This window comes from Exiguobacterium oxidotolerans JCM 12280 (assembly GCF_000702625.1).
Lineage (GTDB): Bacteria > Bacillota > Bacilli > Exiguobacteriales > Exiguobacteriaceae > Exiguobacterium_A > Exiguobacterium_A oxidotolerans.
On record NZ_JNIS01000001.1, the window covers coordinates 1605001 to 1662671 of the forward strand.

General features: G+C 48.9%; 47 protein-coding genes, 8 tRNA genes and 8 rRNA genes (2 of these 63 only partly in view). 62 read left to right on the plus strand and 1 reads right to left on the minus strand.

Annotated features, from left to right (window positions below; all coding sequences use genetic code 11):
* The 11 genes from P403_RS0108145 to rsmI all read left to right on the plus strand — a co-directional run.
* A 23S ribosomal RNA gene (locus tag P403_RS0108145) occupies positions 1 to 1196 on the plus strand (it extends 1719 nt beyond the left edge of the window).
* Between the two features lie 46 nt (positions 1197 to 1242).
* Positions 1243 to 1358: ribosomal RNA gene (gene rrf, locus P403_RS0108150) — 5S ribosomal RNA — on the plus strand.
* Positions 1359 to 1426: 68 nt separating this feature from the next.
* The gene (locus P403_RS0108155) at positions 1427 to 2848 is read left to right on the plus strand and encodes an aminotransferase class I/II-fold pyridoxal phosphate-dependent enzyme (RefSeq protein WP_029332192.1); all 1422 of its coding nucleotides are present in this window, start codon (positions 1427 to 1429) and stop codon (positions 2846 to 2848) included.
* The gene (gene tmk, locus P403_RS0108160) at positions 2845 to 3483 is read left to right on the plus strand and encodes a dTMP kinase (protein WP_029332193.1); all 639 of its coding nucleotides are present in this window, start codon (positions 2845 to 2847) and stop codon (positions 3481 to 3483) included. Before P403_RS0108155 ends, tmk begins: the two co-directional genes overlap by 4 nt.
* A complete protein-coding gene (locus P403_RS0108165) occupies positions 3480 to 3809 on the plus strand; it encodes a cyclic-di-AMP receptor (protein WP_029332194.1) in 330 nt (109 codons plus the stop codon). The genes tmk and P403_RS0108165 overlap by 4 nt, the downstream gene beginning before the upstream one ends.
* Entirely contained in the window at positions 3809 to 4801 is a 993-nt protein-coding gene (locus tag P403_RS0108170; RefSeq protein WP_029332195.1) for a DNA polymerase, read from the plus strand. Before P403_RS0108165 ends, P403_RS0108170 begins: the two co-directional genes overlap by 1 nt.
* A 6-nt stretch (positions 4802 to 4807) precedes the next feature.
* Positions 4808 to 5638, plus strand: coding sequence for a PSP1 domain-containing protein (locus P403_RS0108175; RefSeq protein ID WP_029332196.1), 831 nt, complete (start codon positions 4808 to 4810; stop codon positions 5636 to 5638).
* Positions 5635 to 5997 carry a DNA replication initiation control protein YabA gene (yabA, locus tag P403_RS0108180; protein ID WP_029332197.1) on the plus strand — a complete coding sequence of 121 codons (363 nt, stop codon included), beginning with the start codon at positions 5635 to 5637 and terminating at the stop codon, positions 5995 to 5997. Before P403_RS0108175 ends, yabA begins: the two co-directional genes overlap by 4 nt.
* Positions 5998 to 6046: 49 nt before the next feature.
* Complete coding sequence (locus P403_RS0108185) at positions 6047 to 6784, plus strand: tRNA1(Val) (adenine(37)-N6)-methyltransferase (protein WP_029332198.1); 738 nt, start codon at positions 6047 to 6049, stop codon at positions 6782 to 6784.
* A complete protein-coding gene (locus tag P403_RS0108190; protein WP_029332199.1) occupies positions 6777 to 7031 on the plus strand; it encodes a GIY-YIG nuclease family protein in 255 nt (84 codons plus the stop codon). The genes P403_RS0108185 and P403_RS0108190 overlap by 8 nt, the downstream gene beginning before the upstream one ends.
* Positions 7028 to 7885 carry a 16S rRNA (cytidine(1402)-2'-O)-methyltransferase gene (gene rsmI, locus P403_RS0108195; protein WP_029332200.1) on the plus strand — a complete coding sequence of 286 codons (858 nt, stop codon included), beginning with the start codon at positions 7028 to 7030 and terminating at the stop codon, positions 7883 to 7885. Before P403_RS0108190 ends, rsmI begins: the two co-directional genes overlap by 4 nt.
* A gap of 42 nt (positions 7886 to 7927) precedes the next feature.
* Here rsmI and P403_RS0108200 read toward each other — a convergent pair whose 3' ends face one another.
* Positions 7928 to 8224, minus strand: a complete 297-nt coding sequence (locus P403_RS0108200) for an AbrB/MazE/SpoVT family DNA-binding domain-containing protein (protein WP_012368944.1) — start codon at positions 8222 to 8224, stop codon at positions 7928 to 7930.
* 340 nt (positions 8225 to 8564) lie between these two features.
* Between P403_RS0108200 and metG the strand changes: the two genes are divergently transcribed.
* From metG to clpC, 51 genes are all read left to right on the plus strand, one after another.
* Positions 8565 to 10517 (plus strand): methionine--tRNA ligase, encoded by a 1953-nt coding sequence (gene metG / locus P403_RS0108205; RefSeq protein ID WP_029332201.1) that lies wholly within the window; start codon positions 8565 to 8567, stop codon positions 10515 to 10517.
* A 58-nt stretch (positions 10518 to 10575) separates the two neighbouring features.
* Positions 10576 to 11343, plus strand: coding sequence for a TatD family hydrolase (locus P403_RS0108210; protein WP_029332202.1), 768 nt, complete (start codon positions 10576 to 10578; stop codon positions 11341 to 11343).
* Positions 11340 to 12620 (plus strand): 3D domain-containing protein, encoded by a 1281-nt coding sequence (locus tag P403_RS16940; RefSeq protein ID WP_029332203.1) that lies wholly within the window; start codon positions 11340 to 11342, stop codon positions 12618 to 12620. The genes P403_RS0108210 and P403_RS16940 overlap by 4 nt, the downstream gene beginning before the upstream one ends.
* Before the next feature lie 69 nt (positions 12621 to 12689).
* Positions 12690 to 13247 (plus strand): ribonuclease M5, encoded by a 558-nt coding sequence (rnmV, locus tag P403_RS0108220; protein WP_029332204.1) that lies wholly within the window; start codon positions 12690 to 12692, stop codon positions 13245 to 13247.
* On the plus strand, positions 13244 to 14122 hold the full coding sequence (gene rsmA / locus P403_RS0108225; RefSeq protein WP_029332205.1) for a 16S rRNA (adenine(1518)-N(6)/adenine(1519)-N(6))-dimethyltransferase RsmA: 879 nt from the start codon (positions 13244 to 13246) through the stop codon (positions 14120 to 14122). The genes rnmV and rsmA overlap by 4 nt, the downstream gene beginning before the upstream one ends.
* Before the next feature lie 84 nt (positions 14123 to 14206).
* Positions 14207 to 14446: a Veg family protein gene (locus P403_RS0108230; protein WP_012368950.1), complete on the plus strand. Its 240-nt coding sequence runs from the start codon at positions 14207 to 14209 to the stop codon at positions 14444 to 14446.
* Positions 14447 to 14542: 96 nt separating this feature from the next.
* Positions 14543 to 15403 carry a 4-(cytidine 5'-diphospho)-2-C-methyl-D-erythritol kinase gene (gene ispE, locus P403_RS0108235; protein ID WP_029332206.1) on the plus strand — a complete coding sequence of 287 codons (861 nt, stop codon included), beginning with the start codon at positions 14543 to 14545 and terminating at the stop codon, positions 15401 to 15403.
* A gap of 69 nt (positions 15404 to 15472) precedes the next feature.
* Entirely contained in the window at positions 15473 to 16312 is an 840-nt protein-coding gene (purR, locus tag P403_RS0108240; protein WP_029332207.1) for a pur operon repressor, read from the plus strand.
* A gap of 162 nt (positions 16313 to 16474) precedes the next feature.
* Positions 16475 to 16786, plus strand: a complete 312-nt coding sequence (gene spoVG, locus P403_RS0108245) for a septation regulator SpoVG (RefSeq protein WP_029332208.1) — start codon at positions 16475 to 16477, stop codon at positions 16784 to 16786.
* Positions 16787 to 16952: 166 nt separating this feature from the next.
* On the plus strand, positions 16953 to 18302 hold the full coding sequence (gene glmU / locus P403_RS0108250) for a bifunctional UDP-N-acetylglucosamine diphosphorylase/glucosamine-1-phosphate N-acetyltransferase GlmU (protein WP_029332209.1): 1350 nt from the start codon (positions 16953 to 16955) through the stop codon (positions 18300 to 18302).
* 69 nt (positions 18303 to 18371) lie between these two features.
* Positions 18372 to 19328: a ribose-phosphate diphosphokinase gene (locus tag P403_RS0108255; RefSeq protein WP_029332210.1), complete on the plus strand. Its 957-nt coding sequence runs from the start codon at positions 18372 to 18374 to the stop codon at positions 19326 to 19328.
* Between the two features lie 101 nt (positions 19329 to 19429).
* On the plus strand, positions 19430 to 19987 hold the full coding sequence (gene pth, locus P403_RS0108260; protein ID WP_029332211.1) for an aminoacyl-tRNA hydrolase: 558 nt from the start codon (positions 19430 to 19432) through the stop codon (positions 19985 to 19987).
* A gap of 55 nt (positions 19988 to 20042) precedes the next feature.
* Positions 20043 to 23561 carry a transcription-repair coupling factor gene (gene mfd / locus P403_RS0108265; RefSeq protein ID WP_029332212.1) on the plus strand — a complete coding sequence of 1173 codons (3519 nt, stop codon included), beginning with the start codon at positions 20043 to 20045 and terminating at the stop codon, positions 23559 to 23561.
* Entirely contained in the window at positions 23558 to 25108 is a 1551-nt protein-coding gene (locus tag P403_RS0108270; RefSeq protein WP_029332213.1) for a polysaccharide biosynthesis protein, read from the plus strand. The genes mfd and P403_RS0108270 overlap by 4 nt, the downstream gene beginning before the upstream one ends.
* Positions 25105 to 26535 carry a bifunctional methyltransferase/pyrophosphohydrolase YabN gene (gene yabN, locus P403_RS0108275; RefSeq protein WP_029332214.1) on the plus strand — a complete coding sequence of 477 codons (1431 nt, stop codon included), beginning with the start codon at positions 25105 to 25107 and terminating at the stop codon, positions 26533 to 26535. The genes P403_RS0108270 and yabN overlap by 4 nt, the downstream gene beginning before the upstream one ends.
* Entirely contained in the window at positions 26532 to 26804 is a 273-nt protein-coding gene (locus P403_RS0108280) for an RNA-binding S4 domain-containing protein (protein ID WP_029332215.1), read from the plus strand. Before yabN ends, P403_RS0108280 begins: the two co-directional genes overlap by 4 nt.
* A gap of 65 nt (positions 26805 to 26869) precedes the next feature.
* The gene (locus tag P403_RS0108285; RefSeq protein WP_029332216.1) at positions 26870 to 27250 is read left to right on the plus strand and encodes an FtsB family cell division protein; all 381 of its coding nucleotides are present in this window, start codon (positions 26870 to 26872) and stop codon (positions 27248 to 27250) included.
* Between the two features lie 83 nt (positions 27251 to 27333).
* Complete coding sequence (locus P403_RS0108290) at positions 27334 to 27861, plus strand: S1 domain-containing RNA-binding protein (protein ID WP_029332217.1); 528 nt, start codon at positions 27334 to 27336, stop codon at positions 27859 to 27861.
* A 153-nt stretch (positions 27862 to 28014) separates the two neighbouring features.
* Positions 28015 to 28091, plus strand: a tRNA-Met gene (locus P403_RS0108295).
* A gap of 10 nt (positions 28092 to 28101) precedes the next feature.
* Positions 28102 to 28173: transfer RNA gene (locus P403_RS0108300), tRNA-Glu, on the plus strand.
* 77 nt (positions 28174 to 28250) lie between these two features.
* Entirely contained in the window at positions 28251 to 29495 is a 1245-nt protein-coding gene (gene tilS, locus P403_RS0108305; RefSeq protein WP_029332218.1) for a tRNA lysidine(34) synthetase TilS, read from the plus strand.
* A gap of 33 nt (positions 29496 to 29528) precedes the next feature.
* The gene (gene hpt, locus P403_RS0108310) at positions 29529 to 30074 is read left to right on the plus strand and encodes a hypoxanthine phosphoribosyltransferase (protein WP_012368964.1); all 546 of its coding nucleotides are present in this window, start codon (positions 29529 to 29531) and stop codon (positions 30072 to 30074) included.
* Between the two features lie 120 nt (positions 30075 to 30194).
* Complete coding sequence (gene ftsH, locus P403_RS0108315) at positions 30195 to 32201, plus strand: ATP-dependent zinc metalloprotease FtsH (protein WP_029332219.1); 2007 nt, start codon at positions 30195 to 30197, stop codon at positions 32199 to 32201.
* 162 nt (positions 32202 to 32363) lie between these two features.
* On the plus strand, positions 32364 to 33125 hold the full coding sequence (locus P403_RS0108320) for a type III pantothenate kinase (protein WP_029332220.1): 762 nt from the start codon (positions 32364 to 32366) through the stop codon (positions 33123 to 33125).
* 11 nt (positions 33126 to 33136) lie between these two features.
* The gene (gene hslO, locus P403_RS0108325; protein WP_029332221.1) at positions 33137 to 34063 is read left to right on the plus strand and encodes an Hsp33 family molecular chaperone HslO; all 927 of its coding nucleotides are present in this window, start codon (positions 33137 to 33139) and stop codon (positions 34061 to 34063) included.
* Between the two features lie 12 nt (positions 34064 to 34075).
* The gene (locus P403_RS0108330; protein WP_029332222.1) at positions 34076 to 34387 is read left to right on the plus strand and encodes a SurA N-terminal domain-containing protein; all 312 of its coding nucleotides are present in this window, start codon (positions 34076 to 34078) and stop codon (positions 34385 to 34387) included.
* Between the two features lie 80 nt (positions 34388 to 34467).
* The gene (cysK, locus tag P403_RS0108335; RefSeq protein ID WP_029332223.1) at positions 34468 to 35412 is read left to right on the plus strand and encodes a cysteine synthase A; all 945 of its coding nucleotides are present in this window, start codon (positions 34468 to 34470) and stop codon (positions 35410 to 35412) included.
* Between the two features lie 91 nt (positions 35413 to 35503).
* Positions 35504 to 36892 (plus strand): anthranilate synthase component I family protein, encoded by a 1389-nt coding sequence (locus P403_RS0108340; RefSeq protein WP_029332224.1) that lies wholly within the window; start codon positions 35504 to 35506, stop codon positions 36890 to 36892.
* Entirely contained in the window at positions 36889 to 37470 is a 582-nt protein-coding gene (locus P403_RS0108345; protein WP_029332225.1) for an anthranilate synthase component II, read from the plus strand. Before P403_RS0108340 ends, P403_RS0108345 begins: the two co-directional genes overlap by 4 nt.
* Positions 37454 to 38293: an aminodeoxychorismate lyase gene (pabC, locus tag P403_RS0108350; RefSeq protein ID WP_029332226.1), complete on the plus strand. Its 840-nt coding sequence runs from the start codon at positions 37454 to 37456 to the stop codon at positions 38291 to 38293. Before P403_RS0108345 ends, pabC begins: the two co-directional genes overlap by 17 nt.
* On the plus strand, positions 38290 to 39081 hold the full coding sequence (gene folP, locus P403_RS0108355; RefSeq protein WP_029332227.1) for a dihydropteroate synthase: 792 nt from the start codon (positions 38290 to 38292) through the stop codon (positions 39079 to 39081). Before pabC ends, folP begins: the two co-directional genes overlap by 4 nt.
* 2 nt (positions 39082 to 39083) lie before the next feature.
* Positions 39084 to 39455 (plus strand): dihydroneopterin aldolase, encoded by a 372-nt coding sequence (gene folB, locus P403_RS0108360; protein ID WP_029332228.1) that lies wholly within the window; start codon positions 39084 to 39086, stop codon positions 39453 to 39455.
* Positions 39452 to 39943: a 2-amino-4-hydroxy-6-hydroxymethyldihydropteridine diphosphokinase gene (gene folK / locus P403_RS0108365; RefSeq protein WP_029332229.1), complete on the plus strand. Its 492-nt coding sequence runs from the start codon at positions 39452 to 39454 to the stop codon at positions 39941 to 39943. Before folB ends, folK begins: the two co-directional genes overlap by 4 nt.
* Before the next feature lie 35 nt (positions 39944 to 39978).
* Positions 39979 to 40974: a tRNA dihydrouridine synthase DusB gene (gene dusB / locus P403_RS0108370; protein WP_029332230.1), complete on the plus strand. Its 996-nt coding sequence runs from the start codon at positions 39979 to 39981 to the stop codon at positions 40972 to 40974.
* Positions 40975 to 41144: 170 nt separating this feature from the next.
* Positions 41145 to 42626 carry a lysine--tRNA ligase gene (lysS, locus tag P403_RS0108375; RefSeq protein ID WP_200872416.1) on the plus strand — a complete coding sequence of 494 codons (1482 nt, stop codon included), beginning with the start codon at positions 41145 to 41147 and terminating at the stop codon, positions 42624 to 42626.
* A 400-nt stretch (positions 42627 to 43026) separates the two neighbouring features.
* Positions 43027 to 44588, plus strand: a 16S ribosomal RNA gene (locus P403_RS0108380).
* A 166-nt stretch (positions 44589 to 44754) separates the two neighbouring features.
* A 23S ribosomal RNA gene (locus P403_RS0108385) occupies positions 44755 to 47669 on the plus strand.
* Positions 47670 to 47762: 93 nt separating this feature from the next.
* Positions 47763 to 47878, plus strand: a 5S ribosomal RNA gene (rrf, locus tag P403_RS0108390).
* Positions 47879 to 47886: 8 nt separating this feature from the next.
* Positions 47887 to 47962, plus strand: a tRNA-Val gene (locus tag P403_RS0108395).
* A gap of 15 nt (positions 47963 to 47977) precedes the next feature.
* Positions 47978 to 48053: transfer RNA gene (locus P403_RS0108400), tRNA-Thr, on the plus strand.
* A gap of 61 nt (positions 48054 to 48114) precedes the next feature.
* Positions 48115 to 48201 (plus strand) — tRNA-Leu (locus P403_RS0108405).
* A 38-nt stretch (positions 48202 to 48239) separates the two neighbouring features.
* Positions 48240 to 48313, plus strand: a tRNA-Arg gene (locus P403_RS0108410).
* Between the two features lie 6 nt (positions 48314 to 48319).
* Positions 48320 to 48396: transfer RNA gene (locus P403_RS0108415), tRNA-Pro, on the plus strand.
* Between the two features lie 22 nt (positions 48397 to 48418).
* Positions 48419 to 48494 (plus strand) — tRNA-Ala (locus tag P403_RS0108420).
* 128 nt (positions 48495 to 48622) lie between these two features.
* A 16S ribosomal RNA gene (locus P403_RS0108425) occupies positions 48623 to 50184 on the plus strand.
* A gap of 166 nt (positions 50185 to 50350) precedes the next feature.
* Positions 50351 to 53265 (plus strand): 23S ribosomal RNA (locus tag P403_RS0108430).
* 46 nt (positions 53266 to 53311) lie between these two features.
* Positions 53312 to 53427: ribosomal RNA gene (gene rrf / locus P403_RS0108435) — 5S ribosomal RNA — on the plus strand.
* Together the 16S, 23S and 5S rRNA genes with 6 tRNA genes alongside form the textbook arrangement of a ribosomal RNA operon.
* Positions 53428 to 53567: 140 nt before the next feature.
* The gene (locus tag P403_RS0108440) at positions 53568 to 54023 is read left to right on the plus strand and encodes a CtsR family transcriptional regulator (RefSeq protein ID WP_029332232.1); all 456 of its coding nucleotides are present in this window, start codon (positions 53568 to 53570) and stop codon (positions 54021 to 54023) included.
* Between the two features lie 17 nt (positions 54024 to 54040).
* Positions 54041 to 54469: a hypothetical protein gene (locus P403_RS0108445; protein ID WP_029332233.1), complete on the plus strand. Its 429-nt coding sequence runs from the start codon at positions 54041 to 54043 to the stop codon at positions 54467 to 54469.
* Positions 54462 to 55535, plus strand: coding sequence for an ATP--guanido phosphotransferase (locus tag P403_RS0108450; protein ID WP_029332234.1), 1074 nt, complete (start codon positions 54462 to 54464; stop codon positions 55533 to 55535). Before P403_RS0108445 ends, P403_RS0108450 begins: the two co-directional genes overlap by 8 nt.
* A protein-coding gene (clpC, locus tag P403_RS0108455) for an ATP-dependent protease ATP-binding subunit ClpC (RefSeq protein ID WP_029332235.1) crosses the window boundary here: on the plus strand, positions 55535 to 57671 show its 5' portion. The gene runs 311 nt beyond the window's last position; 2137 of the gene's 2448 nt are visible here — the first part of the coding sequence; it begins with the start codon at positions 55535 to 55537; its stop codon lies off the right edge, out of view. Before P403_RS0108450 ends, clpC begins: the two co-directional genes overlap by 1 nt.

The following is a 57671-nucleotide window of genomic DNA, read 5'->3' on the forward strand; positions in this document are numbered from 1 at the left end:
AAATGGTCCCGTAACTTCGGGAGAAGGGACGCTCTACATGAGTAGAGCCGCAGTGAATAGGCCCAAACGACTGTTTAGCAAAAACACAGGTCTCTGCTAAATCGCAAGATGACGTATAGGGGCTGACGCCTGCCCGGTGCTGGAAGGTTAAGGGGATGGGTTAGCGCAAGCGAAGCTTTGAACCGAAGCCCCAGTAAACGGCGGCCGTAACTATAACGGTCCTAAGGTAGCGAAATTCCTTGTCGGGTAAGTTCCGACCCGCACGAAAGGCGTAACGATTTGGGCACTGTCTCAACGAGAGACCCGGTGAAATCATAGTACCTGTGAAGATGCAGGTTACCCGCGACAGGACGGAAAGACCCCATGGAGCTTTACTACAGCCTGATATTGAGGCTTTGTGCATGATGTACAGGATAGGCGGGAGACGTCGAGACCGGAGCGCCAGCTTCGGAGGAGTCACCCTTGGGATACCGCCCTTCATGCATAGAGTCTCTAACTCGCAGCCGTAATCCGGCTGGAGGACCGTGTCAGGCGGGTAGTTTGACTGGGGCGGTCGCCTCCTAAACAGTAACGGAGGCGCCCAAAGGTTCCCTCAGAATGGTTGGAAATCATTCGTAGAGCGCAAAGGCAGAAGGGAGCTTGACTGCGAGACCTACAAGTCGAGCAGGGACGAAAGTCGGGCTTAGTGATCCGGTGGTTCCGCATGGAAGGGCCATCGCTCAACGGATAAAAGCTACCCTGGGGATAACAGGCTGATCTCCCCCAAGAGTCCACATCGACGGGGAGGTTTGGCACCTCGATGTCGGCTCATCGCATCCTGGGGCTGGAGTAGGTCCCAAGGGTTGGGCTGTTCGCCCATTAAAGCGGTACGCGAGCTGGGTTCAGAACGTCGTGAGACAGTTCGGTCCCTATCCGTCGTGGGCGCAGGAAATTTGAGGAGAGCTGTCCTTAGTACGAGAGGACCGGGATGGACGCACCGCTGGTGTACCAGTTGTTCCGCCAGGAGCATCGCTGGGTAGCTACGTGCGGACGGGATAAATGCTGAAAGCATCTAAGCATGAAGCCCCCTCCAAGATGAGATTTCCCTTTGAGTAATCAAGAAAGACCCCTCAGAGACGATGAGGTAGATAGGTCACGGGTGGAAGCATGGTGACATGCGGAGCTGAGTGATACTAATCGGTCGAGGCCTTGTTCTAGCAGATGATTGTTGATGACTTCAGTTTTGAGGGCGCGAGCCCGTCGTCTGGTGACGATAGCCAAGTGGTCACACCCGTTCCCATGCCGAACACGGAAGTTAAGCACTTGAACGCCGAAAGTAGTTGGGGGCTTCCCCCTGTGAGGATAGGACGTTGCCAGGCAATTGAAAAGGACCGATCTGCATCTTGCAGGTCGGTCTTTTGTATTTTAAAAATAAGAGGTGTATTTCATGAAAAGTCAGCTTCCAATCATTGAGGCGCTTAAGCGACATGTCGAACGTAAGGCAACATCCTGGCACGTTCCTGGTCATAAAAATGGATCACTCGTATTAGGTCTACCTGATTTTTTTGAATGGGATAAAACAGAACTAGCTGGCTTAGATGATTTTCACCATCCGACGGAAGCGATTCTAGAAGCAAAAGCATTGTTGCGTGAAATCTATGATTCGGAAGATAGTCATTTTTTAATCAATGGTTCAACAAGTGGTAACTGGGCAATGCTTGCGGCTGTGACTAAACGAGGAGATCGCGTCTACGTTCAGAGAAATTCACATAAGTCGATTTTTAATGCACTCGAATGGTTAGGATTGTCTCCAATCTTCATGAGCCCTGAGTATGATGAAGAAACACAAATCGCCGGCAATGTTTCACGTGAAACATTAAAGGAAGCGTTAACATCTTATCCGGGTGGAGTCGCGGTATTTTTAACTTCACCGAGTTACTATGGAGAAACAGCAGCTATCGAAGAAATCGTAGCAGTGACAGCACGTTATAAAATACCATTATTAGTTGATGAGGCACATGGTGCGCATTTTGGAGAAGCAGTTGGAATCCGTTCAGCCTTTGAACAGGGCGCTACAGCTGTCGTCCAATCTGCTCATAAGACGTTACCGGCATTGACGATGGGGGCTTGGATTCATGAGCGATTAACGGATGTACAACGTCGTAAGCTCCACCATGCACTCCAGTCGTTTCAAACATCAAGCCCTTCGTATCTCATCATGGCTTCGCTCGATTATGCTCGATACTATCGACAGCAGTGGACGATTGATGAAATGGAAGAGGTCCGGAACAGTCATCAACTGTTCAAAGACGAACTCGACGGACTAGAAGGAATGCATGCTTTTACTTTTGATGATTGGTCACGCGTGATTCTTTCCTATGAGAACTATTCCGGAGAACAGTTACTCGATGCATTAGCCAATGAAAAAATAGATGCAGAGTTTGCTTTAGCTTCATTTGTCGTCTGCATTTTACCTCTTCACAAATTATCGGAAACTGTACGAACTCAGTGGTTAAGACAGGTAAAAGATGCGATTGAAAAGTTGAAAATGAAAGGAATTCCCTCAAAAAGGTATATCGAGCAATCAATTATGGGTAAAATAAAAGTATCATCACTCGCTTGCCCACTGGATCAGTTAGAGGAGAGGGAATATCGGAATCTTCCGCTTCGTGAAACGATTGGTCAGATTGCACTTGAAACGATTATTCCATATCCGCCAGGTATTCCAGTCTTGTTGCGAGGAGAGCGTGTGACAAAAGAACAGATAGTATGTATTGAGCATCATATAGCCGCATCCGTCCATCTTCAGGGTGGAGAGTCTTTGCAAGAAGGTACGTTGCGTGTCATAGAGGAAGGGTTTGTTGAATGAAGGGAACGTTTATTACAGTCGAAGGACCAGATGGTGCAGGGAAAACGACACAGCTTCAATTGATGGCAGAAGGATTAAAACGACAGGGATATCAGGTCGTCATGACACGGGAGCCAGGTGGGACACGCATTGGTAATGAGATTCGTTCGTTGATTCTGAATCCAGATTTCACGGAGATGGATGAAATGACAGAAATTTTATTGTATGCGGCGTCACGGGCGCAGCACGTCAATGAATTGATTCGTCCGTCACTTACAGCTGGGACGGTCGTTTTATGTGATCGTTTCGTTGATGCCTCGATTGCGTATCAAGGATATGGACTCGGGTATTCAATTGAACAGATCCGTAACGTCAATCAGCAAGCAACAGGAGGATTAACCCCTGATCGAACGTACTTGTTTGACTTGACGGTCATGGACTCGAAAAGACGAATGATTGAACGAGGGGCGCTTGACCGGATCGAGCAACGGGATGATGCATTCAGAGAACGTGTCTATCATGGCTTTTTATCATTAGCCACGTCAGAACCGGAACGCATTCGATTGATTGACGCCAATCAATCGATTGAAGCGGTCCAGTCGCTATTGTTAGAAGATGTGTTAGCCTATTTGAAGAAAAGGGAGAGATTATCATGAAAATGGTCATTACGATTGTTCAAGATAAAGATAGCTTACGTTTAGCAGAAGCGCTTGTTGAAAATGATTTCCGGGCAACCAAACTTGCGACGACGGGCGGCTTTTTAAAAGAAGGTAACACGACCTTCATGATTGGGGTCCAAAGCGAGCGTGTTGATGATTTGATGCGTTTGATCAAGAAAAATTGTTCGAGCCGCGATCAGATGGTCTCACCGATCTCACCGATGGGTGGACATGCCGACTCGTATATTCCTTATCCGGTTGAAGTCCAGGTCGGGGGCGCGACAGTCTTCGTCTTGCCAATCGAAGGGTTTCATCAGTTCTGATGCGGACATTTCATGAGCTTGAACAAACACAATCCGTCATTTCGACGATTCTTCAAAATTCTTTACGAGCAAATCGAATCAATCATGCTTATATCTTTACGGGAGACTATGAGCCGCTTCTTTTGGAAGCGGCTCAATTGTTCGCCAAGAGTTTATTTTGTGAGCGGAAAGATCAAGTCGAGCCGTGTAATGAATGTCGAAGCTGTCGACGGATGGATAGCGGAAACCTTGTCGATTACTACCAGATTGAGCCAGATGGGGCAACCATCAAAAAAGAACAAATCCAGCAATTGATGCATGACTTGTCACTTCGGGGGTTAGAAGGGGATCGGCAAATCTATGTCGTGACGCAAGCACACCGGATGACGCCGCAAGCAGCGAATAGTTTATTGAAGTTCTTTGAAGAACCGGGCGAAGGAAAAGTAGCGATTCTACTAACGAATCAGCCACAACTGTTATTACCGACGATTCGTTCTCGTGGACAACTGTTAAGTTTTCGACCGGCCGATCGTGTGATGATTGGACAAGTTTTATCGGAAAAAACGTCCCGAGATGCGGAGTTAACCCAACTTGCGGCTCGCGTCTATTCAAAAATTGATGATGCGGAGCAAGCCTTAATCGAAGACTGGTTTGTAAATGCGCGAGCGTCAGTGTTACAATTGATGGAGGAATTAGCGAATCGTCCGGCAGACTTGCCTTTGTTCGTTCAAGAGAAGTGGATTAATCAATTTAAGAATCGGCAAGACGTCCGGATTGGTCTAGAACTCGTGACGTGTTTCTTCGAAGATGCCTTGCATCTGAAGTTGAATCCATCATGGGAGATCATTACGTATACGAATAGCCGACCATTACTTGAGCAGATGGGTGGAAAGAGTCAGGCGACGATCACCCGCTGGTTGCAGGCAGTACTTGCAGCCGTCAAACGGGTCGAAGCGAATGTTAATCCTCAATTAACAGTTGAGCGTCTCATGTTTGACTTACAGAAAGGGTAGAGCGATATGCTAGAAGTAGTAGGCGTTCGCTTTAAAGAAGCGGGCAAAATTTATTATTTTGCACCTGGACAAGAGTCATTATCACGAGGACAAGCCGTCATCGTGGAGACAGTACGGGGCATTGAATATGGCGAAGTGGTAATCGCTGATAAACAAATGGACGAGGAAGATGTGGTCTTACCATTAAAATCAATTCTTCGGATTGCTGATGATAAAGATGCAATGATCGTCCGTGAAAATAAAGTAGCAGCACTTGATGCACATGCAGTGTGTGTCGAAAAGATTCGCGAACATAAGCTCGATATGAAACTCGTGGACGTCGAATATACGTTTGATCGTAATAAAGTCATCTTTTACTTCACAGCGGAAGGCCGCGTCGACTTCCGGGAACTCGTTAAAGATTTAGCAGCAGTCTTCCGGACACGGATTGAGTTGCGCCAAATCGGAGTGCGGGATGAAGCGAAATTGCTCGGTGGAATCGGGCCGTGCGGCCGTGTTCTCTGCTGTTCATCGTTCTTAGGTGAATTTGAGCCGGTCTCAATCAAGATGGCGAAAGATCAAAACTTATCACTGAACCCAACGAAGATTTCCGGGGTCTGTGGCCGTTTAATGTGCTGTTTGAAATACGAGAACGATACGTATGAAGAAATGCGACGTGATCTACCGGATTACGGAAAACGTCTGACTGTACCAGAAGGCGAAGGTCGTGTCGTCGGATTGAACATCCTCGATCAAGTAGTTCAAATCGAACTGAAAGACCGTTCCCGCGTTCTGACTTATTCGATGGAAGAATTGTTATCCGTCGGTGCCGTAAAACAAAAACGACCAAAAGAATGACGGGGTGCATACGCGTGGAGAGAGTCGATAAAAAAGAAATCATTACGCGTGTCGATGCGATCGAGCAACAGATTCATTTGCTGACTGAGCATCTGAGCGTATTAAAAGATCAGCTTGCTTACATGATGGAGGAAAATCAACACCTCTACCTCGAAAATCATCACCTGCGTGAGAAGGTGGAGCGAGACGAACAACAACCGATTACAGAAGAAGCGGAAGCCGAAGCGTTAGTAGGTGCCGGATACGATAACCTCGGTCGCCTCTATCAAGAAGGATTCCACATTTGTAACTTGCACTACGGTCAAGTCCGTAAAGACGGGGATTGCCTGTTCTGCTTGTCCATGTTAACGAAACATTGAGAGGCTGACTTCCTAGGAGTCAGTCTTTTTTTCAGAAAGGAAGACACATATGCTTGAATTATTACCAGATGAACGACTCGACCATCTCCTCGGAAGAGACGGCCGCATCATTCAAAGTCCAACCGTCTTTTCTTATTCACTAGATGCTGCGTTACTTGCGCAATTCGTCTGGGTCCCAATCCGCCAAGGCAAGTTAGTCGATTTGTGTGCCGGGAATGGCGCGATTCCGCTCTTTTTATCGTACCGGACGAGTGGAACGATTACGGGACTCGAAATTCAACCACGCCTCGTCGAGATGGCACGTCGGAGTATTACGTTAAACGAAAAGGAAGAGCAACTCCAAATGATTGAAGGGGATGTCAAAACGGCAGGAAAACAACTTGGCTACGGTACGTATGATGTCGTGACCTGCAACCCGCCATACTTTTTAGCGAATGAATCATCGAATCGAAATGAGAGTGAACATTATACGATTGCCCGACATGAAGTCTTATGTACACTCGAAGATTGTATTCGTTCAGCCGCCGACTTACTTAAACAAGGCGGGAAAACGGCATTCGTCCATCGTCCGGAACGTTTACTCGACATCGTGACCCTGATGCGTCAGTACCGGATTGAGCCGAAGCGGATGCAATTGATTTATCCGAAGGCAGGGAAAGAAGCGAATATGCTGTTGATTGAAGGCATCAAGGACGCAAAACCTGGCTTAAAAGTCCTTCCTCCCTTCATCGTCTACGAGCAAGACGATACGTATACGGCACAAATGCGGGAACACCTGAATGTCTAAGCATGCGATCTATATCGTGCGTTGCCGTGATGGGAGTCTGTATACAGGGTACGCTGTCGATGTCGAGAAGCGTGTTGCGACACACAATACGGGTCAGGGTGCGAAGTACACACGGGCACGGCTACCGGTCGTCCTTGCGTACACAGAGTCGTTTGAGACGAAATCGGACGCACTGAAACGCGAGTATGCGATCAAGCAATTGACACGTGCGAAAAAAGAACAGCTTATTCAAGGAGGGACGTCATGAAGGCAACGAGTAGTTTTAAGGATCAAACGAATGGCTTATATATCGTACCGACACCAATCGGGAACTTAGAGGATATGACGTATCGAGCCGTGCGCATTTTACAAGAGGCCGATATCATCGCGGCAGAAGATACACGCCAGACGATGAAATTGTGCAATCACTTTGAAATCGACACGAAACTCGTCAGTTATCACGAACACAATAAGCAAGTTAGCGGTGAACGGCTGCTCGAAGACTTATTGTCGGGGAAACAGGTCGCCCTCGTCTCCGACGCTGGAATGCCCGGGATTTCTGATCCGGGGAGCGACTTAATCCGACTCGCGATTGCAGCAGACATCCCGGTCGTCGTCTTACCTGGTGCGAATGCGGCATTGACGGCACTCGTCGCGTCCGGTCTACCGACGGAACGTTTTTTATACTATGGCTTTTTACCACGCAAGAAAAAAGAGCGGCGTGAAGCACTCGAGACGTTACGTTATGAGCAAGGAACATTGATTTTTTATGAAGCGCCACACCGGTTAAAGGAAATGCTTGGAGGTCTCCTCGAAATACTCGGTGATCGCCAACTCACGCTTGCCCGCGAGTTGACGAAGCGTTATGAAGAATACATTCGTGGATCGGTGACGGAAGCGTTAGACTGGGCGAAAGAAGATGTCCGTGGCGAATTTGTCGTCATCGTCGAAGGAACGACAGAGGAACGTCCGAGCGAAATCCAGCAAGAAGCAGATCCACTCGACCAAATCGAACGGTATATCGCGGATGGTGAAAAACCGAATGCAGCGTTAAAGCGTGTCGCGAAGGAACGGGGACTTGACCGACAAGCCTTATACTTGTCCTATCACGAGTCGAAATGAAAAAAAGGAAGCGTACCGAATCGGCGCGCTTCCTTCTTGGTGTTATTCGTTTCCTGCGTAATGACGATCGAGGAAATCTTTTAACTCAACGAGGACACGTTGTGCGCCATCTGGAGAGAGAATTAATTTTCCGTCTGCTAATTTGAAGTTGTCTTCTGATACTTCACCTGTGACTTGGCAAGTCATGTTTGGTTTGTATTTTTTAAGAATGATTTGCTCGTTATCAACGTAGATTTCGAGTGCATCTTTCTCTGCGATTTGAAGTGTGCGGCGAAGTTCGATTGGAATGACTACCCGGCCGAGCTCGTCTACTTTACGTACAATACCTGTTGATTTCATTTTGTTGTTCCTCCTCTGGATGTCTAAGTCTCTGTTTTTTTGGAAAATCGTCAAAATTCGACATCACTTCTATAGAATGTAGAATACTAAACTTTCCAAAAGTAGTCAACCAATCTGAATAGCTTGAAATCAAAATGTCATTTATTTCTCAAAAAAGCCATAATTGAAACGATTTATTAATAGTTTTTCCCTTTTTAAAGGAATTCAAACTATTTAGTGTGTTTTTTTGTAATTTGATGTCTGATGTCAAAAAATGTTTCGATTCGACAAAAAACGAGTTTCGACAGCGGCGGTAGAACAGCGTATAATAATGGAATGAACAATAGAACGGAGGAATAACATGGCAAAAACATTTTATATCACGACACCGATTTATTATCCTAGCGCGAAGCTACATATCGGTCATGCGTACACGACGGTCGCAGGAGACGCGATGGCCCGTTATAAACGTCTTCAAGGATTCGATGTGCGTTACTTAACAGGAACGGATGAGCACGGACAAAAAATTCAGGAAAAAGCAGCTGAAGCAGGTATTTCTGAACAAGCATTCGTCGACGGTGTCGTCGAGCAGATTAAAGTCTTGTGGGATCGTCTCGATATCTCGTATGACGATTACATTCGGACGACAGAACCACGCCATAAGAAAGTCGTCGAACACGTTTTTGAGACGTTACTCGAAAAAGGTGATATCTATCTTGGTGAATACGAAGGTTGGTATTCGATCCCGGATGAGACGTATTACACGGAATCACAGTTAGTGGATGGAAAAAGTCCAGATAGCGGCCATCCCGTCGAACTTGTTCGTGAGGAATGTTATTTCTTCCGAATTAGTAAGTATGCCGATCGTTTAGTCGAATACTTTGAAGCGAATCCATCGTTCATCTTACCGGAATCACGGAAGAATGAAATGATCAACAACTTCATTAAACCAGGTCTCCAAGATCTTGCCGTCTCACGGACGACATTTGATTGGGGTGTCAAAGTCCCATCGAATCCGAAACACGTCGTCTACGTTTGGGTGGATGCCTTGACGAACTATATCTCGTCACTCGGTTACGGGACGGATGATCAAGGAAACTTCGACAAGTACTGGCCAGCAGACGTTCATCTCGTCGGAAAAGAAATCGTTCGTTTCCATACGATCGTTTGGCCGGCACTCTTGATGGCACTCGACCTTCCACTGCCGAAGCAAGTTTTCGCGCACGGCTGGTTGTTGATGAAAGACGGGAAGATGTCGAAATCAAAAGGGAACGTCGTTGATCCGATTCCGATGATTGATCGTTACGGTCTCGATGCCCTTCGTTATTACCTCTTACGCGAAGTCCCATTCGGTTCAGATGGCATGTTTACACCGGAAGCGTTCGTTGAGCGGATGAATTTTGATCTTGCAAACGACCTCGGGAACTTACTCAACCGGACGATTGCGATGGTCACGAAATACTTTGATGGGGTCATCCCGACCTATGCGGGAAATGTTACGCCGTTCGATGCGACATTGTCGACGCTTGCGAAAGAAACAGTCGAGAAGGTCGAGGCTTCGATGGAACATATGGAATTCTCGGTTGCCTTAGCGCACGTCTGGCAATTAATCAGTCGCGCGAACAAGTACATCGACGAAACACAGCCGTGGGTACTCGCGAAAGATGAAACGAAGACGAATGAACTCGGCTCGGTCATGGTCCACCTCGTTGGAACGCTTCGTCACGTTGCGATCATGTTGCAACCGTTCATGACGCAATCGCCGACCGAGATGTTCCGTCAGCTCGGTCTTGCTGGTCAGCCGATGAACTGGGAAGCACTCGAACAGTTCGCGTCGATTGAAGAAGGAACAAAAGTCGGTACCGCTGAACCGATTTTCCCGCGCCGCGACATGAAAGAGGAAGTCGAAGCAATCGTCGAAATGATGCAACAAGCATCTGCTGCCCGAGTTGAGGAAGAAGAAGTCGAAGAAACAGATGAAGATGTTCGTCCAGAAACGACGATTGATGTCTTTGATCAAATTGAGCTACGTGTCGGCGAAGTCGTCACAGCAGAAAAAATCAAAAAAGCAAAAAAACTGTTGAAGTTAACGGTCGACATGGGGAAAGAAACACGCCAAATCGTTTCAGGCATCGCTGAATGGTACGAGCCGGAAGACCTAGTCGGTCGGAAGGTCATCGTCGTCGCGAACTTGAAGCCGGTCACTCTCCGTGGCGAATTATCGCAAGGTATGGTGCTTGCGGCTGAAAAATCAGGTAAACTTGAACTAGCGACCGTCCCGTCAACGATGGCGAACGGTGCCAGTGTAAAATAATTCGGATGCCTGTGGACTTCACGTCACAGGCATTTTTTTGAAAAAGGAGTCGAGGATATTGTTAATCGATACACACACACATTTAAATTCCGATCAGTTCGACGGAGACGTCGAAGAAACGATTGAACGCGCACGCGCGAACGGAGTCTCACCGATGATCGTCGTCGGATTCGATCATAAGACGATCGACCGGGCGATGGAACTCGTCGAACAGTATGACGACCTGTATGCCGTCATCGGTTGGCATCCCGTCGATTCAATCGATTTTGATGAGGAGGCGTACGCGAAAGTCGAACGGTTGATGGACCATGAGAAAGTCGTCGCCCTCGGTGAAATCGGTCTTGATTATCACTGGGATACGTCACCAAAAGATGTCCAAGAAGCGGCGTTCCGTAAACAAATTCAACTCGCGAAGAAAAAGAATAAGCCAATCGTCATCCACAACCGGGAAGCAACGGAAGATACGTTACGTATTCTCGAAGAAGAAGATGCAAAAGAAGTCGGTGGGATTCTCCATAGCTACAGCATGAGTGCCGAGCTGTTACCCCGTTGCCTAGCGATGAACTTTTATATTTCACTCGGTGGACCGGTAACGTTTAAAAATGCGAAGATGCCAAAACGTGTCGCTCAAGAAGTTCCGCTTGATCGGTTACTCGTCGAGACAGATTGTCCTTACCTGACACCGACACCATACCGCGGCAAACGCAATGAACCAGCGTACGTCCGGTTCGTGGCGGAAGAAATCGCGCAACTGCGTGGCATGATGTATGCCGATATCGAACAAGCGACAACAGAAAACGCGAAGCGGGTCTTCCTTCTCCCATGATGCGTTCGTTCTCTTATATCGCGACAGGGTGTGCCTTATTGTTAATTGCGAGTCTGATCTACTTGGCGATGGATCATCCGCGTGACGTCACTATCATGATTGACGGACAAGAACAACACGTCAAGACGATAGAAACATCAGTCTATGGTGTCTTACGTGAAAATGGAATCGAAGTGAGAGCGGAGGATGACATCGAACCTTCGCGCAGTGCGGATTTACCAAAGAACGGTTTGATTGTCATCCAACGTGCAAAAGAAATTACGATGATTGTCGGATACGGTCAAGCACAGACGGTTCGGACACATGCTCGTCTTGTATCGGATTTATTGAAAGAACGTGGCATCGTCCAAGCCGATACCGATGATGTATACCCTTCGATCCATGCCGTCTTGACGACCGGGATGACAGTCCGGTTCCGTGAAGCATTTCCGGTTGACGTCGTCATCGGAGGACGAGCCAGTCAAGTCTATACGTACCAAACGACCGTCCGTGAGCTCCTTGCGAAACAAGGAGTGACGTTACAAGCAACAGACCGTGTTGCGCCGAGCCTCGATACCGTTGTCTCGGAAGATACGCTCGTCACCGTCAATACGACGCGACGGGCGACCTTAACGGAAGAACAGTTGCTTCCGTTCGATGTCGAGCAAGTAGAAGATCCGACATTACCGAAAGGACAACAACTTGTAACGACGACGGGGCGTCCTGGAATCAGGACCCAAAAGTACGAATTGACGCTCGCTGACGGGCTCAGTAAAGAGAAGAAGTTACTGACCGATGAAGTAACGAGTGAACCGGTGAAACAAATCATTAAAGTCGGGACAAAACCGATTGAACGAGTAGAAACACCGGCACCTGTCTTCAATGAAGAGGAGGCAACGACGCCATTGACGGTCGCACCGGAAGTCACGGCAGACTTAGACTTCAAGAATGCGAAGACGCTGATGGTCGAGGCGACGGCCTATACGAATGACCCGGCATCGAACGGGAGTCAATTGTATGATGGGCGTGCATTGACAGCGACGGGGTACGATGTCACGGATACAATCACCTATCAAGGGTTACCGATCGTCGCCGTCGACCCGAAAGTAATTCCGCTCGGGACGAAAGTGTATGTCGAGGGAGTCGGACTGGCGGTCGCGCTCGATACGGGTGGCGCCATTAAAGGCAATAAAATTGATGTCCTCGTCAATGGTGAACAGACGGCGAAGACGTTCGGGCGGAAGACCGTCAAGCTTTGGGTCATTCCGAATGAGTCGGGCACGGAAGCGGGCAGTTGACGCTTCCTTGTTTTTTTCGTGGAAACAGGTACAATTACGGAAGTGTTTGAAGAAGGTGGAGAAGAACTGATGCAAAAACGCTTAAAAGAAGTCATCGTCGTCGAAGGACGTGACGATACGACACGACTACAGGAAGTATTCAATGTCGATACAATTGAAACGAACGGCTCTGCCGTCAATGAGCAAACGTTACAACGAATTGAAAAAGCACTCGAACGCCGAGGCGTCATCGTCTTCACGGATCCAGACTTTCCGGGTGACCGGATTCGCGCACGTATCAATGAACGTGTTCCGGGATGCAAACAAGCCTATCTGCCACGTGCGGACGCAAAAGATAAACGCGGTAAAATCGGTGTCGAGCATGCTTCGCCGCAGGCAATCGAACGTGCACTCGCAGCCGTTTATGAAACAGAAGAAGTCCATGTCGCAGAAGTGACACGGGATATGATACTTGCAGCAGACTTAATCGGTGGTCCGTCAGCATCGTCACGTAGACGTCGGCTCGGACAGTTGCTTGCGATTGGTGAACCGAATGCGAAACAACTCGTCAAACGCGTCGCTTCGATCCGGATCACAAAAGAGGAATGGGACGCTGCACTGAGACAGCTAGAGGAGGAACAAGATTGAAAGACATCGCAACACTACACCGGACAAAGGAAATCCTTGCGCGACACGGATTTTCATTTAAGAAGTCCTTAGGACAAAACTTTTTAATCGATTTGAACGTACTCGCGAACATTGTCGGCGCTGCTTCGTTAACAAAGGAGAGCGGTGTTCTTGAGATCGGACCGGGAATCGGGTCGTTGACGGAACAGTCCGCGAAACAGGCGAAAAAAGTCGTCGCCCTTGAAATCGACCAACGGCTGTTACCGATTTTAGATGATTCGCTCTCACCTTATCCGAACGTCAAAATCATCCATGGAGATGCACTTGAACTGGATCTCGAAACGATTGTCAACGAGGAGTTCACACAAGAAGGAATTACGGATCTTGCGGTCGTCGCAAACTTACCGTACTATGTCACAACACCAATCATCATGCGGATATTAGAGGCGAAAGCACCATTCCGGACACTCATCATGATGATTCAAAAGGAAGTCGCGGAACGAATCGGTGCGAAACCAGGTACAAAAGCGTATGGTTCATTATCGATTGCGATTCAATACTATGCGGAAGCGGAAGTCTGTTTCACGGTGCCGAAGCAAGTCTTTATTCCCGCTCCGAACGTCGATTCGGCTGTCATCCGCTTGAACATCCGAAAAGAGCCGGCCGTCCAAACGAAAGATGAAAAATTATTCTTCGAAGTCGCGCGTGCAAGTTTCGCCCAGCGTCGGAAGACGATTTTAAATAATTTGTCGAGCCACTTCGGAAAAGCAGAAAAAGAAGCTGTCGAAGCCGCGCTGCATGAAGCAGGTATCGACCCAAGACGTCGTGGTGAAACGCTCAGCTTGCAGGAATTTGCACAGCTTGCAGACGCACTTTTGCCGATTAAAAAACGTTGACGGTAGCGAAAAGAAAAGATATAATATTGCCTCTTTCTAATATTTAATTAATATGCTATAATAAATATTAGTGAGGTGAAGCGTATGCCAAAGACGTTGAACGAAATCAGACATGTTTTCGAAACACATGTTGGTGAAAGACTGACGCTAAAAGCAAGCGGCGGTCGTAAAAAGGTCGTAACCCGAATCGGAACGCTCGTTGAGACGTATCCTTCGGTGTTTGTAGTCAAGCTAGACGCAGAGCGCCACAATGTCGAGCGAGTTTCTTATAGCTACGCTGACGTGTTAACCGACTCCGTACAAATCGAATTTGCGAATTCGTAAACTTACCTTCCGAAGCGGACAGAAATGTTCGCTTCTTTTTTTGTGGAAAGGTTGATACAATTCGTACAGGATACGTACTAGAGGAGGAACGGCACGATGACGATTATTGTAAAGGCACCAGCGAAAATCAATTTAGTGTTGGATGCAACGGCGAAGCGGACAGATGGTTACCATGATGTACATATGGTGATGACGACAGTAGACTTAGCGGATCGCTTAGAGTTGACGGAACTTCCGTCAGGGGAGATTCGGATGAATGCGCAGCACGCCTATGTCCCGAACGACGAGCGGAACTTGGCTTACAAAGCGGCAGCCGTCTTAAAGAAAAAATTTAACATCCAGGCTGGAGTAGAGATTTATCTTGAGAAACAAATTCCGGTCGCAGCGGGTCTTGCCGGCGGATCGAGTGACGCTGCCGCGACATTACGCGGTTTAAATGATTTATGGCAGCTCGGATTGACGCTCGAACAACTCGCAGAAATCGGTGCAGAAGTCGGTTCGGATGTCCCGTTTTGTGTCATGGGCGGGACGGCGATCGCGACAGGACGTGGTGAAAAGCTTGAAAAATTGATTGCTCCGCCTCCGTGCTGGGTCGTGCTTGCGAAACCAACGATCGGTGTGTCGACGGCAGACGTTTATGGCGCACTCGATTTGACGACGGCCAAACGACCGGATGTCGAAGCGATGATTACAGCTGTTAAAGAGCAGGATTTTACGGCGATTTGTCAATCACTTGGTAATGTTCTTGAGTCGGTCACGTTACCGATGCACCCGGAAGTCGAGCAAATCAAGGATTTCATGACGAGTTGCGGGGCGGAAGGTGTCTTGATGAGCGGGAGTGGTCCAACGGTTTTCGCGTTGACGGAACATGAGAACCGAGCCCAACGTCTCTATAATGGCTTAAGAGGTTTTTGTAACGAAGTCTACGTCGTTCGTCTTTTAGGCGAAAACCATTGATAATATCCGTATGAAAATGATATATTCACTAGTGAATATTCGGAATTACGGAGAGGTGGAACAATTTAGATGAAAATTCGGAGAAGTGGTCGGTTAGTCGATATGACACGTTATCTACTCGACCATCCGCATCATCTGATCTCATTGACAATTTTCGCAGAACGCTATAAATCTGCAAAATCGTCAATCAGTGAAGATTTAGATATCGTGAGTGAAATGTTAGAGCATGAAGGAACAGGACGACTCGTCACAGTCCCTGGGGCTGCGGGCGGTGTCATGTTCATTCCGACATGGAGTAGCGAAAAAGCATTACCGTTCATCGATGATTTATGTGAACGCGTCGCACGGCCAGATCGTCTGTTGCCGGGTGGGTATTTGTATCTGACAGATTTACTTGGCAATCCACGGATGGTCAAGCAGATGGGACAAGTTTTTGCATCTGTCTTCAGTCAGAAAAAAGTTGATGTCGTCATGACGATTGCGACAAAAGGAATTCCGCTTGCTTACGCCGTCGCTGAACAACTCGGTGTACCGTTCGTGATCGTACGCTCGGATAGCCGCGTCACGGAAGGGTCGACCGTCAGCATCAATTACGTATCAGGCTCATCAAAAGCGATTCGGACGATGGCGCTTGCGCGACGAAGTCTTCCGCGCGGAGCGAACGTCTTGCTGATTGATGACTTCATGAAAGCTGGGGGAACGATTCGTGGGATGATGAGTTTACTGAGCGAGTTCGAAGCGAAAGTAGCCGGTGTCGGGGTCTTGATTGAAGCAGAAGGTGCCGAGAAAAAGATGGTCAGTGAATACGTCAGCTTAATGAAACTTGCCGACGTCGATGTCGATCTCGGACAAATTCAAGTGAAGCGTGGGAACGTCGACCAGTATTTCACAAGTGATGGGAATACCTGAATTTGACACATGATTTATTTGAAACTATACTGTAATTATCAAACTTTTGGAAATTATGCCTAAAAAGATTGGAAAAAGCTAAACCTTTATTTGTTTTGAACCGTAAGTAGAAGTAGACAACGAAGAGTTGTGACATCGGTTACTAAAAGGGGTGCGGACAAAATGAACGTTACGGACGTTAAAATTCGTCGCGTCGTGGCAGAGGGGCGCATGAAAGCACTCGCCTCGATTACGCTCGATCACGAATTCGTAGTACACGATTTACGTGTGATTGAAGGGAACAGTGGTCTCTTCGTCGCGATGCCAAGCAAACGGACGCAAGAAGGCATCTTTCGTGATGTCGCTCATCCAATCAATGCATTAATGCGAAAAAAGGTCGAAGATTCAGTACTAGAAGCATATGTGTTGCGTGAAGAAAATGAAGAAGTGAATGATCTAGAGATGACGCCAGTCGAATTAACGGATCGTCCTTAATAGAAAAGATCGGTTGCCGTATTGCGGTGGACCGATTTTTTTGTGGATTTTTCATCAATTTGACTCGGTACTGTGATTGAATAGTGACCTCATTTTCGTTATAGTTGGTACGAGTGTACTATTTCTGAACGAAATCAACACTAATTTACGTGGAGGAGCGACAAGGATGAATCATTTCGCGGTAATTCTAGCAGCTGGTAAAGGAACACGCATGAAATCAAAACTCTACAAAGTACTCCACCCAGTAGCTGGGAAACCTATGGTACAACACGTCGTGGACCAACTCGCGACACTTGGCGTCAAACGCCAAGTCGTAATCGTTGGGCATGGTGCGGAGTCTGTAAAAGAAGTGCTTGGCACATCGGTGGAATATGCGCTTCAAAGTGAGCAGCTTGGCACAGGTCATGCTGTTCAAATGGCAGAACCGGTACTTGGAAACGAAAAAGGATCGACGCTTGTCGTCTGTGGGGATACACCACTCTTAACGAGTGAGACGTTAGCTGCGTTACTCGACCACCATGCAGAAACGGGTGCAAAAGTGACCGTCTTGACGGCTCATGCGGATGATGCGACTGGATATGGTCGGATTATTCGTGGTGAAGAGGGACATGTTTCAAAAATCGTTGAACATAAAGATGCGACAGAACAAGAACTCGCGATTAAAGAAATCAACACAGGGACGTACGTGTTTGATAATGAGTTGTTGTTCGCTGCGTTAAAACAAGTCAAAAACGATAATGTCCAAGGCGAGTATTACTTGCCGGATGTCATCGAAATCGCAAAAGCAGACGGTGAAACGATCGCTGCCTATGCGGCGCCGACGTTTGAAGAAACAATCGGTGTCAATGACCGGGTTGCACTCGCACAAGCAGAGACGTCGATGCGAAAGCGGACGAACGAATATTGGATGCGTCAAGGTGTCACATTCATCGACCCGGCATCGACCTATATCGGACCAGATGTTACGATTGGTTCGGATACGACGCTCTACCCGGGGACACAGTTGCTCGGGAAGACGGTCATCGGGTCTGAATGTATCATCGGACCGAACAGTGACATCCGTAACAGTGAAGTGGCAGATGCTGCCGTCGTCCGTCAGTCGGTCGTAACCGATAGCCGGATCGGACAAGCAGCACAAGTCGGTCCATTCGCGCACTTGCGTCAGCAAGCGGTGCTCGGAGCGAACACGCGTGTCGGTAACTTCGTTGAAGTCAAAAAATCGACGTTCGGTGAAGGAAGCAAATCGGCACACTTGAGTTACGTCGGAGACGCAACGATTGGTAAAAACGTCAACTTAGGATGTGGATCAATCACCGTCAACTATGATGGAACAAACAAGTTCGAAACGGTCATCGAGGATGATGCGTTCATCGGTTGTAACGTCAACTTGATTGCCCCGGTCACAGTCGGTAAAAATGCACTCGTCGCAGCAGGTTCGACAGTGACAGATGATGTTCCGGAAAACGGTCTTGCGATCGCCCGTGAGCGTCAAACGACAAAACCTGATTATCGTTAATTCAGCTCCACCGTATTCATTACTTGTCGCTCTACTCGTCTAAACCAAACAAATGGAGGCCACCTAAACATGTCTACTGTCTTAGAACATGAAATTCGTATTTTCGCACTCAACTCGAACAAACCACTGGCAGAGGAAATCGCTAAGGTCATCGGAATTCCCGTTAGCGAAAGTTCAGTCAAACACTTCAGTGATGGCGAAATCTCGATGAACATCGAAGAAAGCGTTCGCGGAGATGATATCTACATCATCCAATCGACAAGTCAGCCGGTCAACGAGAACTTGATGGAGCTCCTCATCATGATTGACGCATTAAAACGTGCTTCTGCACGGACGATCAACGTCGTCATGCCGTATTATGGTTATGCCCGTCAAGACCGTAAAGCACGTTCGCGTGAACCGATCACAGCAAAACTTGTTGCGAACTTACTTGAAGTCGCAGGAGCGACACGTGTCGTCACGATGGATCTCCATGCTGCTCAAATCCAAGGTTTCTTCGATATTCCAGTAGATCAGTTAATGGGTGTTCCACTTCTTGCTACTTACTTCGAGAAGAAAAACATCGACCCAAATGAACTCGTCATCGTTTCTCCAGACCATGGCGGCGTTACACGGGCACGTAAATTAGCAGAACAATTAAAAGCACCGATCGCAATCATCGATAAGCGTCGTCCGAAACCGAACGTCGCGGAAGTCATGAACATCGTCGGTCAAGTCGATGGCAAAATCGCCATCATCATCGATGACATCATCGATACGGCAGGAACGATTACACTTGCTGCGAACGCGTTAATCGAAAATGGGGCGAAACAAGTTTATGCTTGTTGTACACACCCTGTTCTTTCTGGTCCAGCGATGGAACGGATTGAGAACTCAGCGATTGAAGAGCTCGTCGTCTTGAACACGATCGACTTGACGCAACGTGAATGCGCAAGCAAAATCAAACAAATTTCTGTCGCGCGGTTACTTGCAGAAGCAATCATCCGTGTCCATGAACAAAAATCAATCAGCCCGCTCTTTAGCTGATCAACAAACAGATACGAACGATGAGGTCCGGTTTTTTTGAAATCGGACCCTTGTTCGTGCTTTTTTTTCATCAAAGGAAATAAACAAAAGGAGGTAGCGATATGAAATGTATCGTCGGTCTAGGAAACCCTGGAGCTAAATATACGAACACACGTCACAACATCGGTTTCCTCGCGATTGACGCGTTGGCGGAGGAACACGGAATAAAATTATCCGAGTCGAAGTTTAAAGCAGTCTTCGGAACGGGAATGATAAATGGGGAACGTGTTGTGCTCGTCAAACCATTGACTTACATGAATCTATCCGGGGAAGCAGTTCGTCCGCTTCTGGATTTTTATAAAATCGCGGTTGAAGACGTCCTCGTCATCTATGATGATCTCGATCTGCCGCTTGAAAAGATGCGTCTTCGCTCAAAAGGAAGCGCCGGTGGGCATAATGGTGTCAAGTCGCTTATTCAGCATTTAGGCACACAAGAAATTAAACGCTTAAAACTCGGTGTCGGTCGTCCGCCTGCTCCGATTCAAGTCATCGATTGGGTCTTGATGCCGTTCGCAAAAGCAGAACAACCTGTCTTGCGGGAAGTGTTGGCGGACGCTGTGAAAATCGCGACAGACTTTACCGATACACCATTTTTGGCGTTGATGAATCGCTATAACTGAACGAAACGCTTTGGAATTCCAAAGCGTTTTTGCTGTCGTCTTAGGAGGGGAAACTATGAAACAACTACAAAATCTGTTGCTCGGAATACCAGAAATAAAAACGGTCCGTGAGCGCTTTCGACAAGGGGTCGATGCCCAACTCATCACAGGCTTGATGAATAGTGGGAAAGCATTGTTCGTCGCAGGCATTTATCAAGAAACCAAAAAACGGTTCGTCATCGTCACCCACAATATGTTTCAAGCACAAAAACTGTATGATGATTTGATTGAACTAGTGCCTGAACAGGAAGTGATGCTCTACCCGGTCGACGAGACATTAGCTGCTGAATTATCGTACGGGGCGAGCCCGGAATTACGGGCGACCCGGATTGAAACGCGGCACCGGCTCCTGACGACCGATGATGGTATCTTAATCATCCCGCTCGTCGGTCTCAGACGGTATGTCCCACCTGCAAGTGATTTCTTAGCACATACGAACCGGATTAAGCCGGGCGATATCTTGGCGATTCCGGACTTCATTCAAGAATTAGTCGATGCCGGATATGAGCGAACGGCGACCGTGACGACACCGGGAGAATTTTCAGTCCGCGGGAGTATCATCGATATTTATCCGTTGACGGTCGACCGTCCCTATCGATTGGATTTATTTGATGAAGAAGTCGACTCGATTTATACATTCGATGCAGAAACGCAACGGTCGCTCGGTGTGGTCGCAGAAGCGTTGCTTCCACCGGCAGCTGAGCACTTTGCGACGACGGAAAACCTCCGTGCCGCGGGTGAACGGTTGCGTGCACTCTATGAAGCGACGAAAGAACGTGTCCAAAGTACAGAAGTCCTTGCAGCACTTGAAGAAGGAATCGCCTATGATGTCGAATTGCTTGAAAGTGGGGAGCGACCGAAACAACTCGCGAAATACGCGCCGTTACTGTATCAGAAGACATTACTGGCTGATATCATAGATGCCGTCTTGATCGTCGATGAAATCGCACGGATCGAAGAAGCGGCGGAAGTTCAGGATGCGGAAGAAGCGGAATGGATGGCTTCGTTGATTGAACGGGGGCAAAGCGTTAGTGATTACATTCTCTCGGTTCCGATGCTCAAAGTGTTCGAACAACGTCAGCTACTCTATTTGTCACTCCTTCCGACACGCAGAAGCGGCGTCCCCGAGAGTGCAGCGATTCACTTCAACATCAAACCGATTGCTCCGTTTCACGGCCAAATGGAACGTCTGAAACAAGAAATCGATCGCTATGCCCGGGCAGACATGTGGATGGTCTTCCTTGCGAGTAACAAGGAGCGGGCGGAGCGGATGCGGCAGACACTTTCTGACTACGGTGTCGAGGCGTCCTTGCATACGGCAGAAGAAGATATGCGTCGCGGACATCCATCGATTTTAATCGGTGGCATTCATGGTGGGTTCGAGATGACGAATGCACGACTCGTCGTCGTGACGGAGGAAGAAGTCTTTAAGCAACCGACCCGTCGCCGGAAACAGACGACGAAATTGACGAACGCGGAACGGATCAAAAGTTACCAAGAGTTGAAGACGGGTGATTATATCGTCCATATCCACCATGGGATTGGTCGTTATCACGGCATCAAAACGATTGATGTCGCAGGGAACCATAAAGATTACTTGCACCTCGTCTATGCCGGTGACGACTCCTTGTATGTTCCGGTCGACCAAATCGACTTGATTCAAAAATACGTCGGGGCAGAAGGAAAAGAACCGAAAATCTATAAACTCGGCGGAACGGACTGGAAGAAAGTCAAAGCGAAAGTCCAAAAATCAGTCGATGATATCGCAGATGAACTAATCAAATTGTATGCGACGCGAGAAACGGCAGTTGGATTTGCTTTCCCGGAAGATGACGATAGCATGCAGGCATTCGAAGCTTCATTCCCGTACGAGGAAACGGTCGATCAAGTCCGGTCGATTGAAGAGATTAAGAAAGATATGGAACGGCCGCGTCCGATGGATCGGCTGTTATGTGGAGATGTCGGCTACGGGAAGACGGAAGTCGCGATTCGGGCGGCATTTAAAGCCGTCATGGCAGGAAAACAAGTCGCTCTCCTTGTGCCGACGACTGTTCTTGCGCAACAACACTATGAAACGATGCTCGAGCGATTCAGCGAATGGCCAATCAATATTTCAGTCATGAGTCGGTTCCGATCGGCGTCAGAACTGAAAGCAACAAAAAAAGGCTTGAAAGAAGGAACGATCGACGTCGTCGTCGGAACACACCGTGTCTTATCAAAAGATGTTCAGTTCGCTGACATTGGTCTGTTGATCATCGATGAAGAACAACGCTTCGGTGTTAAACATAAAGAACGATTGAAACAACTCAAAACGAATGTCGATGTCTTGACGTTGACGGCGACGCCGATTCCGCGGACGTTACACATGTCGATGATCGGAATTCGTGATTTGTCAGTCCTTGAGACACCACCTGAAAACCGCTATCCTGTCCAAACGTACGTGATGGAATACGACGGAATCATCATGCGTGAAGCACTTGAACGTGAACTTGGTCGAGGGGGACAAGCCTTCTTCCTCTACAATCGCGTTGAAGGAATTGAACGGAAGGCGGAGGAAATCCGGGCGCTCGTTCCAGAGGCACGTGTCGTCACGGCACATGGTCGGATGACAGAGACGGAGCTCGAAAGTCAATTGATTGCCTTCTTCGAGGGGGATGCCGATGTTCTTGTCAGTACGACAATCATTGAAACGGGAATCGATATCCCGAACGTCAATACATTGATCGTCAATGATGCCGATCAAATGGGTCTATCACAGCTCTACCAACTGCGTGGTCGTGTCGGACGTTCAAGTCGTGTCGCGTATTCCTACTTTACGTACCGTCCGCAAAAAAGGTTGACCGAAGTCGCCGAGAGTCGTCTTCAGGCGATCAAGGAATTTACGGAGCTTGGAAGTGGCTTCAAGATTGCCATGCGTGACTTGTCGATTCGCGGTGCAGGCAATCTGCTCGGCTCGCAACAATCCGGTTTTATCGATTCAGTCGGGTTCGATTTGTATTCACAAATGCTATCGGAAGCCGTCGAAGAACGGAAGGAACGGATGAAAGGGAAACAACGTGTCCAAAAATTCGTACCAGACTTTACATTCAGCCTCGATGCGTATATTCCGAGTCATTACATGTCGGATTCTGAACTAAAAATTGAGTTCTATAAACGCTTGAAGTATGTTGATACGACAGAAAGTCTTGATGCACTCGAAGGAGAGATGCTGGAGCGCTTCGGTGAATTCCCGAATGAAGTCGCACGATTGATTCAGTTGACGCGGATGCGGATTTTTGCTGAACGGGCACGCATCGAACGAGTCAAACAGACCGATCCGAAAATTGAAATCGTCTTGTCAAAACAAACAACAGAGACGATTGATGTCGCTGATTTCGTCAAATGGACGGTACCGATTGGTCGTGGACTCGGCATGGGACAAGAAGAAGGCAAGCTTGTCTTGACGTTGAACCGTGGCAAACAAACCGTTCAACAAACGACGGAACAAGCAGAGCGGTTGCTCGCTGAACTTGACCGTCGGATCTCGATGCGATGAGTCAGCGACGAACGATTGCGCAAGGGGCAGCGCTCCTTGCGATCTCGAGTTACGTCTCAAAGCTGCTAAGCTTTTTTTACCGGATTCCATATCAAAACATGGCAGGGGATTTTGGATTGTACGTCTATCAGACGGTCTATCCATTATTCGCGATTGCGGCAGCACTGGGGATTTATGCGCTACCCGTCATCGTCGCAAAGTTGACGTTGCATCACCCGGAAGAAAAACGCGAGGTTCTCTGGTCGATTTTCTTTGTCCTTGCGAGTCTTTCGTTAGTGTTCGGTCTGCTCGGCTGGATCATCGCACCGGAACTTGCTTTACTGTTCGGAGATCCGAAGCTCGTCCTTCCGTTACGTGCGGTGACATTGACGTTTTATTTATTGCCGGTCATTGCCGTGTTACGAGGAATGTTTCAAGCAGACCTTGAGATGCGACCGACCGCCTTTTCGCAAATTACGGAAAACGCTGTGCGTGTCTGTTTATTGTTACTCGTGACGTATTATGGTGTCTCAATCGGAGCGAATCCTTATCAAATCGGTGCTGCGGCCCACGTGACGGCGCTCGGTGGGAGCGTTGCTTCGTTGTTGTTGCTCCTTCGCTTCGCGAAAGGACGGATTGGCCGCCCGGTCGTCTCAAAGCGTCACTTAAAGCGTGTCGGAAAAGTTTTGTTGACGAGTGGGATGGCGGTCAGTATCGCGTCGCTCGCTTTACTATTGATGCAGTTGATTGATGGACTGACGTTCGTCAACTTGCTTGGGGATACGATGGAGACGAAAATCGAGAAGGGGATTTTTGATCGTGGTTATCCATTGTTGCAGTTCGCAATTTTATTTGCGACGTCGATCAGTCTAGCCAGTGTTCCGACGTTGTTGACGGAGTACCGTAAAAAAAATGACGCGGCGACACGGTTGCACCTTGAAACACTACTTCGTTCTGGTCTGTTGGTCGCGGCAGCTGCGACGGTCGGATTGTTTAGTGTCATGCGGCCACTCAACATCGCGCTCTATCAAGACGACAAAGGGACGGTCGCGCTCAGTTGGCTTGCTGCGACGGCCTTTACGGCATCGCTCTCGATGATTATCATCTCTTGCCTCCAGTCCGTTGATGCTGAAAAGTATGCTTTTGCAGGCGTCGTGCTCGGACTAGTTGTCAAGCTGTTACTAAACATCTACTTGTTACCCCGTTATGGTATGATCGGGGCGGGAATGGCGACATTCGGCGGATTCGCGATGATGGCATCAGCACAACTCATCTTATTGAATCGGAAATTCGGACGTGTAACAGCAGGACGAACTTTCTACGTCCGATTGATGCAAGCTGTCGTCCCGATGGCATTGTTTTTGTATGTGGTCGAACGCCTGTTTCAATGGGCAGGTTTTGAGACACGGATTGGAGCGATGTTTGAAGTGGGTCTACTCGTCATCGGTGGTGCATCGATCTTTTGTATATTTGCACTACGCAGGCGTGTCTTGACAGAGCGGGAGTGGTCTTTATTGCCGTTCGGAGACAAACTTTATCGAATTCATCATCGGAGGAAAATCATATGACACACCGTATTACAGTCGTCGGCTTAGGTGTTGGCGAACTAGAGCAATTGCCGTTTGGCGTTTATAAGTTATTGAAAGAAACAACACAACCTGTTTATTTACGGACAGCAGATCATCCCGTCGTTTCAGAACTGGCGACAGAGGGAATGAAATTTACATCGTTTGATTCGATTTATGAGCGACACGATCGTTTCGAAGCAGTCTACGCAGACATCGTCGAGACGCTACTCGAACAGGCGAAGCAGGAAGCGGTCATCTATGCGGTACCAGGACACCCGCTCGTAGCAGAAAGTACCGTTCAACAACTACTTGCGCGTGCGACAGACATCGACATCGTCGGTGGACAAAGTTTTCTTGATCCGATGTTCGCAGCGGTCGGGGTGGATCCGATTGAAGGATTTCAATTGCTTGACGCAACGGCCTTCCGTGTTGATGAAGCGCAAATTCGTCAACACGTACTGATCGGACAAGTGTACGATGCGTTTGTCGCAGGGGACTTGAAAGTCATGTTGATGGAACGTTATCCGGATGAACACCCGGTGACGCTCGTCACAGCAGCGGGGACGAGTAAGCAACACGTCATGACAGTTCCGCTTTATGAACTGGACCGTGTGACGATGCTCAGTAATTTGACGACGGTCTATGTGCCGCCTGTGACGGAGGAAAAGGCGCTGAATCGGGATTTCGCGACGTTAAAAGACATCATCGCCCGTTTACGTGGTGAAGGAGGGTGTCCATGGGATCAAGAACAGACCCATGAATCGCTCAAAAAACATTTAATCGAAGAATCTTACGAATTACTGGAAGCAATCGACCTTCAGGACGATAACTTAATGATAGAGGAATTAGGGGATGTCTTACTTCAAGTCATGTTACATGCACAAATCGGTCTCGATGAAGGGTACTTTGATATCCGGGACGTCATCGGCAGTGTCAGTGACAAGATGATTCGTCGTCATCCACACGTCTTTGCAGAGGCGACGGTTGATTCGGCGGCAGACGTCGTTGCGAACTGGCAAACGATCAAGTCACAGGAGAAACCGGAGCGGAAATATCTGCTCGACGGTGTCACAAAAGGGGCACCTGCCTTGATGCGTGCTGAACAGATTCAGAAAAAAGTCGCAAAAGTCGGCTTTGAGTGGGACACAGTCAGTGGTGCGCTTGAAAAGGTACAAGAAGAAATACGTGAACTACAAGAAGCACCGCCAAAAGAACAACTGGCTGAATTCGGAGATCTCTTATTTTCGTTAGTACTTGTCGGAAAATATATGGGGTTATCGGGCGAAGAGGCGTTGCAGCTGACGAACGATAAATTCATTCGCCGTTTTACGCGGATGGAACAACTCGCAAAGAGACCAGTTGAAGAGTTATCGCTCGACGAACAAGATCAGTTATGGAATCAAGCGAAGCAGGAGGAACAGTCATGAGACTCGATAAATTTTTAAAGGTGTCCCGTTTGATTAAACGACGGACACTCGCAAAAGAAGTAGCAGACCAAGGTCGGATTACGATTAACGGTCTTGTCGCAAAAGCAAGCAGTACCGTAGCAGTCGGCGACGAGATGACGATTCGGTTCGGGAACAAAATCGTCACCGTCCAAATCGATGGCATCAAAGAGCATGCGAAAAAAGAAGAAGCGACGGATATGTACAAAATCATCCGTGAAGAAAAAGTGAATTCTCAAGAATCAATGTAATTTACCTGAAAAAGGAAGTATACTAAAGAGTGTCAGAGATGACCACTCGGATAAGGAGGGATGATATGCCGGCACCGTTAGAATCAGGTCGTCAAACACCACCAAAGATTAAACCACTCAATGATCGTAAAAAGCAATTAAGCCGAAATGCGATTGAGAACCGATCGCGCTTAAAAAAGCGTTTCTTGATTTGTATGTCAATCTTTCTCATCGTCCTTTCTCTCATGGGGTGGTCATACATCGAAAAGAAACAATTGATTGCTGAACAAAATCAATCGTTCCAGGTCGCGCAACAAGAGCAAACGAAAGCAAAAAAAGAGTCGGCACGTCTGAAAGAAGAAATCGAACGGTTGAATGATAAAGAATACGTTGCGAACTTAGCGAGAAGCGAGTTACTGTACTCGAAAAAAGGCGAAACGATTTTCTATTTCTCACCGGAAGATTAACGGAAGCTTGCCGATTGATTGAAAAAATATGTAATCACTCGTATAATAAGAAATGAATCAACTAAAAAGGAGCAATACAATTTATGTCGATTGAAGTAGGCAGCAAAGTGCAAGGGAAAGTTACAGGCATCACTAATTTCGGAGCGTTCGTAGAATTACCGACTGGAAAAACCGGTCTCGTTCACATCAGCGAAGTGGCAGATTCTTACGTTAAAGATATCAATGATGTCTTGACGGTTGGACAGGAAATCACAGTTAAAGTCTTGAGTGTAGAAAACGATGGAAAAATCGGTCTTTCGATCAAGAAGGCTGTCGATCGTCCAGAAGGCGAACGTCCACGTCCTGCGCGTCAATTCGACCGTGGCCCACGCCCGGCCGGTCAAGATCGCGGACCACGTCAGTTTGATAATAAAGGCCCACGTGGTGGCGGCAGTGGCGGCGGAAACCGTGGAGGTTTCAACAAAGGTGGTCGCGGAGCACCTGCTCCACGTAAAGAGCAAACGTTCGATACGTTGATGACGAGTTTCCTCAAAGACAGTGAAGATCGTCTTGCGACACTCAAACGCCAAACGGATTCAAAACGTGGCGGACGCGGTGCTAAACGTCAATAACTTGCTGACCTGTTCTTTATAAGAATAGAGATGGAATGACGCTGTTCATTCCATCTTTTATTTTTTTGAAATTATTTTTATAAAAAGCGTTGACTTTCATTTGACTCCACCGTATTATAGAAAATGTGCTTAAGACGCACGAGTTAAAAATATGGCGGTGTAGCTCAGCTGGCTAGAGCGTACGGTTCATACCCGTGAGGTCGTGGGTTCGACTCCCTCCGCCGCTACCATATTTTTTTTGGCCCGTTGGTCAAGCGGTTAAGACACCGCCCTTTCACGGCGGTAACACGGGTTCGATTCCCGTACGGGTCATTCTTTAAAAGCTATCTCTATTATATAGAGGTGGCTTTTTTTAGTATAGTAGATTCGAAAAAGGGGATGCGTACATCATGGAAACGATTGCTCCTGTTCCGAATGAACCGCTCATCGTCGGCGTATCCGGAGGCTGCGACTCGATGGTACTCGCGCATCTGTTGCACGAGGCGAAGTTTGATCTTTTAATTGCCCATGTCCACCATGGGCTTCGTGCAGCATCGGATGAAGAAGCCGCGTTTGTCGAAAACTGGGCCTTTGAACGTAATCTCCCGTTCCGGACGATCCGTTTAGAATGGGATGGACAACGGGTGAATCAAGCCCGTTGTCGCGAGAAACGGTATCAGTTTTTTGAAAATTTAATGGAAGAGACGAATCGGAGTCACTTAGTTTTAGCACATCATCGTGACGATCAACTGGAGACGTTATTGATTCAGTTGTTGCGAGGTGAAGCGACGATTGACGGGATTCCGATTCACCGCCCGTTCGGTCCCGGTCAGTTGCATCGTCCGCTGGTGAACTGGACGAAACAGGAACTGACGGCTTATGCGACGCGTCAACAAATCGAGTGGCGTGAGGATGCGACAAATGCGGAAACGAAATACTTAAGAAATCAAATCCGGCACGATATTTTACCAAGGCTCGCTCAAGTGCGCCCGGGGTTTGAAGAAGCGACGGTCCGTGCCGCACGGCTTCGTCAAACGATACAGGAGGAGCACTTAGCGTACGTCGAAGCGTTAGTAGCGCGACATATGACGGATGATGGGATAGTAATCGATGAGATCAACCAGCTACCGACAGATTTGAGACGACTCGTTTTACAAGTGCTCTTACCGGATGTCCGATTAACCTCAGAGGATTTCGATCGCTTTTTAGCATGGCTCCGAGTAGATATGCCCTCGAGCGAAGTGTATTATGGAAACTGGAGGATTCGCCGCGCGTACGGATACTTGACCTGTATCGAGAAAGATACGACAGATTCTGCACTTGAATCGTTTCAAGTAGGGGCTGATTTGGGAACATACCGTTATGGTGAACGAGATGTGACGTTTTCATACGGGGAAGCAGGGATTCCGTTAGCGGAAGTTACTTTCCCGCTGACGGTACGAAGTCAGTTGCCAGGGGACCGGATACAGCTAGAAATCGGAACGAAAAAAGTGAGTCGGATTTTAATTGATGCGAAAGTACCACGTTATCTTCGGGCAGAAGTTCCGGTCGTCGTCGACGCCACGGGTCAAGTTTTAGCGGTCGTCGGACATCGAATTGCAAAATTCGGGTCATTTGAACTCCTCGCACGGTCTTATTTAATGATAGAATGGTAATGTAGTGTTTAAAATGGAGGAGGAATACCTAGCATGACCTTAATGAATGATATGGAGAAAGTACTGATTTCGGAAGAAGAGATCCAACATAAAGTCGGTGAACTCGCGGGTGAACTGACAGCAGATTATGGTGATCGTTTTCCACTGCTCGTCTGTGTCTTAAAAGGCGCAATGCCATTCATGTCTGATCTCGTCAAAAAGATGGACATGCACCTTGAGATGGATTTCATGGATGTTTCGACATACCACGGTGGAACGACATCGACCGGCGAAGTTAAAATCGAAAAGGATTTGAACACATCTGTAGAAGGACGTGACATCCTGATTGTCGAAGATATCATTGACAGTGGATTGACGCTTGGATACTTGGTTGATCTCTTCAAGTACCGTAAAGCAAAATCTGTCAAAATCGTGACATTGCTCGATAAGCCGTCAGGTCGCAAAAATGATCTTCACGCGGATTATAGTGGATTTGTGATTCCACACGAGTTCGTCGTCGGTTACGGTCTCGACTATGAAGAGAAATATCGTAACCTTCCATATGTTGGTGTGTTGAAACCGGCAGTCTACGGTGGCTAATTATTTTTAATCTTGACTGTCACATGATAAGATGAAACCAATTACAAAGCGCGCTTTGCCGCGTCAGGATTCGTATCAGTTGATGAAGGTATGTCAGTTGGTGCGGAGAGGAGGCATAAGATGAACCGAGCAGTGAAGAATACCCTCGTGTTTGGGGTCATTTTTCTAGCTTTGATCTTGTTTCTGCAATACTTGCAGAGTCCAGTGAACAAAAGCAAAGAAATCAATTACACACAGTTTGTCGAGTCGGTTGAAAAAGGTGAAATTAAGACGGCTACCTTCCAGTACGAAGGACAGACGTATAATGTGACTGGTGATTTACGTGAAAAGGATTCGACGTATGAAACGGTTGTTCCAGCTGTTGATACGGAGTTAACGGATCTTTATACACAATTGCGCAGTCAAGGTGTCAATATGGACTTTAAAGCAGCAGAGACGAATGGCGGTTGGATCGCGTTACTGACGACGATCGTCCCGTTCATCATCATATTCATTCTCTTCTTCTTCTTAATTAATCAAGCACAAGGTGGCGGCGGCGGTGGCCGTGTGATGAACTTCGGTAAATCAAAAGCGCGCCTCTATGATACGGAGAAAAAGAAAATTACGTTTGAGGATGTCGCTGGTGCAGACGAAGAGAAACAAGAACTCGTCGAAGTTGTCGAATTCTTGAAAGACCCACGTAAATTTGCACGTCTCGGTGCACGTATCCCTAAAGGGGTCCTTCTTGTCGGTCCTCCAGGTACAGGTAAAACGTTACTTGCACGTGCAGCAGCAGGTGAGGCTGGCGTTCCATTCTTCTCGATTTCAGGTTCTGACTTCGTTGAGATGTTCGTTGGTGTCGGGGCGTCACGTGTACGTGATCTCTTCGAAAATGCCAAGAAAAATGCACCGTGTATCATCTTCATCGATGAAATCGATGCAGTCGGTCGTCAACGTGGCGCAGGTCTCGGTGGCGGACATGATGAGCGTGAACAAACATTGAACCAACTTCTCGTTGAGATGGACGGATTCAGTGAAAATGAAGGCATCATCATGATCGCAGCAACGAACCGTGCCGATATCTTGGACCCAGCCTTGCTTCGTCCAGGTCGTTTTGACCGTCAAATTACGGTTGAACGTCCAGATGTCGTCGGTCGTGAAGCAGTTCTTAAAGTACATGCACGCAATAAACCGCTCGACTCAACAGTCGATTTAAAAGCAATCGCACAACGGACACCAGGATTCTCAGGTGCCGACCTTGAAAACCTGTTGAACGAAGCAGCACTCGTTGCAGCACGTACCGACCGCGATAAGATTTCGATCGTCGATCTTGAAGAAGCGATTGACCGTGTCATCGCTGGACCAGCGAAGAAGAGCCGGATCATTTCGCCGAAAGAGAAAAAAATCGTCGCGTGGCACGAAGCAGGTCACACGATCATCGGGGTCACACTTGATGATGCGGATGAAGTGCATAAAGTAACAATCGTTCCTCGTGGGAATGCCGGCGGTTACGTCGTCATGCTTCCGAAAGAAGATCGTTACTTCATGACAAAACCAGAACTTGAAGATAAGATCACTGGATTACTTGGTGGTCGTGTCGCGGAAGATATCGTCTTTGGTGAAGTATCGACCGGAGCAAGCAATGACTTCCAACGTGCGACAGGACTTGCGCGTAAGATGGTCATGGAGTTCGGGATGAGTGAAAAACTCGGACCGCTTCAGTTCGGTTCAGGTCAAGGTGGAAATGTCTTCTTAGGACGTGACTTCCAAAATGAACAAAACTACTCGGACGCAATTGCGCATGAGATTGATACGGAAATCCAAGCGATCATCAACCGCTGTTACCAAAAAGCGAAAACGATCTTGACGGAGAAACGCAATCAGCTTGATTTGATTGCGACGACGTTACTTGAAGTTGAAACGCTGGATCAAAAACAAATTCACCACCTCATCGAGACAGGTGAATACAAGAAGAACGAGCCAGAAGTGGTAGCTGAACAAACGGAAGACGAGAAGAAACCGGAATCGACGACTCCTGTCATCGATGAACCGACAGAATCTCCGACACAACGTGGTTCAGTCATCGACGAAGGTCAAAATGTGGACGTAGAAAAGCCTGATCAACCACGCCGTGATGATCAAATTTAATCGCTGACACAACAAGACAGGATCAGTACCCAAAAACGTGGGTGCTGGTCCTGTTTTTATATGCCGTAATGCTTGCGCACTTCGGTAGGTGAAGCCTAGCCAACGTGGTATAATCACAACGTATATTGCAGGTATCGTATAGAAAAGTGGGGAATCAGTCAAATGATCTTAGTAATTGATGTTGGAAATACGAATATCGTACTGGGTGTCTATGCTGGGCAGACGTTAGTCGAGCACTGGCGGATCGCAACCGATCGGACGCGGACGACAGATGAGTATGGGATTCTTGTCAAAGCCTTGTTCCGGGATGCAGACTTAAACGTGGAAGAAATCGAGGGAATCGTGTTATCATCTGTCGTACCCCCCGTCGTGTTCCCACTCGAGAACATGTGCGTCCGCTATTTCAATCGACGCCCATTCGTGATTGGGCCGGGTATCAAAACCGGGCTCGACCTAAAAGTGGATAACCCGCGGGAAGTCGGGGCAGACCGAATCGTCAACGCGGTCGCTGCGACGGTCAAGTATGATGGTCCATTGATTGTCGTCGACTTTGGGACAGCAACGACCTATTGTTATATCGATTCACAAAAACGGTATTACGGTGGAATCATTTCACCAGGCGTCATGGTGTCGACAGAGGCGCTTTATAACAAGGCGGCAAAACTACCGCGGATTGAAATCGCGAAACCACAATCCGCGATTGGACGGAACACGATCCATGCGATGCAATCCGGAATATACTTCGGATATGTCGCGCAAGTCGATGGTCTTGTCCACCGCATGAAAGAAGAAATGGGTGAAGCTAAAGTCATTGCGACTGGTGGGTTAGCCCGATTAATCAGCGAGGAATCCGCAACGATTGAAGTCGTCGATCCATTTTTGACGCTTGAAGGGTTGCGTATTATCTACGAACGAAATAAGTGAGGGAAAAAATAATGAAACGTGAAGAATTGTTAGCACAATTAAAAGATGACTATTTAGTACGAGCACTTGGTTTTAACGGAGAAGTCCGTGCATTTGCAATCCGTTCGACAAAGTCGGTGTATGAAGCACAGCTCCGGCACCAAACGACACCGGTCGTCACGGCAGCACTTGGCCGGACGCTGACAATCGGTGCAATGATGGGAACGATGCAAAAAGGCGATACACGTGTGACCCTGAAAGTCGAAGGCGACGGACCAATCGGGAAAATCATCGTTGATGCTGATGCAAAAGGAACGGTCCGTGGGTATGTCAGCCATCCGCGTGTCGAAATGGATACGTACGTCAATGCAGACGGTCTGACGAAATTAAAAGTCGGCGATGCAGTCGGTCGCGGAAATATTTCTGTCATCAAAGATTTAGGACTTCGTGACTTCGTCGGAGGGCAATCACCGATTCAAACCGGTGAGATCAGTGAAGACTTTACGTACTACTTCGCAGTCTCAGAACAAAGTCCATCTGTCGTCGGTGCCGGCGTGCTCGTTTATCCGGAAGATGAGTCGGTCATCGCAGCAGGTGGGTTAATCGTGCAATTGATGCCAGGTGCATCGGAAGAAACAATTGCCGCACTCGAAGCACGAGTCGCCGCATTAAAACCAATCTCGATTCTTGTCGGAGAAGAAAAAACACCGGAAGAAATGCTTGAACTCGTCCTCGGTGAATCATATGAAGTCCTCGATACAGTTCCGGTTACGTTTGGTTGCACATGTGATCGCGAAAAGCTCGCGACAGCAATCGTGGCGCTTGGACCTGACGAGATTCAATCGATGATTGATGAAGATGGTGGAGCAGAGGCGGTTTGTCATTTCTGTTCAGAACACTATCAGTATGGCGTCGAAGAATTACAATCACTTCGTGAAAAATCGCTCGAACGAGCATAAGAGGGTCTGAAAATGGGAAATGTAAACTCTAAGTACTTGTGGATGTTGATTTTCATCTTACTGTTGACGAATTTTTTAACGGGAGCATATGCCTTCATGGGAGAACTACCGAAAGTCGATTCTCCGAAGATCGTCCAAGAAAGTATCGGTGGACCGCTTGAAGACGTCGTCGCGACAGTCGGAGACGAAGACATCACACGAGCGGATGTCTATCAAGTAATGCGTAAAGAACACGAACAAGATACACTCGATCGTTTGATTCAGGAAGCGGTAGAACGTCAATCCAAAAATGGAACGAAACCTACCGTGGAGCGCTTTGATTGACAGATTTCATCCAGTCCATTGATAATTGATTTATCGGATTACTTGGAATTAAAGGTTTTTCATTATGAGGAGGAATGGTCATGCGTATTGCAAATTCAGTACTAGATTTAGTCGGCCGCACGCCGATCGTGAAATTGAATCATCTGACAGGACCAGAGGATGCAGATGTCTACTTGAAACTGGAGTATATGAATCCCGGGTCAAGTGTCAAAGACCGGATTGCGCTGTCGATGATTGAAGCGGCAGAAGAAGCTGGAAAACTGAAAGCAGGCGATACGATCATCGAACCGACGAGTGGCAACACGGGAATTGGTCTTGCGATGGTCGCAGCTGCGAAAGGATACCGGGCCATCCTCGTCATGCCAGAAACGATGAGCATGGAACGCCGAACTCTTCTTCGTGCGTACGGCGCGGAGTTGATTTTAACACCCGGTCCAGAAGGAATGAAGGGTGCAATCGCGCGAGCGACGGCAGAAGCAGAAGAACATGGTCATTTCATGCCACAACAATTCAACAACGGAGCAAATCCCGTCGTCCATGAACAGACGACAGGACCTGAAATCGTTGAAGCGTTCGAAGGATTGTCACTCGATGCCTTCATCGCCGGAATCGGAACAGGTGGGACGATCACGGGTGCTGGTAAAGTGTTACGCGACGCTTTCCCAGGAATCGAAATCATCGCAGTCGAACCAACGGATTCACCTGTTCTTTCAGGTGGTAAACCGGGTCCGCACAAGCTTCAAGGAATTGGTGCTGGATTCGTACCCTCGATTCTTGATACACACATTTATGATGGTGTTGAACAAATCACGACGGAAGAAGCATTTGATCACGCGCGCCGTGCCGCGAAATCAAACGGCGTTCTCGGTGGGATTTCTTCAGGTGCTGCCATCGCTGCGGCCCTTAAAACAGCCAAACGTCTTGGGAAAGGAAAAAATGTGTTAGCGATCATTCCTTCGAATGGAGAGCGTTACCTCAGTACGCCACTCTATCAAGTCGAAGAAGAAGAGGGTTCAAAACTATAATTTTTTCAGGCACATGGAAGTCATTCGACTCCCGTGTGTCTTTTTTTTGCGTATAATGAGGACAGAATATGTACAGAGGTGGGGGACGCAAGTGCGACAGACGAGATATGTAGCATTTACATGGACGAAGGAACAATTTTATAACCGTTATGTGGAGCGGACAAAGGAACAAACCGGTCATATCTGGCTCGAAAGTGGTCGTATCGGTTCCTACACGATGGCTGGTGTGCACCCGGTCGGACAGCTCCGGACAAAGGCGGGACGGACAACGATTACGACTTCCTCAGGTGTCGAAGAACGGATGGATCCACCATTTGCGTTGATTGAAGAACTGCGTGCGCGTTATGCGTCGGCTCGTCCTGGCGGGATGCCTGCATTTTTCGGTGGACTGGCAGGCTACGTCAGTTATGACGCTGTCCGGTATTTAGAGCGATTACCAGACGAAGCGGAAGACGATTTAGAAACAGCCGATCTTTCGTTGTATTGGTACGATGAAGTCGCCGTGTATGACGAACAGGCAGGTCAGTTATTCGTTGCCGTGACGCGTGATACGGTCGAGGCAGCGGAAGCAGCACTTGAAACTGAAGTATTTGCTTGGAAAGTAGAGAGCCCTGCGCCAGTTTTTCACCCGGCTTCAAGTGAATGGCTAGAGCGGGGGCGGTCGTTCGAACAAGCCGACTTTGTCGAGGCGGCTGACCGCGTCAAACGTTACATTGAAGCGGGTGACGTCTTTCAAGTCAATCTTGCAGTTCGTCAACATGAACGTCTCTTGACATCGCCGGCGCACATCTATGATGTTTTACGGCAAGTGAATCCGTCGCCTTACATGGGCTATTTCGTCGATGAAGAGTTGACACTCGTCTCGGCGTCACCTGAGTTGCTCGTCGAAAAAATCGGAGACGATCTCGCGACGCGTCCGATTGCCGGGACCCGTCCGCGTGGGAAGGATGAAGCGGAAGATTTAGCACTGGCGAAGACGCTGCTCGACAATGAAAAGGAACGGGCGGAACACGTTATGCTCGTCGATTTAGAACGCAACGATTTGGGGCGGGTCAGCCGGTATGGGTCCGTTCATGTCGATGAATTGATGGTGATCGAAAAATATTCTCATGTGCAACATATCGTCTCGAACGTTCGGGGAAAAGTCGCGGAACATCAAGGTGCGAGCGATGTTCTCGCAGCGATGTTCCCCGGTGGGACGATTACTGGCGCGCCAAAAATCCGGACGATGGAGATTATCGAGGAGTTAGAACCGGTCCGACGTGGTATTTATACAGGGTCACTCGGATTTATCAGTTGGGCGGACGATGCCATCTTCAACATCTTGATTCGGACACTTGTCGCAAAGGATGGGGTCGCGTATATCCAAGCGGGAGCAGGAATCGTCACCGATTCCAACTCGGCAAGTGAGTATGAGGAATCACTTAGTAAGGCAAAGGCACTTTGGGTCGCAAAAGAAATAGCGGAGGGAACGACATGATTGTATTGATTGATAACTATGATTCATTTACGTACAACTTAGTCCAATATTTTGGGGAGCTCGGGCAAGACATCCGGGTGTTTCGGAATGATGCGATTACACTTGAGGAGATTGAACGACTCAACCCCGACCATTTAGTGATTTCGCCTGGACCTTGTACGCCGAATGAAGCGGGCATTAGCCTTGCTGCGATTGAATACTTCGCGGGCAAGCTGCCGATTCTCGGTGTTTGCCTCGGTCATCAAGCGATCGGTCAAGCGTTCGGCGGACAAGTCGTCCGGGCGAAAGAGTTGATGCATGGGAAGGTCTCGTTGTTGTCTCACGACGCGACCGGGATGTTTGAAGGCATCGTTCAAGATACACCGGTGACACGATACCATTCGCTCGTCGTCGAACGGGAGACATTTCCGGATGTCTTAGAGATCACAGCAGAAGCAGGGGGAGAAATCATGGCCCTACGGCATCGCGAGTTGCCGATTGTCGGGGTCCAGTTCCACCCGGAAGCGATCTTGACCCGAGACGGGAAGCAGATGTTAAAAAACTTTTTGGAGTTGAATCGATATGTATCTTTGGCATGATGGACAGGTAGTAAAAGAAGAAGAGGTTCGGATTTCACCGTTTGACCATGGTTACCTGTACGGGATGGGGATTTTTGAGACCTTTCGGACGTATGCGGGACATCCGTTTTTATTTGATGATCACATCGAACGGCTCCAGATGAGTTGTGCGGCAATCGGAATCCATGTTCCTTATACGCGCGATGAGCTCCTTGAAGCAGTCGAAGCGTTATGCCGCGTCCACGCGACAGGAGATTTATATATCCGCTTAAACGTTTCAGCAGGTCCGCGTGAAATTGGATTATCGGTTGAGCGGTATGATGTACCGACGGTCGTGATTTATGCAAGACCAATCGGCGCGCGACAAGCGACGGAGCGGGCGCTCGAAACGGTCCGTTTGCCCCGGAGTACACCGGAAACGGCGTATCGCTTAAAGTCGCATCACTACATGAATAACTTAGTTGCGAAACGTCAACTATTTAATCAGGAAGCAGAAGGCCTCTTTTTGACGAAGGAAGGCTTCATCTGTGAAGGTATCACGTCGAATATCTTTTGGCGTTATGGTGAAAAGTGGTTCACCCCTTCGCTTGAAACAGGTGCCTTGAACGGCATCACCCGGCAATTTTTAATAGAAGAGTTGGTTGTCGAAGAACGTCTTGCTTTGTTACCGCAGTTGATGGAGGCAAACGAGGTTCTCTACACGAATTCCGTTCAAGAAGCCGTCGCCGTTTCATCACTTGACGGACGAACGTTCCCAGGTCAATCGGGAAGCGGCTATCAACATGTTCGTCAGCTATTCGACGCCGCAGTTGAATCACGGTGGTCGAGGAGGGGGAACCGATGACGAAAATCATGGGTATTTTGAACGTGACACCTGATTCTTTTTCAGATGGGGGTCAATACATCGATGTCGAGCTCGCTGTCCGTCATGCTAGGCAACTTGTTGCGGACGGGGCAGATGCCATCGATGTGGGTGGAGAATCGACGCGACCGGGTGCGACATTTGTTTCAGCAGCAGATGAAATCGACCGCGTTGTTCCAGTGATTCGTCGCTTGAAGCGTGAGCTCGACGTCTTGATTTCGATTGATACGTATAAACCGGAAGTCGCTGAAGCCGCGGTCCGTGCTGGTGCAGATCTCATCAACGACGTCTGGGGTTCGAAATGGGGCGACCGTTCGATGGTAACGGTCGCTGCCCGGCACGAAGTTCCCATCATCCTGATGCATAATCGGACGGAACCACACGGAACAGACGTCTTAGCCGAAGTCCGGGCCGACCTCGAAGAATCAATCCGGCTAGCGAAGCAGGCAGGTGTCTCGGAAAATCGGATTTGGCTCGATCCCGGGATTGGCTTCATGAAAACGTATGAAGAGAATTTATTTTTAATGCGTCATCTCGCGATTGCGACAGATTTTGGATACCCGGTTTTACTTGGGACGTCACGCAAGTCACTCATCGGATTGACGCTCGGACTCCCGGCGACGGAACGGGTGGAAGGAACGATCGCGACCGTCTGTTACGGAATCCAACAAGGTTGCGAGTGGATGCGTGTCCACGACGTGAAAGAAATCAAACGGGCCGCTCTGATGATGGACGCGATGCTTGCAGCAGAATTACCGAAGGGGGAATAAAGATGGATCGCATACACGTGTCAGGGATGCGTTTTTATGGTTATCATGGAGTGTTCGCAGAAGAAACAAAATTAGGACAACGCTTTAATGTGGATCTGTCAATCGGACTCGATTTATCACGAGCTGGCGAGACGGATGATTTACGGGAAAGTGTCAATTATGCGGAGCTTTATGAAGCGACGAAACATGTCGTCGAAGGGGAGGCCGTTCAGTTGGTCGAGGCACTCGCGGACCGAATCGTCCGACACGTCTTTTTGCTTGATCCACGAATCCTGGAAGCGACCGTCAAAGTCATCAAACCAGATCCGCCGATTGCAGGACACTATGAGCATGTCGCGGTAGAAATCAATCGGGTCCGGGGGGATTACGTATGAACCGTGCTTACATCGCCCTTGGGTCGAATATCGGGGATAAGGCAGGTCACTTACATGCTGCAATCGAAGCGATGGGAGCGTACCCGGAGATTCAAACGATTCGTCCGTCCTCGATTTATGAGACTGTTCCTGTCGGCTATCTCGATCAAGACCTGTTTTACAATATGGTCGTCGAACTTGAGACGAGTTGGTCCGCCGAGGTGTTGCTCGCGCACTTGCAAGAGATCGAACGCCGAGAGGGACGGAAACGATTGTTCAAGAATGGTCCCAGAACGTTAGATCTTGACATCATTCTTTATAATACAGATGATATACATTCAGAAGGATTGACGGTGCCGCATCCACGGATGCAAGAGCGAGCGTTTGTCCTTGCACCGTTACATGAATTGAATCCGGGTTATACAGTACGACACTTAGAGATGACGGTCGCGGAACTGTATGCCCGGTTACCGGAAACAGAACGAGCAGGTGTGAAGCGCATCGTGTAACAAAAGAGGGATTGAAGAAGAGAGGAGGAATGAACATGCCAGGTTTTAAGATTGGGGACGTCGAACTGAACAACCGCGTCATTCTTGCTCCGATGGCGGGAGTCTGCAACCCTGCGTTTCGTTTGATCGCAAAAGAATTCGGGGCAGGACTTGTCTGTGCGGAGATGGTGAGCGACAAAGGGATCTTATATGAAAATGAACGGACGTTAGAGATGTTGTATGTCGACGAACGCGAAAAGCCACTCAGTCTGCAGATTTACGGCGGGTCGAAGGAAACGCTTGTTCAAGCGGCACAGTATGTCGATGCCAACACGAATGCGGATATCATTGACATCAATATGGGTTGTCCCGTTCCAAAAGTAACGAAGTGTGATGCTGGTGCAAAATGGTTGCTTGATCCCGATAAAGTATATGAAATGGTTCATGCTGTATCGCAAGCGGTCGAGAAACCCGTCACGGTGAAGATGCGGACCGGGTGGGACAGCCATCACATTTATTGTGTCGATAATGTCCGCGCAGCGGAGGCGGGTGGCGCGAAAGCTGTGGCCATCCACGGGCGGACCCGTTCGCAAAAGTATGAGGGTGTTGCGGACTGGAACATCATCGGCGAAGCAAAGCGGGCAGTGCAGATTCCGATCATCGGAAACGGTGATGTGCAAACGCCGCAAGACGCGCAACGGATGATTGATGAGATCGGGGTAGATGGCGTCATGATCGGTCGGGCGGCGCTCGGCAATCCTTGGATGCTCTATCAGACGATCCAGTATCTCGAATCCGGGACGTTACCAGCCGAGCCGACACCACGTGAAAAGATTGATATTTGCTTGTTGCATGCGGCACGCCTCGTTGCACTGAAAGGTGAGAAACTAGCCGTTCGTGAAATGCGTACCCATGTCGCATGGTATCTCAAAGGGTTAAGTGGAAACGGACAAGTTCGAAAAGCCTTATTCGATATTGATACTCATGCCGGTCTTCAAGAGTTGTTACGTCAGTATGTCGAAACCTTGGAAACAACCGCAGTACATGCGTGACATGTAAAGTATGGTCGGGATTACCCGTTTTATGGTACGCTAATTGCATTAAAGATGAGCGAATCGGTTTTTTTCAACGGGCTGTCGGTCATGCCGGCAGCTTTTTGATGCAAAAGGACGAAGACCGTCGTGAACAATTTTTAGAAGGAGTGAATACAGTGAGTCAGGACATGGAAATGAATGATCAAATGCAGGTGCGTCTCGGTAAGATGAACGCGATGCGTGAACAAGGACTCGACCCGTTTGGTGCACGTTTTGAACGATCGACGGATACGGCAAGTATCCGTGCTGCTTATGGCGAGAACGAAAAAGAAGAATTAGCTGAATTAAAACCGGAAGTAGCAATCGCTGGACGTGTCATGACGACGCGCCGTAAAGGGAAAGTTGGATTTACGAACGTTCAAGATGTTACAGGTCAAATTCAGTTGTACGTCCGGAAAGATGATGTCGGAGAAGAAGCATATGAAGTGTATAAGACATGTGATTTAGGTGATATCATCGGAATCAGTGGATATGTCTTTAAAACGAACGTCGGTGAGTTGTCGGTTCACGTCACGTCGTTTACGTTGTTGACGAAAGCACTCCGTCCACTTCCAGATAAATATCATGGATTAAAAGATGTGGAACAACGGTACCGTCAACGTTATCTCGACCTGATTACGAATACGGAATCACGTGAGACATTCATCGCGCGGAGTAAAGTCATTCGTGGAATTCGTCAATACCTCGATAGCCTCGGCTACTTGGAAGTCGAAACACCGATGTTACACACAATCGCGGGTGGAGCATCTGCCCGTCCGTTCATCACGCACCACAATGCTCTTGATATGACGCTCTACATGCGAATTGCGATTGAATTGCATCTAAAACGTCTGATCGTCGGTGGTCTTGAGAAGGTCTATGAAATCGGACGTGTCTTCCGAAATGAAGGAATTTCAACACGTCATAACCCTGAATTCACGATGATTGAGTTGTATGAAGCATATGCGGACTATGAAGATATCATGGATTTAACAGAAAACCTGATTGCTCACGTCGCTCAAGAAGTACTTGGGACAACAAAGGTTACGTATGGCGAAGATGTCATCGATTTAACGGTTGGTTGGAAACGTGCCCATATGGCAGATCTCGTTAAGGAAGCGACAGGAATCAATTTCTTTGATGATATTTCGAAAGAGCGGGCCCATGAACTTGCCCATGAACACGGAATCGAAGTCCAGTCACATATGTCGACGGGGCATATCTTAAATGAATTCTTCGAACAAAAAATCGAGGAGACGCTCGTCCAACCGACTTTCGTTTATGGTCACCCAGTTGAAATTTCACCACTCGCGAAGAAAAACCCGCAAGATCCACGCTTTACGGATCGTTTCGAATTATTCATCGTGCGTCGTGAACATGCGAATGCCTTCACGGAGTTAAACGATCCAATCGACCAACGTGAACGTTTCGAAGCACAGCTTGTTGAAAAGGAAGCTGGGAACGATGAAGCACACGAGATGGATAATGATTTCATCGAAGCATTGGAATATGGAATGCCGCCAACGGGTGGACTTGGAATCGGAATCGATCGCCTTGTCATGCTGTTAACGAATGCACCATCGATTCGTGACGTTCTCTTATTCCCGACGATGCGCCACCAACAAAACTAACAAACACGTATGCTCCCTTTCTTCTATATATAGTAGAGAGGGAGCTTTATTATGAAAAATGAAGTCTAGAAAAGACGTAATGGATTGGAATCAATCATCAATAAAACGGGTAAATAATCTTTTTAAATGTTTTTCTAATAAAATGCTTGTACAATCGAAAAAGCCATGGTATATTATTTCTTGTGCCGCAAATGGTTGTGACACACCAAAAAAATATCAAAAAAAAGTTGTTGACAATTGTGTTGATAACTTGGTAAGATATTAAAGTCGCTGAAAACGACACGACGAACTTTGAAAACTGAACGATGAGGCAAAAAACGTATCTTCGGATACAAACAATGAATGAAGCGCAAGCTTCGTCAACGTGACTTTTAGTCACAACAACGAGCAAGTCAAACACTTTATGGAGAGTTTGATCCTGGCTCAGGACGAACGCTGGCGGCGTGCCTAATACATGCAAGTCGAGCGCAGGAAGCTCGCGGAACTCTTCGGAGGGAAGCAAGTGGAATGAGCGGCGGACGGGTGAGTAACACGTAAGGAACCTGCCTCAAGGATTGGGATAACTCCGAGAAATCGGAGCTAATACCGGATAGTTCTTCGGACCGCATGGTTCGATGATGAAAGGCGCTCCGGCGTCACCTTGAGATGGCCTTGCGGTGCATTAGCTAGTTGGTGGGGTAATGGCCTACCAAGGCGACGATGCATAGCCGACCTGAGAGGGTGATCGGCCACACTGGGACTGAGACACGGCCCAGACTCCTACGGGAGGCAGCAGTAGGGAATCTTCCACAATGGACGAAAGTCTGATGGAGCAACGCCGCGTGAGTGATGAAGGTTTTCGGATCGTAAAACTCTGTTGTAAGGGAAGAACAGATACGAGAGGTAATGCTCGTATCCTGACGGTACCTTGCGAGAAAGCCACGGCTAACTACGTGCCAGCAGCCGCGGTAATACGTAGGTGGCAAGCGTTGTCCGGAATTATTGGGCGTAAAGCGCGCGCAGGCGGCCTTTTAAGTCTGATGTGAAAGCCCCCGGCTCAACCGGGGAGGGTCATTGGAAACTGGAAGGCTTGAGTACAGAAGAGAAGAGTGGAATTCCATGTGTAGCGGTGAAATGCGTAGAGATGTGGAGGAACACCAGTGGCGAAGGCGACTCTTTGGTCTGTAACTGACGCTGAGGCGCGAAAGCGTGGGGAGCAAACAGGATTAGATACCCTGGTAGTCCACGCCGTAAACGATGAGTGCTAGGTGTTGGGGGGTTTCCGCCCCTCAGTGCTGAAGCTAACGCATTAAGCACTCCGCCTGGGGAGTACGGCCGCAAGGCTGAAACTCAAAGGAATTGACGGGGACCCGCACAAGCGGTGGAGCATGTGGTTTAATTCGAAGCAACGCGAAGAACCTTACCAACTCTTGACATCCCCTTGACCGCTTGAGAGATCAAGTTTTCCCTTCGGGGACAAGGGTGACAGGTGGTGCATGGTTGTCGTCAGCTCGTGTCGTGAGATGTTGGGTTAAGTCCCGCAACGAGCGCAACCCCTATCCTTAGTTGCCAGCATTTAGTTGGGCACTCTAGGGAGACTGCCGGTGACAAACCGGAGGAAGGTGGGGATGACGTCAAATCATCATGCCCCTTATGAGTTGGGCTACACACGTGCTACAATGGACGGTACAAAGGGCAGCGAGACCGCGAGGTGGAGCCAATCCCAGAAAGCCGTTCCCAGTTCGGATTGCAGGCTGCAACTCGCCTGCATGAAGTCGGAATCGCTAGTAATCGCAGGTCAGCATACTGCGGTGAATACGTTCCCGGGTCTTGTACACACCGCCCGTCACACCACGAGAGTTTGCAACACCCGAAGCCGGTGAGGTAACCGCAAGGAGCCAGCCGTCGAAGGTGGGGTAGATGATTGGGGTGAAGTCGTAACAAGGTAGCCGTATCGGAAGGTGCGGCTGGATCACCTCCTTTCTAAGGAAAACGTCCCGTAAGGGACATGCCCATCGTTCAGTTTTGAGAGCTCGTCTCTCAGTCTCGTAAGAGACACTCGCACCTTGAAAACTGAAGACATCAACAAGACATCAAATTTTTTATAACCATGTCATTAGACGTGTGTTCTTAGAATACCAAAATGCTAGATCAAGGTATGAAGGGCGTACGGTGGATGCCTTGGCACTAGGAGCCGATGAAGGACGCGACGAACAGCGATATGCTTCGGGGAGCAGTAAGTATGCTTTGATCCGAGGATTTCCGAATGGGGGAACCCACCATCCGTAATGGGATGGGACATGTTACATGAATACATAGTGTAGCGTGAGGCAGACCCGGGGAACTGAAACATCTAAGTACCCGGAGGAAGAGAAAGCAAATGCGATTCCCTGAGTAGCGGCGAGCGAAACGGGAACAGCCCAAACCGGAGAGCATGCTCTCCGGGGTTGTAGGACACTCTATACGGAGTCAAAAAGGAAGACAGTAGGTGAATGACCTGGAAAGGTCGGCCGAAGAAGGTGACAGCCCTGTAGCTGAAACTGTTTTCCCTCCAGAGTGGATCCTGAGTACGGCGGGACACGTGAAACCCCGTCGGAATCCGGGAGGACCATCTCCCAAGGCTAAATACTCCCTAGTGACCGATAGTGAACCAGTACCGTGAGGGAAAGGTGAAAAGCACCCCGGAAGGGGAGTGAAATAGATCCTGAAACCGTATGCCTACAAGTAGTCAGAGCCCGTTAATGGGTGATGGCGTGCCTTTTGTAGAATGAACCGGCGAGTTACGATAGCGCGCGAGGTTAAGCTGATGAGGCGGAGCCGTAGCGAAAGCGAGTCTGAATAGGGCGCCATAGTGCGTTGTCGTAGACCCGAAACCAGGTGATCTACCCATGTCCAGGATGAAGGTCAGGTAACACTGACTGGAGGTCCGAACCCACGCACGTTGAAAAGTGCGGGGATGAGGTGTGGGTAGCGGTGAAATGCCAATCGAACCTGGAGATAGCTGGTTCTCCCCGAAATAGCTTTAGGGCTAGCCTCGAGGTTGAGAGTTCCGGAGGTAGAGCACTGATTGGACTAGGGGCCCCCACAGGGTTACCGAATTCAGTTAAACTCCGAATGCCGGCAACTTATACTCGGGAGTCAGACTGCGAGTGATAAGATCCGTAGTCAAGAGGGAAACAGCCCAGACCGCCAGCTAAGGTCCCAAAGTGTATGTTAAGTGGAAAAGGATGTGGCGCTGCCTAGACAGCTAGGATGTTGGCTTAGAAGCAGCCACCATTCAAAGAGTGCGTAATAGCTCACTAGTCGAGTGGCGCCGCGCCGAAAATGTAACGGGGCTAAACATACCACCGAAGCTGCGGATTCCGTAAGGAATGGTAGGGGAGCGTTCCAAACCGCTGTGAAGCTGTACCGTAAGGAGCAGTGGAGCGTTTGGAAGTGAGAATGCCGGTGTGAGTAGCGAAAAGAGGGGTGAGAATCCCCTCCGTCGAAAGCCCAAGGTTTCCTGAGGAAGGCTCGTCCGCTCAGGGTTAGTCTGGACCTAAGCCGAGGCCGAAAGGCGTAGGCGATGGATAACAGGTTGATATTCCTGTACCACCGATCCACCGTTTGAACAATGGGGGGACGCAGGAGGATAGTGACGCATGCGGATGGAAGTGCATGTGTAAGTTTCGAGATCGTCTGATTGGCAAATCCGTCAGGCACCAAGATCGAGGAACGACGCGGAGTCCCCTAGGGACGAAGGTCACGATTTCACACTGCCAAGAAAAGCCTCTAGTGAGGTGGAAGGTGCCAGTACCGTAAACCGACACAGGTAGGCGGGATGAGAATTCTAAGACGCGCGGGATAACTCTCGTTAAGGAACTCGGCAAAATGGTCCCGTAACTTCGGGAGAAGGGACGCTCTACATGAGTAGAGCCGCAGTGAATAGGCCCAAACGACTGTTTAGCAAAAACACAGGTCTCTGCTAAATCGCAAGATGACGTATAGGGGCTGACGCCTGCCCGGTGCTGGAAGGTTAAGGGGATGGGTTAGCGCAAGCGAAGCTTTGAACCGAAGCCCCAGTAAACGGCGGCCGTAACTATAACGGTCCTAAGGTAGCGAAATTCCTTGTCGGGTAAGTTCCGACCCGCACGAAAGGCGTAACGATTTGGGCACTGTCTCAACGAGAGACCCGGTGAAATCATAGTACCTGTGAAGATGCAGGTTACCCGCGACAGGACGGAAAGACCCCATGGAGCTTTACTACAGCCTGATATTGAGGCTTTGTGCATGATGTACAGGATAGGCGGGAGACGTCGAGACCGGAGCGCCAGCTTCGGAGGAGTCACCCTTGGGATACCGCCCTTCATGCATAGAGTCTCTAACTCGCAGCCGTAATCCGGCTGGAGGACCGTGTCAGGCGGGTAGTTTGACTGGGGCGGTCGCCTCCTAAACAGTAACGGAGGCGCCCAAAGGTTCCCTCAGAATGGTTGGAAATCATTCGTAGAGCGCAAAGGCAGAAGGGAGCTTGACTGCGAGACCTACAAGTCGAGCAGGGACGAAAGTCGGGCTTAGTGATCCGGTGGTTCCGCATGGAAGGGCCATCGCTCAACGGATAAAAGCTACCCTGGGGATAACAGGCTGATCTCCCCCAAGAGTCCACATCGACGGGGAGGTTTGGCACCTCGATGTCGGCTCATCGCATCCTGGGGCTGGAGTAGGTCCCAAGGGTTGGGCTGTTCGCCCATTAAAGCGGTACGCGAGCTGGGTTCAGAACGTCGTGAGACAGTTCGGTCCCTATCCGTCGTGGGCGCAGGAAATTTGAGGAGAGCTGTCCTTAGTACGAGAGGACCGGGATGGACGCACCGCTGGTGTACCAGTTGTTCCGCCAGGAGCATCGCTGGGTAGCTACGTGCGGACGGGATAAATGCTGAAAGCATCTAAGCATGAAGCCCCCTCCAAGATGAGATTTCCCTTTGAGTAATCAAGAAAGACCCCTCAGAGACGATGAGGTAGATAGGTCACGGGTGGAAGCATGGTGACATGCGGAGCTGAGTGATACTAATCGGTCGAGGCCTTGTTCTAGCAGATGATTGTTGATGACTTCAGTTTTGAGGGCGCGAGCCTTTCAAAAAAAGTGCTTGACGTTATGGAAACATAATGTTAAGATAATAGATGTCTGGTGGCGATAGCCAAGTGGTCACACCCGTTCCCATGCCGAACACGGAAGTTAAGCACTTGAACGCCGAAAGTAGTTGGGGGCTTCCCCCTGTGAGGATAGGACGCTGCCAGGCGTACATATGGAGGATTAGCTCAGCTGGGAGAGCATCTGCCTTACAAGCAGAGGGTCGGCGGTTCGATCCCGTCATCCTCCACCATTTTTATTTACACTTGCCGGTGTAGCTCAGCTGGTAGAGCAACTGACTTGTAATCAGTAGGTCGCGGGTTCGACTCCTGTTGCCGGCACCATTTTCATTTGAATATCACCGAAGATTCTTAACCAGAATTTAGGTTCTACCTTTAAAACCCTGCCGGGGTGGCGGAACTGGTAGACGCACAGGACTTAAAATCCTGCGGGGGTTTCCCCGTGCCGGTTCGATTCCGGCCCTCGGTACCATTTTTTAATTTTAATAACTGTTTGATCCATTATACCCCGCACCCTTAGCTCAGCTGGATAGAGTACTTGACTACGAATCAAGGGGTCGGGAGTTCGAATCTCTCAGGGTGCACTTTTTCGGGAAGTAGCTCAGCTTGGTAGAGCACTTGGTTTGGGACCAAGGGGTCGCAGGTTCGAATCCTGTCTTCCCGACCATCTTCAATTTAATCCCTTTAATGGGGCCTTAGCTCAGCTGGGAGAGCGCCTGCCTTGCACGCAGGAGGTCAGCGGTTCGATCCCGCTAGGCTCCACCAAATTTTATCTTTGACGAACTTTGAAAACTGAACGATGAGGCAAAAACGTATCTTCGGATACAAACAATGAATGAAGCGCAAGCTTCGTCAACGTGACTTTTAGTCACAACAACGAGCAAGTCAAACACTTTATGGAGAGTTTGATCCTGGCTCAGGACGAACGCTGGCGGCGTGCCTAATACATGCAAGTCGAGCGCAGGAAGCTCGCGGAACTCTTCGGAGGGAAGCAAGTGGAATGAGCGGCGGACGGGTGAGTAACACGTAAGGAACCTGCCTCAAGGATTGGGATAACTCCGAGAAATCGGAGCTAATACCGGATAGTTCTTCGGACCGCATGGTTCGATGATGAAAGGCGCTCCGGCGTCACCTTGAGATGGCCTTGCGGTGCATTAGCTAGTTGGTGGGGTAATGGCCTACCAAGGCGACGATGCATAGCCGACCTGAGAGGGTGATCGGCCACACTGGGACTGAGACACGGCCCAGACTCCTACGGGAGGCAGCAGTAGGGAATCTTCCACAATGGACGAAAGTCTGATGGAGCAACGCCGCGTGAGTGATGAAGGTTTTCGGATCGTAAAACTCTGTTGTAAGGGAAGAACAGATACGAGAGGTAATGCTCGTATCCTGACGGTACCTTGCGAGAAAGCCACGGCTAACTACGTGCCAGCAGCCGCGGTAATACGTAGGTGGCAAGCGTTGTCCGGAATTATTGGGCGTAAAGCGCGCGCAGGCGGCCTTTTAAGTCTGATGTGAAAGCCCCCGGCTCAACCGGGGAGGGTCATTGGAAACTGGAAGGCTTGAGTACAGAAGAGAAGAGTGGAATTCCATGTGTAGCGGTGAAATGCGTAGAGATGTGGAGGAACACCAGTGGCGAAGGCGACTCTTTGGTCTGTAACTGACGCTGAGGCGCGAAAGCGTGGGGAGCAAACAGGATTAGATACCCTGGTAGTCCACGCCGTAAACGATGAGTGCTAGGTGTTGGGGGGTTTCCGCCCCTCAGTGCTGAAGCTAACGCATTAAGCACTCCGCCTGGGGAGTACGGCCGCAAGGCTGAAACTCAAAGGAATTGACGGGGACCCGCACAAGCGGTGGAGCATGTGGTTTAATTCGAAGCAACGCGAAGAACCTTACCAACTCTTGACATCCCCTTGACCACTTGAGAGATCAAGTTTTCCCTTCGGGGACAAGGGTGACAGGTGGTGCATGGTTGTCGTCAGCTCGTGTCGTGAGATGTTGGGTTAAGTCCCGCAACGAGCGCAACCCCTATCCTTAGTTGCCAGCATTTAGTTGGGCACTCTAGGGAGACTGCCGGTGACAAACCGGAGGAAGGTGGGGATGACGTCAAATCATCATGCCCCTTATGAGTTGGGCTACACACGTGCTACAATGGACGGTACAAAGGGCAGCGAGACCGCGAGGTGGAGCCAATCCCAGAAAGCCGTTCCCAGTTCGGATTGCAGGCTGCAACTCGCCTGCATGAAGTCGGAATCGCTAGTAATCGCAGGTCAGCATACTGCGGTGAATACGTTCCCGGGTCTTGTACACACCGCCCGTCACACCACGAGAGTTTGCAACACCCGAAGCCGGTGAGGTAACCGCAAGGAGCCAGCCGTCGAAGGTGGGGTAGATGATTGGGGTGAAGTCGTAACAAGGTAGCCGTATCGGAAGGTGCGGCTGGATCACCTCCTTTCTAAGGAAAACGTCCCGTAAGGGACATGCCCATCGTTCAGTTTTGAGAGCTCGTCTCTCAGTCTCGTAAGAGACACTCGCACCTTGAAAACTGAAGACATCAACAAGACATCAAATTTTTTATAACCATGTCATTAGACGTGTGTTCTTAGAATACCAAAATGCTAGATCAAGGTATGAAGGGCGTACGGTGGATGCCTTGGCACTAGGAGCCGATGAAGGACGCGACGAACAGCGATATGCTTCGGGGAGCAGTAAGTATGCTTTGATCCGAGGATTTCCGAATGGGGGAACCCACCATCCGTAATGGGATGGGACATGTTACATGAATACATAGTGTAGCGTGAGGCAGACCCGGGGAACTGAAACATCTAAGTACCCGGAGGAAGAGAAAGCAAATGCGATTCCCTGAGTAGCGGCGAGCGAAACGGGAACAGCCCAAACCGGAGAGCATGCTCTCCGGGGTTGTAGGACACTCTATACGGAGTCAAAAAGGAAGACAGTAGGTGAATGACCTGGAAAGGTCGGCCGAAGAAGGTGACAGCCCTGTAGCTGAAACTGTTTTCCCTCCAGAGTGGATCCTGAGTACGGCGGGACACGTGAAACCCCGTCGGAATCCGGGAGGACCATCTCCCAAGGCTAAATACTCCCTAGTGACCGATAGTGAACCAGTACCGTGAGGGAAAGGTGAAAAGCACCCCGGAAGGGGAGTGAAATAGATCCTGAAACCGTATGCCTACAAGTAGTCAGAGCCCGTTAATGGGTGATGGCGTGCCTTTTGTAGAATGAACCGGCGAGTTACGATAGCGCGCGAGGTTAAGCTGATGAGGCGGAGCCGTAGCGAAAGCGAGTCTGAATAGGGCGCCATAGTGCGTTGTCGTAGACCCGAAACCAGGTGATCTACCCATGTCCAGGATGAAGGTCAGGTAACACTGACTGGAGGTCCGAACCCACGCACGTTGAAAAGTGCGGGGATGAGGTGTGGGTAGCGGTGAAATGCCAATCGAACCTGGAGATAGCTGGTTCTCCCCGAAATAGCTTTAGGGCTAGCCTCGAGGTTGAGAGTTCCGGAGGTAGAGCACTGATTGGACTAGGGGCCCCCACAGGGTTACCGAATTCAGTTAAACTCCGAATGCCGGCAACTTATACTCGGGAGTCAGACTGCGAGTGATAAGATCCGTAGTCAAGAGGGAAACAGCCCAGACCGCCAGCTAAGGTCCCAAAGTGTATGTTAAGTGGAAAAGGATGTGGCGCTGCCTAGACAGCTAGGATGTTGGCTTAGAAGCAGCCACCATTCAAAGAGTGCGTAATAGCTCACTAGTCGAGTGGCGCCGCGCCGAAAATGTAACGGGGCTAAACATACCACCGAAGCTGCGGATTCCGTAAGGAATGGTAGGGGAGCGTTCCAAACCGCTGTGAAGCTGTACCGTAAGGAGCAGTGGAGCGTTTGGAAGTGAGAATGCCGGTGTGAGTAGCGAAAAGAGGGGTGAGAATCCCCTCCGTCGAAAGCCCAAGGTTTCCTGAGGAAGGCTCGTCCGCTCAGGGTTAGTCTGGACCTAAGCCGAGGCCGAAAGGCGTAGGCGATGGATAACAGGTTGATATTCCTGTACCACCGATCCACCGTTTGAACAATGGGGGGACGCAGGAGGATAGTGACGCATGCGGATGGAAGTGCATGTGTAAGTTTCGAGATCGTCTGATTGGCAAATCCGTCAGGCACCAAGATCGAGGAACGATGCGGAGTCCCCTAGGGACGAAGGTCACGATTTCACACTGCCAAGAAAAGCCTCTAGTGAGGTGGAAGGTGCCAGTACCGTAAACCGACACAGGTAGGCGGGATGAGAATTCTAAGACGCGCGGGATAACTCTCGTTAAGGAACTCGGCAAAATGGTCCCGTAACTTCGGGAGAAGGGACGCTCTACATGAGTAGAGCCGCAGTGAATAGGCCCAAACGACTGTTTAGCAAAAACACAGGTCTCTGCTAAATCGCAAGATGACGTATAGGGGCTGACGCCTGCCCGGTGCTGGAAGGTTAAGGGGATGGGTTAGCGCAAGCGAAGCTTTGAACCGAAGCCCCAGTAAACGGCGGCCGTAACTATAACGGTCCTAAGGTAGCGAAATTCCTTGTCGGGTAAGTTCCGACCCGCACGAAAGGCGTAACGATTTGGGCACTGTCTCAACGAGAGACCCGGTGAAATCATAGTACCTGTGAAGATGCAGGTTACCCGCGACAGGACGGAAAGACCCCATGGAGCTTTACTACAGCCTGATATTGAGGCTTTGTGCATGATGTACAGGATAGGCGGGAGACGTCGAGACCGGAGCGCCAGCTTCGGAGGAGTCACCCTTGGGATACCGCCCTTCATGCATAGAGTCTCTAACTCGCAGCCGTAATCCGGCTGGAGGACCGTGTCAGGCGGGTAGTTTGACTGGGGCGGTCGCCTCCTAAACAGTAACGGAGGCGCCCAAAGGTTCCCTCAGAATGGTTGGAAATCATTCGTAGAGCGCAAAGGCAGAAGGGAGCTTGACTGCGAGACCTACAAGTCGAGCAGGGACGAAAGTCGGGCTTAGTGATCCGGTGGTTCCGCATGGAAGGGCCATCGCTCAACGGATAAAAGCTACCCTGGGGATAACAGGCTGATCTCCCCCAAGAGTCCACATCGACGGGGAGGTTTGGCACCTCGATGTCGGCTCATCGCATCCTGGGGCTGGAGTAGGTCCCAAGGGTTGGGCTGTTCGCCCATTAAAGCGGTACGCGAGCTGGGTTCAGAACGTCGTGAGACAGTTCGGTCCCTATCCGTCGTGGGCGCAGGAAATTTGAGGAGAGCTGTCCTTAGTACGAGAGGACCGGGATGGACGCACCGCTGGTGTACCAGTTGTTCCGCCAGGAGCATCGCTGGGTAGCTACGTGCGGACGGGATAAATGCTGAAAGCATCTAAGCATGAAGCCCCCTCCAAGATGAGATTTCCCTTTGAGTAATCAAGAAAGACCCCTCAGAGACGATGAGGTAGATAGGTCACGGGTGGAAGCATGGTGACATGCGGAGCTGAGTGATACTAATCGGTCGAGGCCTTGTTCTAGCAGATGATTGTTGATGACTTCAGTTTTGAGGGCGCGAGCCCGTCGTCTGGTGACGATAGCCAAGTGGTCACACCCGTTCCCATGCCGAACACGGAAGTTAAGCACTTGAACGCCGAAAGTAGTTGGGGGCTTCCCCCTGTGAGGATAGGACGTTGCCAGGCAATTGAAAAGGACCGATCTGCATCTTGCAGGTCGGTCTTTTTGTGTATGTTCATTTAGAGTTAAATTATTTGCAATTCACTTTTAAGATGATTACTATTAAATCAAACAATAGTCAAAGATGGTCAGAGAGGTGGTGCCCATGCAAAACATCACAGATATCATCGAAGCCTATTTAAAACAAATCTTAAATGATGAAACAAAAGTTGAAATCAAACGTCAAGAAATTGCCCAGCGTTTTGATTGTGTCCCTTCCCAAATCAATTATGTCATCAACACACGTTTTACAGTCGAAAAAGGCTATTTTGTCGAAAGTAAGCGTGGTGGTGGAGGGTATATCCGGATTCAGAAAATCGTTTTGCTAGATAGTCACGATCTCTTAGACGAGATGAGTGCCTGGGTCGGTGATCAATTAACCGAACAGGCTGCTGAAGATTATTTGATTCGATTAATGAATGAACAATTATTAACGCGACGTGAAGCGATTATCATCCAAGCATTGTTACGAAAAGAAAGTTTACCGATGGAGGTAGAAGTTCAACACCGGATGCGAGCGCATCTGATGCAATCACTTCTCCAAACCATCAAGCGATTGTAGCATTGGAGGAATGCCATATGCGATGTCAACGTTGTTTAGAGCGCGAGGCAATCGTACGTGTCAAACTTCCACAAGAAACGGAAGGAGCAGAACGTGTTTTATGTTCTGAATGTGTCCGAGAGCTTGCGCGCGAGTATCAAGGTACAACATGTCCTTCTTGTGGTATGACACGACAACAGTTGTTGCATTTGAGAAAAGTAGGTTGTGCGACTTGTTATACCGTGTTCAAAGCGGAAGTCGATGGAATGGTCCGTCAATTCCAGCATGGCCACTCCAAACATTATGGATCACGCCCTGATGAAGAATCAGTCGAAAAGCGTTTGAAGCAACAGTTAAGCCGGTTAAAAGAACAACTCAATCGGAAGGTCTTGTCAGAAGATTACGAAGAAGCTGAACTGATTAAACGACAGATTGTTAGCGTCGAGGAGGATTTGCGCCATGTTTGAAGAATTATTGACGCATCCTTTAAGTGAGAAAATGAACCAACAAGCCCCTTATGATGACATCGTCGTCTCGACACGGATTCGTTTAGCTCGAAATGCAATGCAGTATCCGTTCTCGACGATGCTATCGGAAAAAGAGGCGAATGAACTGATTGATGAAACGGAACGCCAGTTGAGTGGGCTAAAAGGATTCCGTTTTGGACGGGTCGACCAGGCGGATGCGTTGACGCGGACTGCTTTAGTGGAAAAACATTTAATCAGTCCTGCACTTGCATCCCATCCACGGACGGGATTGTTCATTAGTGAAGATGAACAGATTAGCGTTATGGTGAATGAAGAAGATCATTTTCGGATTCAAACGTTGTTTCCAGGTCTACAACTCGAAGAAGCTTTTCGGATCGCGAAACAAGTCGATCAATTGATTAGTGAACGTTTTAAGATTGCCTTTGATGATACACTTGGTTATTTGACGACCTGTCCAAGCAATGTCGGGACAGGACTTCGCGCTTCTGTCATGCTACATCTACCTGGACTTGTCTTGACGAATCAAATTCAAGGATACGTCAAACACTTGAGACAGCTTGGTTTTGCGATTCGTGGTCGGTATGGCGAAGGCAGCGACGCCTCAGGGCGGATGTTTCAACTGTCGAATCAACGGACTCTTGGAGCGAGTGAAGATATGTTGATTACAGATTATCTTTTTGCTGTTGAAGCATTAATTGAGGCAGAACAGGCCGCAAGAAAAGGATTATTGGAGATGTATCAAGAAGAACTAGAAGACCGGTTATACCGGTCGTATGGCATTTTAACATCCGCTCGTTTAATTACGGCGCGAGAAGCAACAGAACGTCTATCCGATGTTCGCTTAGCAGATGGGCTAGGTCTAGATGTCAATCTCGCACCGAATGTGTTCCATCATTTACTTGTATCCTTACAAACAGGTTTTCTACAAAAGCATTTCGGGAATCAATTAACAACAAGAGAACGGGACATCGAGCGAGCGAATGTGATTCGTCAGATGTTAACCGAACAGAAACACAGGGATCACACACAAGGAGGTTTTGCGTAATGATGTTTGGACGATTCACAGAACGTGCCCAACGCGTACTCGCACTTGCACAGGAAGAAGCGGTACGACTCGGACACCATAATATCGGGACAGAACATATTTTACTCGGACTTGTACGTGAAGGAGACGGGATTGCTGCGAAAGCTTTAACAGCCCTCGGACTCAGTTCAGATAAAATTCAAATGGAAGTTGAAGCATTGATCGGTCGTGGACAAGATGGTGCGACGACAATTCACTATACGCCGCGCGCGAAAAAAGTCATCGAACTCTCGATGGATGAAGCACGTAAGCTCGGTCATTCGTATGTTGGCACGGAACACCTTTTACTCGGCTTGATTCGTGAAGGTGAAGGTGTTGCAGCACGCGTTTTGAACAACCTTGGAATCAGTCTTTCTAAAGCACGTCAGCAAGTATTGCAACTACTTGGGAACAGCGAAACGACGGCTAACGCGTCACAAGCTGGCTCAGGCGTCGCGACACCAACGCTTGATGGCTTGGCTCGCGACTTGACGCAACAAGCACGTGAGACACGTCTCGACCCAGTCATCGGACGCGCAAAAGAAATTCAACGTGTCATCGAAGTCTTGAGTCGTCGGACGAAAAACAACCCGGTCTTGATCGGAGAGCCGGGTGTTGGTAAAACGGCCGTCGTTGAAGGACTCGCACAACAAATCATCAACAATGAAGTGCCGGAGACTTTACGGAATAAACGCGTCATGGTTCTCGACATGGGGACGCTCGTCGCCGGGACAAAATACCGGGGTGAGTTCGAAGATCGTTTGAAAAAGGTCATGGATGAAATCCGTCAAGCTGGAAATATCATTCTCTTCATCGATGAATTGCACACATTGATTGGTGCAGGTGGAGCAGAAGGCGCAATCGATGCGTCGAATATTCTAAAACCATCGCTTGCGCGTGGTGAACTCCAATGTATCGGTGCGACGACACTTGACGAATACCGTAAATATATCGAAAAAGATGCAGCGCTTGAGCGTCGTTTCCAACCGATTCAAGTTGCTGAACCAACAGCGAACGAAGCAACACAAATCTTATTTGGTCTTCGCGACCGTTATGAAGCCCACCACCGTGTCACGATCACGGATGAAGCGATTCAAGAAGCGGTGACGCTTTCTGACCGTTACATCTCGGACCGTTTCCTACCGGATAAAGCAATCGACTTGATTGACGAAGCGGCTTCAAAAGTTCGTCTTCGTTCATATACAGCACCACCGAACCTAAAAGAAGTCGAAGCAAAACTTGAAGGCATCCGAAAAGATAAAGACGAAGCCGTCCAAAGCCAAGAATTCGAAAAAGCAGCAAGCTTACGCGACACAGAGCAAAAACTTCGCGATGAGCTCGAGCGCTTAAAAGAAGAATGGCAGAACAAACAAGGCAATGAAAAGCTTGAAGTCACAAAAGATGATATCGCGCAGGTCGTCGCGAGCTGGACGGGCGTACCGGTAACGAAAATCGCTGAAGAAGAAACCGATCGTCTGCTCCGTCTCGAAGAAATTCTTCATAGTCGGGTCATCGGTCAAAATGAAGCGGTCAAATCAATCTCAAAAGCAATCCGTCGCGCACGTGCTGGACTCAAAGATCCTAAACGTCCAATCGGTTCATTCATCTTCCTTGGTCCAACGGGTGTCGGTAAAACGGAACTTGCCCGTGCCGTCGCAGAATCGATGTTTGGTGACGAGGATGCCATCATCCGAATCGACATGTCAGAATACATGGAGAAACATGCGACAAGTCGTCTCGTCGGCTCACCTCCAGGGTATGTCGGGTATGAAGAAGGCGGTCAATTGACAGAAAAAGTACGCCGTAAACCATACTCCGTCATCTTGCTTGATGAAATTGAAAAAGCTCACCCTGAAGTCTTCAACATCTTGCTTCAAGTGCTCGATGATGGACGTCTTACGGATTCAAAAGGTCGGACAGTCGATTTCCGTAATACAATCATCGTCATGACGTCGAACGTCGGTGCAAGTGCCCTTAAACGGAACAAGTACGTCGGGTTCGCAGTGTCGGACGATACGGACCGCGAATACAAAGACATGAAGGGGAAAGTGATGGATGAGTTGAAAAGAGCCTTCCGTCCAGAGTTCTTGAACCGGATTGACGAAACGATCGTCTTCC

What these genes read in the sequence shown, in the direction of transcription:
- P403_RS0108155 (WP_029332192.1), top strand. Translation starts at nt 1,427, where the DNA reads ATGAAAAGTCAGCTTCCAATCATTGAGGCGCTTAAGCGACATGTCGAA.
- tmk (WP_029332193.1), top strand. Translation starts at nt 2,845, where the DNA reads ATGAAGGGAACGTTTATTACAGTCGAAGGACCAGATGGTGCAGGGAAA.
- P403_RS0108165 (WP_029332194.1), top strand. Translation starts at nt 3,480, where the DNA reads ATGAAAATGGTCATTACGATTGTTCAAGATAAAGATAGCTTACGTTTA.
- P403_RS0108170 (WP_029332195.1), top strand. Translation starts at nt 3,809, where the DNA reads ATGCGGACATTTCATGAGCTTGAACAAACACAATCCGTCATTTCGACG.
- P403_RS0108175 (WP_029332196.1), top strand. Translation starts at nt 4,808, where the DNA reads ATGCTAGAAGTAGTAGGCGTTCGCTTTAAAGAAGCGGGCAAAATTTAT.
- yabA (WP_029332197.1), top strand. Translation starts at nt 5,635, where the DNA reads ATGACGGGGTGCATACGCGTGGAGAGAGTCGATAAAAAAGAAATCATT.
- P403_RS0108185 (WP_029332198.1), top strand. Translation starts at nt 6,047, where the DNA reads ATGCTTGAATTATTACCAGATGAACGACTCGACCATCTCCTCGGAAGA.
- P403_RS0108190 (WP_029332199.1), top strand. Translation starts at nt 6,777, where the DNA reads ATGTCTAAGCATGCGATCTATATCGTGCGTTGCCGTGATGGGAGTCTG.
- rsmI (WP_029332200.1), top strand. Translation starts at nt 7,028, where the DNA reads ATGAAGGCAACGAGTAGTTTTAAGGATCAAACGAATGGCTTATATATC.
- P403_RS0108200 (WP_012368944.1), bottom strand. Translation starts at nt 8,224, where the DNA reads ATGAAATCAACAGGTATTGTACGTAAAGTAGACGAGCTCGGCCGGGTA.
- metG (WP_029332201.1), top strand. Translation starts at nt 8,565, where the DNA reads ATGGCAAAAACATTTTATATCACGACACCGATTTATTATCCTAGCGCG.
- P403_RS16940 (WP_029332203.1), top strand. Translation starts at nt 11,340, where the DNA reads ATGATGCGTTCGTTCTCTTATATCGCGACAGGGTGTGCCTTATTGTTA.
- rnmV (WP_029332204.1), top strand. Translation starts at nt 12,690, where the DNA reads ATGCAAAAACGCTTAAAAGAAGTCATCGTCGTCGAAGGACGTGACGAT.
- P403_RS0108230 (WP_012368950.1), top strand. Translation starts at nt 14,207, where the DNA reads ATGCCAAAGACGTTGAACGAAATCAGACATGTTTTCGAAACACATGTT.
- ispE (WP_029332206.1), top strand. Translation starts at nt 14,543, where the DNA reads ATGACGATTATTGTAAAGGCACCAGCGAAAATCAATTTAGTGTTGGAT.
- purR (WP_029332207.1), top strand. Translation starts at nt 15,473, where the DNA reads ATGAAAATTCGGAGAAGTGGTCGGTTAGTCGATATGACACGTTATCTA.
- spoVG (WP_029332208.1), top strand. Translation starts at nt 16,475, where the DNA reads ATGAACGTTACGGACGTTAAAATTCGTCGCGTCGTGGCAGAGGGGCGC.
- glmU (WP_029332209.1), top strand. Translation starts at nt 16,953, where the DNA reads ATGAATCATTTCGCGGTAATTCTAGCAGCTGGTAAAGGAACACGCATG.
- P403_RS0108255 (WP_029332210.1), top strand. Translation starts at nt 18,372, where the DNA reads ATGTCTACTGTCTTAGAACATGAAATTCGTATTTTCGCACTCAACTCG.
- pth (WP_029332211.1), top strand. Translation starts at nt 19,430, where the DNA reads ATGAAATGTATCGTCGGTCTAGGAAACCCTGGAGCTAAATATACGAAC.
- mfd (WP_029332212.1), top strand. Translation starts at nt 20,043, where the DNA reads ATGAAACAACTACAAAATCTGTTGCTCGGAATACCAGAAATAAAAACG.
- P403_RS0108270 (WP_029332213.1), top strand. Translation starts at nt 23,558, where the DNA reads ATGAGTCAGCGACGAACGATTGCGCAAGGGGCAGCGCTCCTTGCGATC.
- yabN (WP_029332214.1), top strand. Translation starts at nt 25,105, where the DNA reads ATGACACACCGTATTACAGTCGTCGGCTTAGGTGTTGGCGAACTAGAG.
- P403_RS0108280 (WP_029332215.1), top strand. Translation starts at nt 26,532, where the DNA reads ATGAGACTCGATAAATTTTTAAAGGTGTCCCGTTTGATTAAACGACGG.
- P403_RS0108285 (WP_029332216.1), top strand. Translation starts at nt 26,870, where the DNA reads ATGCCGGCACCGTTAGAATCAGGTCGTCAAACACCACCAAAGATTAAA.
- P403_RS0108290 (WP_029332217.1), top strand. Translation starts at nt 27,334, where the DNA reads ATGTCGATTGAAGTAGGCAGCAAAGTGCAAGGGAAAGTTACAGGCATC.
- tilS (WP_029332218.1), top strand. Translation starts at nt 28,251, where the DNA reads ATGGAAACGATTGCTCCTGTTCCGAATGAACCGCTCATCGTCGGCGTA.
- hpt (WP_012368964.1), top strand. Translation starts at nt 29,529, where the DNA reads ATGACCTTAATGAATGATATGGAGAAAGTACTGATTTCGGAAGAAGAG.
- ftsH (WP_029332219.1), top strand. Translation starts at nt 30,195, where the DNA reads ATGAACCGAGCAGTGAAGAATACCCTCGTGTTTGGGGTCATTTTTCTA.
- P403_RS0108320 (WP_029332220.1), top strand. Translation starts at nt 32,364, where the DNA reads ATGATCTTAGTAATTGATGTTGGAAATACGAATATCGTACTGGGTGTC.
- hslO (WP_029332221.1), top strand. Translation starts at nt 33,137, where the DNA reads ATGAAACGTGAAGAATTGTTAGCACAATTAAAAGATGACTATTTAGTA.
- P403_RS0108330 (WP_029332222.1), top strand. Translation starts at nt 34,076, where the DNA reads ATGGGAAATGTAAACTCTAAGTACTTGTGGATGTTGATTTTCATCTTA.
- cysK (WP_029332223.1), top strand. Translation starts at nt 34,468, where the DNA reads ATGCGTATTGCAAATTCAGTACTAGATTTAGTCGGCCGCACGCCGATC.
- P403_RS0108345 (WP_029332225.1), top strand. Translation starts at nt 36,889, where the DNA reads ATGATTGTATTGATTGATAACTATGATTCATTTACGTACAACTTAGTC.
- pabC (WP_029332226.1), top strand. Translation starts at nt 37,454, where the DNA reads ATGTATCTTTGGCATGATGGACAGGTAGTAAAAGAAGAAGAGGTTCGG.
- folP (WP_029332227.1), top strand. Translation starts at nt 38,290, where the DNA reads ATGACGAAAATCATGGGTATTTTGAACGTGACACCTGATTCTTTTTCA.
- folB (WP_029332228.1), top strand. Translation starts at nt 39,084, where the DNA reads ATGGATCGCATACACGTGTCAGGGATGCGTTTTTATGGTTATCATGGA.
- folK (WP_029332229.1), top strand. Translation starts at nt 39,452, where the DNA reads ATGAACCGTGCTTACATCGCCCTTGGGTCGAATATCGGGGATAAGGCA.
- dusB (WP_029332230.1), top strand. Translation starts at nt 39,979, where the DNA reads ATGCCAGGTTTTAAGATTGGGGACGTCGAACTGAACAACCGCGTCATT.
- lysS (WP_200872416.1), top strand. Translation starts at nt 41,145, where the DNA reads ATGGAAATGAATGATCAAATGCAGGTGCGTCTCGGTAAGATGAACGCG.
- P403_RS0108440 (WP_029332232.1), top strand. Translation starts at nt 53,568, where the DNA reads ATGCAAAACATCACAGATATCATCGAAGCCTATTTAAAACAAATCTTA.
- P403_RS0108445 (WP_029332233.1), top strand. Translation starts at nt 54,041, where the DNA reads ATGCGATGTCAACGTTGTTTAGAGCGCGAGGCAATCGTACGTGTCAAA.
- P403_RS0108450 (WP_029332234.1), top strand. Translation starts at nt 54,462, where the DNA reads ATGTTTGAAGAATTATTGACGCATCCTTTAAGTGAGAAAATGAACCAA.